This window comes from Microtetraspora sp. NBRC 16547 (genome assembly GCF_030268965.1).
Classification (GTDB): domain Bacteria; phylum Actinomycetota; class Actinomycetes; order Streptosporangiales; family Streptosporangiaceae; genus Microtetraspora.
The window spans coordinates 56,685-113,942 of sequence record NZ_BSSE01000023.1; the positions used below are offsets into that span (position 1 = coordinate 56,685).

At 71.0% G+C, this 57,258-nt stretch carries 50 protein-coding genes, 1 tRNA gene, 2 pseudogenes and 2 riboswitches (2 of these 55 running past the window's edge); of the genes and pseudogenes, 26 read left to right on the plus strand and 27 right to left on the minus strand.

Annotation, left to right across the window (positions count from 1 at the left end; translation table 11 throughout):
- The 3 genes in view from QSK17_RS26615 to QSK17_RS26625 are tightly spaced (each overlapping or abutting the next) and all read right to left on the minus strand, a layout consistent with a single transcriptional unit that may run on beyond the window.
- Nucleotides 1-521, minus strand: the 5' portion of a protein-coding gene (locus tag QSK17_RS26615) for a response regulator (RefSeq protein ID WP_285708068.1). 145 nt of this gene lie to the left of the window's left edge; only the first 521 of its 666 coding nucleotides appear in the window; it begins with the start codon at nt 519-521; the stop codon falls past the left edge of the window.
- The gene (locus QSK17_RS26620) at nt 518-688 is read right to left on the minus strand and encodes a hypothetical protein (protein ID WP_285708069.1); all 171 of its coding nucleotides are present in this window, start codon (nt 686-688) and stop codon (nt 518-520) included. Before QSK17_RS26620 ends, QSK17_RS26615 begins: the two co-directional genes overlap by 4 nt.
- The gene (locus tag QSK17_RS26625) at nt 685-1,866 is read right to left on the minus strand and encodes a sensor histidine kinase (protein ID WP_285708070.1); all 1,182 of its coding nucleotides are present in this window, start codon (nt 1,864-1,866) and stop codon (nt 685-687) included. Before QSK17_RS26625 ends, QSK17_RS26620 begins: the two co-directional genes overlap by 4 nt.
- Before the next feature lie 159 nt (nt 1,867-2,025).
- Between QSK17_RS26625 and QSK17_RS26630 the strand changes: the two genes are divergently transcribed.
- Entirely contained in the window at nt 2,026-2,844 is an 819-nt protein-coding gene (locus tag QSK17_RS26630) for a RodZ family helix-turn-helix domain-containing protein (protein ID WP_285708071.1), read from the plus strand.
- A gap of 101 nt (nt 2,845-2,945) precedes the next feature.
- On the opposite strand, the gene QSK17_RS26635 is transcribed toward QSK17_RS26630, so the two are convergent.
- The 8 genes from QSK17_RS26635 to bcp form a co-directional block, all read right to left on the minus strand.
- Nucleotides 2,946-3,018, minus strand: a tRNA-Leu gene (locus QSK17_RS26635).
- Nucleotides 3,019-3,325: 307 nt separating this feature from the next.
- Nucleotides 3,326-4,420: a branched-chain amino acid ABC transporter permease gene (locus tag QSK17_RS26640; RefSeq protein ID WP_285708072.1), complete on the minus strand. Its 1,095-nt coding sequence runs from the start codon at nt 4,418-4,420 to the stop codon at nt 3,326-3,328.
- Nucleotides 4,417-5,283, minus strand: a complete 867-nt coding sequence (locus QSK17_RS26645) for a branched-chain amino acid ABC transporter permease (RefSeq protein WP_285708073.1) — start codon at nt 5,281-5,283, stop codon at nt 4,417-4,419. The genes QSK17_RS26640 and QSK17_RS26645 overlap by 4 nt, the downstream gene beginning before the upstream one ends.
- 76 nt (nt 5,284-5,359) lie before the next feature.
- Entirely contained in the window at nt 5,360-6,055 is a 696-nt protein-coding gene (locus tag QSK17_RS26650; RefSeq protein WP_285708074.1) for an ABC transporter ATP-binding protein, read from the minus strand.
- Complete coding sequence (locus QSK17_RS26655; RefSeq protein WP_285708075.1) at nt 6,052-6,828, minus strand: ABC transporter ATP-binding protein; 777 nt, start codon at nt 6,826-6,828, stop codon at nt 6,052-6,054. Before QSK17_RS26655 ends, QSK17_RS26650 begins: the two co-directional genes overlap by 4 nt.
- Before the next feature lie 8 nt (nt 6,829-6,836).
- Nucleotides 6,837-8,033 carry a substrate-binding domain-containing protein gene (locus tag QSK17_RS26660; protein ID WP_285708077.1) on the minus strand — a complete coding sequence of 399 codons (1,197 nt, stop codon included), beginning with the start codon at nt 8,031-8,033 and terminating at the stop codon, nt 6,837-6,839.
- Nucleotides 8,034-8,386: 353 nt separating this feature from the next.
- The gene (locus QSK17_RS26665; RefSeq protein ID WP_285708078.1) at nt 8,387-9,769 is read right to left on the minus strand and encodes an extracellular catalytic domain type 1 short-chain-length polyhydroxyalkanoate depolymerase; all 1,383 of its coding nucleotides are present in this window, start codon (nt 9,767-9,769) and stop codon (nt 8,387-8,389) included.
- 231 nt (nt 9,770-10,000) lie between these two features.
- Nucleotides 10,001-10,468 (minus strand): thioredoxin-dependent thiol peroxidase, encoded by a 468-nt coding sequence (bcp, locus tag QSK17_RS26670; protein WP_285708079.1) that lies wholly within the window; start codon nt 10,466-10,468, stop codon nt 10,001-10,003.
- A gap of 167 nt (nt 10,469-10,635) precedes the next feature.
- Between bcp and QSK17_RS26675 the strand changes: the two genes are divergently transcribed.
- Nucleotides 10,636-10,953 carry a DUF3618 domain-containing protein gene (locus tag QSK17_RS26675; protein ID WP_285708080.1) on the plus strand — a complete coding sequence of 106 codons (318 nt, stop codon included), beginning with the start codon at nt 10,636-10,638 and terminating at the stop codon, nt 10,951-10,953.
- Nucleotides 10,954-11,021: 68 nt separating this feature from the next.
- On the opposite strand, the gene QSK17_RS26680 is transcribed toward QSK17_RS26675, so the two are convergent.
- Nucleotides 11,022-12,191: an amino acid deaminase/aldolase gene (locus tag QSK17_RS26680; RefSeq protein ID WP_285708081.1), complete on the minus strand. Its 1,170-nt coding sequence runs from the start codon at nt 12,189-12,191 to the stop codon at nt 11,022-11,024.
- Between the two features lie 185 nt (nt 12,192-12,376).
- Here QSK17_RS26680 and QSK17_RS26685 point away from each other — a divergent pair, with 185 nt between their 5' ends.
- Together QSK17_RS26685 and QSK17_RS26690 are read left to right on the plus strand one after the other, a co-directional pair.
- Nucleotides 12,377-12,979, plus strand: coding sequence for a DUF6286 domain-containing protein (locus QSK17_RS26685; RefSeq protein ID WP_285708082.1), 603 nt, complete (start codon nt 12,377-12,379; stop codon nt 12,977-12,979).
- A gap of 2 nt (nt 12,980-12,981) precedes the next feature.
- Nucleotides 12,982-13,458, plus strand: a complete 477-nt coding sequence (locus QSK17_RS26690; protein WP_285708083.1) for a hypothetical protein — start codon at nt 12,982-12,984, stop codon at nt 13,456-13,458.
- Here QSK17_RS26690 and QSK17_RS26695 read toward each other — a convergent pair.
- A complete protein-coding gene (locus tag QSK17_RS26695) occupies nt 13,387-14,781 on the minus strand; it encodes a hypothetical protein (RefSeq protein WP_285708084.1) in 1,395 nt (464 codons plus the stop codon). The genes QSK17_RS26690 and QSK17_RS26695 overlap by 72 nt on opposite strands.
- Nucleotides 14,782-14,971: 190 nt before the next feature.
- Between QSK17_RS26695 and QSK17_RS26700 the strand changes: the two genes are divergently transcribed.
- The gene (locus tag QSK17_RS26700; protein WP_285708085.1) at nt 14,972-16,234 is read left to right on the plus strand and encodes a threonine aldolase family protein; all 1,263 of its coding nucleotides are present in this window, start codon (nt 14,972-14,974) and stop codon (nt 16,232-16,234) included.
- Between the two features lie 118 nt (nt 16,235-16,352).
- Here the strand turns inward: QSK17_RS26700 and QSK17_RS26705 are convergent, their stop codons facing one another.
- The 4 genes from QSK17_RS26705 to QSK17_RS26720 form a co-directional block, all read right to left on the minus strand.
- Nucleotides 16,353-17,726, minus strand: a complete 1,374-nt coding sequence (locus QSK17_RS26705; protein ID WP_285708086.1) for an L-serine ammonia-lyase — start codon at nt 17,724-17,726, stop codon at nt 16,353-16,355.
- A gap of 25 nt (nt 17,727-17,751) precedes the next feature.
- The gene (gcvH, locus tag QSK17_RS26710; RefSeq protein ID WP_285708088.1) at nt 17,752-18,141 is read right to left on the minus strand and encodes a glycine cleavage system protein GcvH; all 390 of its coding nucleotides are present in this window, start codon (nt 18,139-18,141) and stop codon (nt 17,752-17,754) included.
- Nucleotides 18,138-19,223, minus strand: a complete 1,086-nt coding sequence (gene gcvT / locus QSK17_RS26715; RefSeq protein ID WP_285708089.1) for a glycine cleavage system aminomethyltransferase GcvT — start codon at nt 19,221-19,223, stop codon at nt 18,138-18,140. The genes gcvH and gcvT overlap by 4 nt, the downstream gene beginning before the upstream one ends.
- Nucleotides 19,224-19,252: 29 nt before the next feature.
- Nucleotides 19,253-19,352, minus strand: a riboswitch (glycine riboswitch).
- Nucleotides 19,353-19,450: riboswitch (glycine riboswitch) on the minus strand.
- A 57-nt stretch (nt 19,451-19,507) separates the two neighbouring features.
- A complete protein-coding gene (locus tag QSK17_RS26720; protein ID WP_285708090.1) occupies nt 19,508-20,506 on the minus strand; it encodes a helix-turn-helix domain-containing protein in 999 nt (332 codons plus the stop codon).
- Between the two features lie 150 nt (nt 20,507-20,656).
- On the opposite strand from QSK17_RS26720, the gene QSK17_RS26725 reads away from it, so the two are divergent.
- Complete coding sequence (locus QSK17_RS26725; protein ID WP_285708091.1) at nt 20,657-23,611, plus strand: S8 family serine peptidase; 2,955 nt, start codon at nt 20,657-20,659, stop codon at nt 23,609-23,611.
- A 214-nt stretch (nt 23,612-23,825) separates the two neighbouring features.
- On the opposite strand, the gene QSK17_RS26730 is transcribed toward QSK17_RS26725, so the two are convergent.
- Nucleotides 23,826-24,398 carry a PadR family transcriptional regulator gene (locus tag QSK17_RS26730; RefSeq protein WP_285708092.1) on the minus strand — a complete coding sequence of 191 codons (573 nt, stop codon included), beginning with the start codon at nt 24,396-24,398 and terminating at the stop codon, nt 23,826-23,828.
- A 73-nt stretch (nt 24,399-24,471) separates the two neighbouring features.
- On the opposite strand from QSK17_RS26730, the gene QSK17_RS26735 reads away from it, so the two are divergent.
- The gene (locus tag QSK17_RS26735) at nt 24,472-25,182 is read left to right on the plus strand and encodes an ABC transporter ATP-binding protein (protein WP_285708093.1); all 711 of its coding nucleotides are present in this window, start codon (nt 24,472-24,474) and stop codon (nt 25,180-25,182) included.
- Complete coding sequence (locus tag QSK17_RS26740; RefSeq protein WP_285708094.1) at nt 25,179-27,989, plus strand: FtsX-like permease family protein; 2,811 nt, start codon at nt 25,179-25,181, stop codon at nt 27,987-27,989. The genes QSK17_RS26735 and QSK17_RS26740 overlap by 4 nt, the downstream gene beginning before the upstream one ends.
- Before the next feature lie 13 nt (nt 27,990-28,002).
- Here QSK17_RS26740 and QSK17_RS26745 read toward each other — a convergent pair whose 3' ends face one another.
- From QSK17_RS26745 to QSK17_RS26775, 7 genes are all read right to left on the minus strand, one after another.
- Nucleotides 28,003-28,281, minus strand: coding sequence for an SDR family oxidoreductase (locus QSK17_RS26745; protein WP_285708134.1), 279 nt, complete (start codon nt 28,279-28,281; stop codon nt 28,003-28,005).
- Complete coding sequence (locus QSK17_RS26750) at nt 28,224-28,589, minus strand: SDR family NAD(P)-dependent oxidoreductase (RefSeq protein WP_285708095.1); 366 nt, start codon at nt 28,587-28,589, stop codon at nt 28,224-28,226. Before QSK17_RS26750 ends, QSK17_RS26745 begins: the two co-directional genes overlap by 58 nt.
- Nucleotides 28,590-28,770: 181 nt before the next feature.
- On the minus strand, nt 28,771-29,688 hold the full coding sequence (locus QSK17_RS26755) for a TIGR03619 family F420-dependent LLM class oxidoreductase (RefSeq protein ID WP_285708096.1): 918 nt from the start codon (nt 29,686-29,688) through the stop codon (nt 28,771-28,773).
- A gap of 429 nt (nt 29,689-30,117) precedes the next feature.
- Nucleotides 30,118-30,816 carry a gamma-glutamyl-gamma-aminobutyrate hydrolase family protein gene (locus QSK17_RS26760; RefSeq protein WP_285708098.1) on the minus strand — a complete coding sequence of 233 codons (699 nt, stop codon included), beginning with the start codon at nt 30,814-30,816 and terminating at the stop codon, nt 30,118-30,120.
- Nucleotides 30,817-30,916: 100 nt separating this feature from the next.
- A complete protein-coding gene (locus QSK17_RS26765) occupies nt 30,917-31,681 on the minus strand; it encodes a 3-oxoacyl-ACP reductase (RefSeq protein WP_285708100.1) in 765 nt (254 codons plus the stop codon).
- Between the two features lie 4 nt (nt 31,682-31,685).
- Nucleotides 31,686-33,023 (minus strand): aldehyde dehydrogenase family protein, encoded by a 1,338-nt coding sequence (locus QSK17_RS26770; protein WP_285708137.1) that lies wholly within the window; start codon nt 33,021-33,023, stop codon nt 31,686-31,688.
- A 44-nt stretch (nt 33,024-33,067) separates the two neighbouring features.
- On the minus strand, nt 33,068-34,471 hold the full coding sequence (locus QSK17_RS26775) for a glutamine synthetase family protein (RefSeq protein ID WP_285708101.1): 1,404 nt from the start codon (nt 34,469-34,471) through the stop codon (nt 33,068-33,070).
- A gap of 227 nt (nt 34,472-34,698) precedes the next feature.
- Between QSK17_RS26775 and QSK17_RS26780 the strand changes: the two genes are divergently transcribed.
- From QSK17_RS26780 to QSK17_RS26825, 10 genes and pseudogenes are all read left to right on the plus strand, one after another.
- The gene (locus QSK17_RS26780; protein WP_285708138.1) at nt 34,699-35,406 is read left to right on the plus strand and encodes a FadR/GntR family transcriptional regulator; all 708 of its coding nucleotides are present in this window, start codon (nt 34,699-34,701) and stop codon (nt 35,404-35,406) included.
- 203 nt (nt 35,407-35,609) lie between these two features.
- Entirely contained in the window at nt 35,610-35,744 is a 135-nt protein-coding gene (locus QSK17_RS26785) for a hypothetical protein (RefSeq protein WP_285708102.1), read from the plus strand.
- A gap of 154 nt (nt 35,745-35,898) precedes the next feature.
- Complete coding sequence (locus tag QSK17_RS26790) at nt 35,899-36,747, plus strand: hypothetical protein (protein WP_285708103.1); 849 nt, start codon at nt 35,899-35,901, stop codon at nt 36,745-36,747.
- 194 nt (nt 36,748-36,941) lie between these two features.
- Nucleotides 36,942-37,493 (plus strand): RNA polymerase sigma factor, encoded by a 552-nt coding sequence (locus QSK17_RS26795; RefSeq protein WP_285708105.1) that lies wholly within the window; start codon nt 36,942-36,944, stop codon nt 37,491-37,493.
- Entirely contained in the window at nt 37,486-38,676 is a 1,191-nt protein-coding gene (locus tag QSK17_RS26800) for a hypothetical protein (protein WP_285708106.1), read from the plus strand. The genes QSK17_RS26795 and QSK17_RS26800 overlap by 8 nt, the downstream gene beginning before the upstream one ends.
- A gap of 148 nt (nt 38,677-38,824) precedes the next feature.
- Nucleotides 38,825-40,072: an MFS transporter gene (locus tag QSK17_RS26805; RefSeq protein ID WP_285708107.1), complete on the plus strand. Its 1,248-nt coding sequence runs from the start codon at nt 38,825-38,827 to the stop codon at nt 40,070-40,072.
- A 17-nt stretch (nt 40,073-40,089) separates the two neighbouring features.
- Nucleotides 40,090-40,323 (plus strand): annotated as a pseudogene (locus tag QSK17_RS26810) (ATP-binding cassette domain-containing protein); the annotation flags it as partial.
- 577 nt (nt 40,324-40,900) lie between these two features.
- A complete protein-coding gene (locus QSK17_RS26815) occupies nt 40,901-42,163 on the plus strand; it encodes a Cmx/CmrA family chloramphenicol efflux MFS transporter (RefSeq protein WP_285708108.1) in 1,263 nt (420 codons plus the stop codon).
- Between the two features lie 303 nt (nt 42,164-42,466).
- On the plus strand, nt 42,467-44,167 hold the full coding sequence (gene hutU, locus QSK17_RS26820) for a urocanate hydratase (RefSeq protein WP_285708110.1): 1,701 nt from the start codon (nt 42,467-42,469) through the stop codon (nt 44,165-44,167).
- Nucleotides 44,164-45,024, plus strand: a complete 861-nt coding sequence (locus QSK17_RS26825; protein WP_285708111.1) for a MurR/RpiR family transcriptional regulator — start codon at nt 44,164-44,166, stop codon at nt 45,022-45,024. Before hutU ends, QSK17_RS26825 begins: the two co-directional genes overlap by 4 nt.
- A gap of 60 nt (nt 45,025-45,084) precedes the next feature.
- Here the strand turns inward: QSK17_RS26825 and QSK17_RS26830 are convergent, their stop codons facing one another.
- Nucleotides 45,085-45,753, minus strand: coding sequence for a hypothetical protein (locus QSK17_RS26830; protein ID WP_285708112.1), 669 nt, complete (start codon nt 45,751-45,753; stop codon nt 45,085-45,087).
- 334 nt (nt 45,754-46,087) lie between these two features.
- Nucleotides 46,088-47,274 (minus strand): annotated as a pseudogene (locus QSK17_RS26835) (RNA-guided endonuclease InsQ/TnpB family protein).
- Nucleotides 47,275-47,410: 136 nt separating this feature from the next.
- On the opposite strand from QSK17_RS26835, the gene QSK17_RS26840 reads away from it, so the two are divergent.
- From QSK17_RS26840 to QSK17_RS26875, 8 genes are all read left to right on the plus strand, one after another.
- Entirely contained in the window at nt 47,411-48,103 is a 693-nt protein-coding gene (locus QSK17_RS26840; protein ID WP_285708114.1) for an SDR family oxidoreductase, read from the plus strand.
- A 233-nt stretch (nt 48,104-48,336) separates the two neighbouring features.
- Nucleotides 48,337-49,584, plus strand: a complete 1,248-nt coding sequence (locus tag QSK17_RS26845) for an allantoate amidohydrolase (RefSeq protein WP_285708115.1) — start codon at nt 48,337-48,339, stop codon at nt 49,582-49,584.
- A complete protein-coding gene (locus QSK17_RS26850) occupies nt 49,572-50,966 on the plus strand; it encodes a formimidoylglutamate deiminase (protein WP_285708116.1) in 1,395 nt (464 codons plus the stop codon). The genes QSK17_RS26845 and QSK17_RS26850 overlap by 13 nt, the downstream gene beginning before the upstream one ends.
- A 269-nt stretch (nt 50,967-51,235) precedes the next feature.
- Entirely contained in the window at nt 51,236-52,171 is a 936-nt protein-coding gene (locus QSK17_RS26855; protein ID WP_285708117.1) for a sigma-70 family RNA polymerase sigma factor, read from the plus strand.
- A 298-nt stretch (nt 52,172-52,469) separates the two neighbouring features.
- Nucleotides 52,470-53,780, plus strand: coding sequence for an ammonium transporter (locus QSK17_RS26860; protein WP_285708119.1), 1,311 nt, complete (start codon nt 52,470-52,472; stop codon nt 53,778-53,780).
- Complete coding sequence (locus QSK17_RS26865; RefSeq protein WP_285708120.1) at nt 53,777-54,115, plus strand: P-II family nitrogen regulator; 339 nt, start codon at nt 53,777-53,779, stop codon at nt 54,113-54,115. Before QSK17_RS26860 ends, QSK17_RS26865 begins: the two co-directional genes overlap by 4 nt.
- Before the next feature lie 5 nt (nt 54,116-54,120).
- On the plus strand, nt 54,121-56,451 hold the full coding sequence (locus tag QSK17_RS26870; protein WP_285708121.1) for a [protein-PII] uridylyltransferase: 2,331 nt from the start codon (nt 54,121-54,123) through the stop codon (nt 56,449-56,451).
- 187 nt (nt 56,452-56,638) lie between these two features.
- Nucleotides 56,639-57,258, plus strand: partial view of a sensor histidine kinase gene (locus tag QSK17_RS26875; RefSeq protein ID WP_285708122.1) — the 5' portion only. It continues 2,572 nt past the right edge of the window; the window shows 620 of its 3,192 coding nt (coding positions 1-620); it begins with the start codon at nt 56,639-56,641; its stop codon lies off the right edge, out of view.

Here is a 57,258-nt window from a genome sequence, read left to right on the forward strand (position 1 = left end):
ATCTCCGTGTTCGACAGACCCTGCGCCACGTGGAGAAGCACCTCACGTTCTCGCGCGGTCAGCTCGTCCAGGTCACGCGAAGTGTCCCCCTCGTGGGGCAGGTGGACGGCGAAGCGCTCCAGCAGCCGGCGGGTCGTGCTCGGCGCGACCACCGCGTCCCCGGCGTGGACCGATCGGATGGCGCTCAGCAGGTCGGTGGGGAGGACGTCCTTCAACATGAAGCCGGAGGCCCCGGCCTTGATCGCGGCGAAGGCGTACTCGTCCAGGTCGAACGTCGTGAGGATGAGCACCCGCGCCTCCGGCGACGTCGCGCAGATGATCCGGGTCGCCTCCACGCCGTCCATGCGCGGCATGCGCACGTCCATGAGGACCACGTCGGCCTCGATCTCGCGCAGCGCCTCCACCGCCGCCGCGCCGTCCGCCGCCTCGGCGACGACCTCGATGTCCGGCTGTGCCCCGAGCACCATCCGGAAACCCGCCCGTACCAGCTCCTGGTCGTCGACCAGCATCACGCGTATCACAGTTCCTCGTTCCTTCTCCACGGGACGGCCCGCCCGCGGCCGTTCTGGCGGCACCGCGAACGACCGGGGTGGGCCGTCCCGGCGGTCGCGCCGATCAGCGCGGTCATGTCACTCACGTCGTTCGGCGGCTCGTTCACGTCGTTCGGCGGCTCGCTCACGTCGCTCACGCCGTCTGGCCGATCGGGAGCCGAGCGGTCACGCGGAAGCCGCCACCCGGCCGGGGCGCGGCGCTGACCGTGCCGCCGTACATGGAGACCCGCTCCCGCATGCCGATCAGGCCGTGCCCGTCGTCGGACCGTGCCGCGGAGGCGCCCCGGCCGTCGTCGGACACCGTCAGCGTGACGTCGTGGGAGCCGTACTCCATCAGGACGCTGGCGCGGACACCGGGCCCGCCGTGCTTGAGCGTGTTCGTCAGCGCCTCCTGGATGATCCGGTAGATCACCAGCTGCTCTCCCTCCCGGATGTCCTGCGGGCTCCCCGACACGATGAACTCCACCGGAAGGCCCGAGGCGCGGACCTGCTCGACGAGATCGGTGAGCTGGTCCAGGCCCGGCTGCGGAGCGTACTCTCCGGCCGAGTTCCGGTCGTCGCGCAGCACCCCCACCAGCCGCCGCATCTCCGCCAGCGCCTGCCGCCCGGTCGACGACACCGCCTGTACGGCACGGCGGGCCTGCTCGGGGTCGGTGTCGATGGCGTACCCGGCGCCGTCCGCCTGGACGACCATCACGCTGACGTTGTGCGCGACCACGTCGTGCAGCTCGCGGGCGATGCGCGTGCGCTCGGCGGCGGCCGCGATGCGGGCCTGCTGGTCCGTCTCGCGTTCGGCGCGCTCCGCCCGCTCCAGGAGGCTCTCCACGTACCTCTGCCGCATGTTGACGTAGATGCCGGTGACCCAGATCGCCACGACGAAGACGGACGACGTGGGCCAGGCCGTCAGCGCCTGGTCACCCTGGCGGACGAAGGCGAGGAACAGACCTAACTCGGTGACCACGAAGGCCGCGATCGCCCACTTCAGGGGACGGCGCGCGGCCACGGTGTACATCGCCGCGAGGACCGCCATGTCGCTCGGCAGGATGTCGATGTGCGCCAGCCACTGGACGAAGCACACCAGGGCCACGATCGCGAACACCGCGAGGGGGTACTTGCGCCGCCAGATCAGCGGTGTCAGGAGCAGCGCGGAGAGCAGGAGCGCCCCAACGGGGCCGATTCCGTACAGCTCGGGCCCCCGCGGGACGCCGGACATGGCTACGGAGGAGAGCAGGCTGAGCAGCACGAGCGGCGTGAGAGCGAGCGTGTCAACAAGGAGGGAGTGGCGTCGCTTCCAGGCGCGCAGTCTGCCGAACACGACACCAACGATAAGTAATCCCCAGGTGGGGAGGTTCCCCCCTCCGGTGGATCCCTGTCTACGACCCGGGTCGCACAACCGCTTACACCACTCTTACGGATCGTGCGGCATGCTCTTCTTCGGAGCCCTTGGGGGGGCGAGTAAAGGGAGATCTGTGTGATGGCGGATCGCGACGCCGGGTCGCGCGGTGCAGAGGACGAGCCGCGCGGCCCAGAGGACACGGCACCCGAGGGTCGTCAGGAGCCCGAACCCAAGCCCGTCGAGACCGACGCGCAGGCAGAGGGCGCCAAGGCGGAGTCAGGTGACGAGCCCGTGACGGCCGAGCCAGTGGCCGGAGGAGAGGCCGGAGCCGGCACGCCCGCCGCGAGCGGAGCAGACGCGGAGCGGCCGACGACGGTCAACCCGGTGCCCACGCCCCCGACCAGGCCGTTCGCATCGCCCGACGGATCGCCCGGGCCGCGTCCGGGAAACTTCGGACCCACCCCGCCGGCCTATGGTTTCGGGGCGCCGACCTTCGGCCCCGCGTCGGGAAGCGTCGGCCCCACCGTATCCGCGGCCTTCGGGTCCGCGCCGGGATCCGGCAATTACGCGTACGGCCCCGGCGGTCCCGGCTGGACCGCTCCGGGCTGGAGGACCGCGCCCGGTGTCGGCGTTCCAGGCCACGGGAGCCGGCTGCCTTCGCACGCCGCCAGGTTCGGCGCGTTCGCGCGCGGACGGGGCGGCCAGCTGATCGTCGCCGGGTTGATCGGCGCGATCATCGGAGGTGGCGCCGTCGCCGTGGGCACCGCGATCTGGGACCGCGGCCAGGTGTACGACGCGACCCTGGAGAGGGGCTACGGAGACGGCCGGAACCCGCTGGACCGCTCCTTCGGCCAGAGGCAGGGCCCGAGCGAGCTGCAGGACCAGCTGTCGCGGTACTGCAAGCGGACCGAAACCGGCTTCCGTTGCGAGCTTCCCCGCTCGGGCGGCTCCTGGTAACTCGATCACGCCGTGGGAGGCTGTCCGATCCCTCTCAGCGCCGAAAATCACAAAAGCCGCCTCTCATCGAAAAGAGGCGGTTTTCGCCGGTGATTCAGATGTGGGGCCGGTGGGATTCGAACCCACGCTGTACGGCACCTAAAGCCGCTGTCTCTGCCGTTGGACTACGGCCCCTTCGTTTTCCTTTGCCTGCGAAATTATCTGTCTGTGAATGACAGTTCGGGCAGAGGAAACGCAAATTCTCTTTTCTGTTATCGAGCTGGACCCGATTAATGGCCGGCATCAACGGCCGACCGGGCCAGGCGCCGCCTATCTTACAGCGCGAACGCTGGTAAGGGACTCCCGCTTCGTGAAGCGTCCTTCGCGGGATCACCGAGATCGGACGATGGCCGCGATGCCGAAACCGAGCCACGGGAACGCGCAGGCGGGGAGGCCGTCGTTCTTGGCGGTGTGGGAAAACCGGAAAAGAACGACGGCCTCGTCACTTGGATGAGCCGCGCAGGCGGGTGGTCAGGCTGGCCAGCCCGCCGGGCAGGAAGTACACCATCACGATGAAGAGCACGCCGAGCACGAACAGCGGCTCGGACAGCGGGGCGCGCAGCACCTCGGGCAGACCCGCCACGGCGTCGGACGTGCCGAGCGCGGCGAGCCGGTGGTCGAGATAGGTGTACAGCACGCCGCCGAGCATCGCGCCCCACCGGCTTCCCGTACCGCCGAGCACCACCATGACCAGGAAGGCGAGGGTGAAGTTCGACGTGGTGATCTGCGGGCTCGACCCGCCGACCAGGAACAGGTGGACCACCCCGCCGAGCGTCGCCAGGAAGGACGCGATGACGAAGGCCAGCAGCCGGAAGCGGTACGACGGGAGGCCGAGCACCGACACCCGGCGTTCGTTCTCGCGGATCGCCTGCCAGACGCGGCCGGGTTCCGACTCGACCACCCACGCGATCACGGCCAGCACGACGACCAGGTAGCCGAGGGCGAGCCAGTACAGGTTCGCCGTGTTGGCCACACCGGAGAGGAAGCCGGGGATCGCGCCCGGCGCGAGCGGCAGCCCCTCCTCGCCGCCGGTGAGCCGGCCCGGGTCGCTCATCACCACGATGGAGCCGACCTGGGCGGTGGCGAGGGTCACCATGGCGAAGGCGATGCCGTTCACCCGCAGCGCCACGGCGCCGAGCAGCGCGGGCACGATCAGGCCCACGAGTACGGCGAGCAGCAGGGCGGCCGGGAGCGCGAGATCAAGCTTCGTCACGGCGATGTTGACGGTGTAGCTGCCCAGCGCCACGTAGAGCGCGTGCCCGAAGGACAGCAGCCCCGTACGGCCGAAGAGCAGGTCGTAGGTGGCCGCGAGCCCGGCGAAGACCAGGCAGATCGCGAGCAACTGCAGCGATCCGGGGCTGTTGACCGGGCCGGGCAGCAGCGCGGGCAGGTCCACCGTCGAGAACGGCAGGACGGCCAGTACGGCGACGGCGGCGAGCGGCACGCCCCGGCGCAGCCACCGGCTGCGGGGCGACGCCGGACGCGGCCGGATGTCGTCCACGGTCACGGTTTCGGGGACGTCTGCTGTCGTGGTCACGCGGCCCTCCCTGCCAGACCGCCCGGCCGGGCCAGCAGGACCACGGCGAGCAGGAGCACGACCGAGGCCTCCCCGACGCCGGCGGCGGCGTAGAAGCTGGTGAACTGCTGGACGAGGCCGACCAGCACGGCGGCGACCGCCGAGCCGGTCACCGAGCCCATGCCGCCGATGACGACGACGATGAAGGCGAAGATGAGCAGGGAGGTGCCCTGCCCGGGGGACACGTTGCCGAAGTAGACCCCGGCCAACGCTCCGGCGAGCGCCGCCGCCGCGCCGCCGATGGCGAACACCAGCGTGAAGGCGGTGCGTACGTTGATGCCGAGCGCGGTGACCATGGTCCGGTCCTCGACGCCGGCCCGGACGATCAGGCCGAAGCGGGTCCGGCGCAGGAACACCTGGATGGCGGCCAGCACCACCACGGCCGCGCCGATCAGCAGGAACCGGTCGTTGGGGACGATCGCGCCCAGGATGCGGGTGGTCCCGGTGGCCCACTCCGGGCGGGGGAACGTCAACGGGTCGGCTCCGAACGCGGCCTGCAGCAACGCCACCCCGGCGAGGCTGAGCCCGACGGTGACCAGCACCTGCTCGATCGTCCGCCGGTAGAGCGGCCGGATCAGCAGCATCTCGACCAGTACGGCGGTGGCCGTGCCGGCGAGGACGCCGAACACGACGGCGGGGACGAAGCCGAGTCCCAGGTGGGTGGACGACCACCAGGTGCCGTACGCCCCGACGGCGAGAAACAGGCCGTGGGCGAAATTCAGCACGTCGGCCAGGCCGAAGATCAGCGATAGTCCGGACGCGATGAGGAAGTAGAGCGCGCCCAGACCGAGGCCGGTGAGCGCGAGGAGCACGATGTTGCTCATGCCGCCTCCTCGCCCGGCGGCTCGGAGCCGCATTCGCAAGATGCGCTGTGCCTGTCGATTCGCGCGTTTCGCTCGTTCATGCCACCCCTAGGAGTTCGCGGGTGAGGTCGGGGTCGGAGAGCAGGGAGTCGGCCTTCCCGGTGTGAACCACGGCCCCCTGCTCGATGACCACGACGTGGTCGGCGATCCGGCGCACCAGCGCGAGGTTCTGCTCCACGAGCAGGATGGGCACCTCGCGGGCGGCGCGTTCCAGCACGTCGGCCACCTCGGTGACGATCTTCGGGGCGAGGCCCTTGGTGGGTTCGTCCACCAGCAGCATCCGGTTGTCGTTGAGCAGCGTGCGGCCGATCGCGACCATCTGCTGCTGGCCGCCGGACAGCGTGCCCGCGCGCTGCGCGCCCCGCTGCCTCAGCTCGGGGAACATCTCGTAGACCAGGTCGTACCGGTGGGGGCCGCGCCCACGCTCGGCGAGCCGCAGGTTCTCGGTGACGGCCAGGCCGGCGAAGACGTTGCGGTCCTCGGGCGCGTAGCCGAGGCCGCGCCGGACGATCGCGTGGGTGGGCAGCCCGCTGATCTCCTCGCCGTCCAGCCGTACGGTCCCGGTCTTCGGCACGATGCCGAGCACGGCCTTCAGCGTGGTGGTCTTGCCCGCGCCGTTGCGCCCGAGGACGGCGGTGACCCCCTTGGGGGCGACGGCGAAGCCGATTCCCTGGAGGATGTGCGAGCTGCCGATCCGCACGTGCAGGTCGGCGATCTCCAGCAGCGGCGTCACAGCGCCTCCCCGAGGTAGGCCTCCTGCACGACGGGGTTGGCCATGACCTCGTCCGGCGCGTCCAGGGCGAGCAGGCTGCCGTGGTGCATGACGGCGACCCGGTCGGCGAGGCCGAGCAGGACGTCCATGTGGTGCTCCACCATCAGCACCGTGCGGCCCTCCTCCCGGTGCACGGCCCGGATGACCTCGGTCAGCGCGGGCACGTCCGCGACGCCGACCCCGGCCATGGGCTCGTCCAGCAGGATGAGGCGGGGGTCGGTGGCCAGCAGGATGGCGATCTCCAGCTTGCGCTTGTCGCCGTGGGACAACGAGCCGGCGATCTCGGCGGCCCGGTGGGCGAGCCCCACGCGTTCCAGGGCCTCCGCGGTGGCGCGCCACGCCGCGTCGTCGGACTCGGCCCGGCGCCAGATCCGCAGGCAGGCGCCGCGGTGCGCCGCGGCGGCCAGCCGTACGTTCTCCGCGACGGTGAGCGCGGGGAAGACGCTGGAGGACTGGAAGGTACGGCCGAGCCCGCGCCGGGCCCGCCGGTGCGGCGGCGCGTGCGTGATGTCGAGCTCGTCCAGCTCGATCGTCCCCGCGGTCGGCCGGGTCAGCCCGGAGATCAGGTTGAACAGCGAGGTCTTGCCCGCGCCGTTGGGGCCGATGACGGCGACGAACTCGCCCTCGGCCACGTCGAAGCCGACGTCGGAGACGATCTGGGCCCCGCCGACCGCCCAGCTCAGCCCGCGTACGCGCAGGACCGGCCGGGCGGGGGCGGTTACAGAGCCGTGCACAGGGCTCGTCACTTCTGCGCGGCCGCGGGGGCGACGACGTCGGCGTCGAGCTTCTTGACCAGCTCGGCCGTGGGCGTCGCACCGCCGGTCAGCTTGGCCTGGAACATCGGCTGGAGCAGGGCGTGGTCCTCGGCCCGGACGGTCATCGCGCCCTTGACGCCGTCGAAGCTCCACCCGGCGAGGCTCTTGACCATCGCGTCCGGGTCGTCGCCCTTCTCGGCGGCGTGCACGATCATCTGCGCGGCGGTGAAACCGTCGCCGGTGAACAGGTCCACGGTGCCGCCCGCCTTGGTGACGCGCTCCGTCATGGCCTTCTCCACGTCCGTGCCCGCCGCGCCGGCGAAGTAGTGGGACAGGAAGTTGACCTTGTCCGCGACCGGTCCGTACGCGGGCCAGGTGGCGGTGATGTCCAGGCCGGTCACGACCGTGGTCGCCTCGAAGACGCCCTGCTGGCCGAGCGCGGTCCACATGGCCTGCGCGGTCGTGCCGGCCCAGGCGACGAACAGCAGGTCGGCCTTGGCCTCCTTGGCCTGGGTGGCGAACGGGGTGAAGTCCGTGGCGCTGGCCGGGACGAGCAGCGGCTCGACCTTCGCGCCCTTGGCGCCGAGCACGGCCTGCACACCGGCCACGTTGGCCTGGCCGAACGCGCTGTCCTGGGCGAAGACGAGGACCTTCTTGCCCTGCACGTCGCCGATGAAGGCGGCGGCGGTGTTGATGTCCTGGGACGTCTGGCGGCCGGACCTGAAGGTGTACGTGCCCGCGCCGGTGACCGCGTCGGTGGCCGCCGGGCCGGAGACGAAGAGCACCTTGTTCTGCTCGGCGATGGGCGCGACCTGCGTGGCGACGCCGGACGAGGTGGAGCCGGCGAGGATCTTGTAGCCCTTGCCGATCAGGTCCTTCGCCGCCGACACCGCCTTGGCGGGGTCTCCGGCGTCGTCCACCTCGGTGACCTCGACCGCCCGGTCGCCGATCTTCTTGCTTCCGTTCGTGGCGTAGTCGAGCCCGGCCTGGAAGCCGTCGATGTACTGCTTGCCGTACGAGGCCAGCGGGCCGGACTTGGAGTAGACGAGACCGACCTTGATCGGTTCCGCGCCGCCGCTCCCCGAACCGGCGGCGCCGGGGCTGCCGCACGCCGCGGCCAGGAGCAGGGCCGTCGCGGCGGTCAGAACCGCGGGCAACCGGACCGGGTGACTGTTTCGACCCATGGTCAACTCTTTTCTACTGGCATCGAGGAGATCGAGGAGATCGGGAAAGTGCAGGCGAAGCACCTGACCGGATTGGCGGAAAGGCTAGGCAAAGCCCGATGGGTGATCCATGTGCCCTGTCCCCACAACGGGCGGGAATGTGGTGTTAGGTCCCGCCATCCCGTGGCCGCGTGCCGAGCCCCGGATCCGCTCCGTGGCGGCCCGTACCAGCGGACCGGCCCGCTGGTACGGGAACCGGCGTGACAGCGTGCCCGGCCTATACCTGATGGGGTGGGGATGTGTCGGTTCGCCACGTGGCGGCGCGGCGATGGTTCAGGCGTACGGGGTGGGCGGGTCCGCGGGCGCCGAGAGGATCAGCACCGGCCGTCGGCGAGCACCCAGTGGTTCGGCCCCGTCTGACGGAGGGTGTGGGTGACGAAGACGTTCCACAGGCCCATGGCGTCGCCGGAGCCGTTGGCGTAGGTGTATCCGCCGGACTGGTGGGCCCGGCCCGCGGTCGTGTGCGCGTAGTTGCTCGCGGTCACGCAGACCAGGCTCGGCGTGGGCGTGGGCGTGGGCGTGGGCGTGGGTGTGGGCGTGGAGGTCGGGCTGGGCGTGGAGCTGGGGGAAGGGCTGGGGGTGACCGTGCCGTCCAGCCCGAAGAACCGGGTGTCGTGGTACGCGGAGCAGATGGTGTCGAGGAAGTAGGCGCCTGCCGTGCCGCACTGGTCGGCCGCGCCGCCGGGATCCACCGGGGTGCCGTGTCCCATGCCGGCGACCGCGTAGAGCCGGACCGCGTCGTCGCCGTACCGCTCCAGGGTCGTACCGGCGGGAAGGCTCTCGGTGGACGAGGGTGTCTGCCCGAGGCCGAGCACGGCGGTGAACTGGTCGCGCAGCTCGGTGCCGTTGGCCTTGTTGACGACGTAGTCGGCCTGCCCGTGCCAGATGGCCACTCTGGGGCGCGGCCCGGCGTAGCCGGGGTACGCGTCGCGGACGAGGTCGCCCCACTGCGCCGGAGTCTTGTTGACGGGCCCGCTCATGCAGGTGCTCGACGAGGCGGGCGGGGAGCAGCGGTACGGCAGGCCGGCCACGATCGAACCGGACCGGAACAGGTCGGGGTAGGTCGCGAGCATGACCGCCGTCATCGCCCCGCCCGCGGACAGGCCGGTGATGGAGATCCGCCCGGCGTCGAGACGGTACGCGCCGGTGGCGTGGGCGACCATCTGCGCGATCGACAGCGCCGCGCCCTGTCCCCGCTTGATGTGGGCCTCCTGGTACCACTGGAAGCAGTTGGACGGGAAGGCGGTGGAGTCGACCCGCTCCGGGAGGATCAGCGCGAAGCGGTGGAGGTCGGCGAACTTCCGCCAGCCGGAGTTGGTGAAGTAGTCGTTCGCGGTCTGCGTGCAGCCGTGCAGGGCCACCACGGCGGGAGCGCCGTCCGGCAGGCCGTCGGGGCGGTAGACCCACATGGTGAGTCCGCCGGGGTTGGACCCGAACCCGGTGACCTTCTCCAGGCCGGCCGCTCGGGCCGGGCGCGCCCCTGCGAGCAGGGCGGCGAGCAGCGCGAGGGTCGTGGCGACCACGACGGCCACGGCGGCGACCGGAGGCAGGGCGAAGGCGGAGGCGGATCCGGGGACGGCCCGCGGGCGACGGGCCAGGCGTCCCGAGAGGCGGCTTCGGACGTGGAGCGAGAGGCGGCTCCGCGGGCGTTTCGGGGGGAAGGACAGCGGGGCTCCGCCGTCGGGGAGTGGGGTCACGAGCGGCTCCTCGTACACAGGCCCGACATGTGCCCGCGACGGTACCTTCGGCCCTGTCCTCGTGATATGTGGCGCGTCCCACGTTCGGAGGCCGCCCGGATATGGGATCACGACGTATGCGCCGCCCACACAACACGCCCACACAACACGCCCACGACGGCATGCCCACGACGGCATGCCCGCGACGGCATGCCCGCGACGGCATGCCCGCGACGGCATGCCCGCGACGGATCAGGAGACGCCGAGCTCCTTCAGGAGGCGGGCGACGTGGCCGGTGGCCTTCACGTTGTAGAGAGCCTTCTCGATCTTGCCGTCCGCGTCGATGACGAAGGTGGACCGGATGACGCCCATGATCGTCTTGCCGTAGTTGGTCTTCTCGCCGTACGCGCCGTACGCCTTGTGGACGTCGAGGCCCGTGTCGGAGAGCAACGGGAAGGTGAGGGCGTCGTGCTCGCGGAACTTCTGGAGCTTGGCGGGCGTGTCCTTGGACACGCCGAGGACGGCGAAGCCGTGGCCGGCCAGGGAGTTCAGGTTGTCGCGGAAGTCACAGGCCTGCTTGGTGCAGCCGGGCGTCATCGCCGCGGGGTAGAAGTAGAGGATGACCCGCGTGCCGCGGAACGACTCGAGCGACACGTCGTTCCCGTCGGCGTCGGTAAGGGTGAAGTCCGGCGCGGCGTCGCCGGGCTCGAGCCTGCTCATGAAGTCCTCCTGGTATCGGACGGAAAGGCCCATGGTTCTCGCGGCACGAGGGTGGCCCGCGTGGATGAGGGTAGGCGCTAATCAACCTACCGGGTCGGCCGCCGCACGACGCGGCCACGCGAGCTGGCAGACTTGATCGGACACGAGTACCACAGAAGGGGGTCGCCATGGCGGAGACCGATCCCGACGCGCTGGAGCGGGAGATCGAGCGTACGCGGGTGGAACTGGCTCGTACGGTCGACGCCATAGCGGATCGTGTGAGCCCGAAGCGCGTCGCCGAGCGGAGCATGGCGAAGGTCAAGGCCAACGCCGAACGCCTGGTGGGCGGCGGGCTGCCGCGCCGCGAGGCTGAGTACGGGCCCGAGGCCAAGACCTGGGAGGAGGGGTTCCCGCCCAGGGACATCAGCCCCGTTCTCATGATCGTGGGTGCCGCGCTCGTCGTCGGCGCCGCCGTTCTCCTGCTGCGCCGCCGCAAGCAGAAGTAGCCCGTGCGTCAAAGCCCAGTGCGTCAGAGGCTCGTGCGTCAGAGGCTCGTGCGTCAGAGGCCCGTGTGTCAGAGGAAGGTCTTCCCCTCGCCCCGGTAGGTGGGGACCTCCTCGACCACCCGGTCGCCCTCGATCAGGTGAAGGCTCGCGAAGCGCTCGCACAGCTCGCCCGCCTTGGCGTGGCGGAACCACACCCGGTCGCCGATGCGCAGGTCGGAGGCGGCGTCGCCGAGCAGCGGGGTCTGCACCTCACCCGCGCCCTCGTTGGAGTCGTACCGCAGGCCGGGGGGCAGGTACGGCTGCGGCAACCGGCTCGGCCCGGGCGCCCCCGAGGCGTGATAGCCGCCGCCGAGCACGGTCGCGATGCCCGGCGCGGGCTTGCGCACCACCGGCAGGGCGAACAGCGCCGCCGGATGCCCCTCGAAGTTGCGATAGAAGTCGAAGAGCCTGGGGTGGAAGAAGCCGGATCCCGCGGCCACCTCGGTGATCGCCTTCTCGCGGACGGTCTTCTCGATGCTGCCGGTGCCGCCGCCGTTCACGAACTCCAGGTCGGCGACCTGGCGTACGGCCTGCACGATCCGGCCCCTCCGGATGATCAGCTCGCGGCATGACCGCGCCTGCATCCAGCGGACCGCCCTGCCGTACAGGCCGGGGACCTTGTCGCCGACGCCGGCGATCTGCGCCTCGTACGACATGAGCCCGGCGAGGCGGAGGCCGGGGCGTTTGGCGATCTCGACGGCGATCTCGGCGGCCTGCTCGGGCTCGCGCAAGGGGGAGCGCAGCGCCCCGGCCCGCAGCTTGCCGGCGAACGCGACGAACGCCGCGTCGATATCCAGACATACTCGGATCTGGTGGGGCTGCTCCTGGAGCAGGTCCAGGTGCTCAGGAGAGTCGACCATCACCGTGATCTCCCGGGCCGCGACCGGGTCGGCGCCAAGCGCGCGGATGGCCTGGCGGTCGGTGGTGGGGTAGGCCACCAACACGTCCCGCATTCCGGTGGAGACCAGCCAGAGCGCCTCGGGGAGCGTGAACGCCATGATCCCGGAGAATCCGTCCATCGCGAGGATGCGTTCGAGGATCGCGCGGCTGCGGATCGACTTGCTGGCCACCCGGATCGGCTTGCCGCCGGCCCGGCGGGCCATGCTCTCGGCGTTCAGCCGCAGCGCCTCGAGGTCGAGCACCGCGAACGGCGCTTCCAGGTGTGCGGTGGCCCGGTCCAGGCGCTGTCGGTCGTCCATATCGGCAGCTTAATACCGTTCGGGCGAAATATATGAGTGGTGTTCATATTAATCGCGGGGCAAATTTTGCGGCGCCGCACCTTCAAGATCGAGTCGAACGAGTGGTGTGCGACCCCCGCCGATCTTTTGCGGTGTACCCATAGGCACATGAGCATGCCTGTACACGGGAAGTGGTGATCGGCCCGATGAGCATCGTCGAGGACATCCTCGCGGCCTCTCCGGCCGCGGGGGTGCGGACCCAACGGCGTACGCTGCGGCGCAACGCGATCCGCGCCCTGCGGCCGGGGCGGACTCCCGCGGGCGTCATGGTCTCCGCCTCGCTCGCCATGTCGGCGTGGACCGTCCTCGCCGTGATCGTCGGCGGGCTGTTCGGCGCTCCCGCCGATCCCCGGTTGGGCCGCCTGCTGTCGCTGACCCTGGGCGATCCGGTCGTCCGCAGTACGGCGAGCGCGATGATCGTCGTCGGAGCGGTCCTGGTCGCCCTCGCGCTGATCCCCGGGCGTCCCCGGCTCGTCGCCGTGGAGACCACGGATCCGCTGCTCGTGATCGGTCTCACCCGGAGCGGCCTGCGCCGGACCCTGTCGGGCGCGGCGCGCGGCGTCGAAGGGGTGGAGGCCGCCTACGTGCGCATCCACCCCCGGCGGATCGAGGTGACGGTCGTCACCCGGGCGCAGGGCACGGGCGAGCTGCTCCGGGCGGTCGGCACCTCCGTCGGAGACCGGCTCTCGGGCCTCGGTGTCCAGAGTCGCCAGGACGTCGTCGTACGGCTGCGCAGGGCGAGGGTGTGACGATGCGCTCGCACCTGGGAAACCGCGTCGGCATCCTCGTGGTGGGGCTGGCCCTGCTGGCCGGCGGCGTCGTGACGCTGCTCGCGGCGAGGGACCGTCCCGAGGACCCGATCCTCGATCTCAGCTTCTTCGACGAGAACGCCTGGGCGCGCCCGTTCGGCGCCCTGCTGCCCCTGGTGATCGGCATCGTCGCGACGCGGTGGCTGCTGCTCGCCCTCGGTTGGGGGCGGTGGGGGACCCGTACCGGCTCGGGGATCGCCATGCTCGGCGTCGCGCTCAAGGGCGTCGAGGGCATCGGCAAGCTCTACGTCAGGCTGGTCGGAGACCGCAGGATGCGGATCGGGATCGACCTCCTGCCCGAGGCGGACCCGGCCGAGGTGATCGGGCGGCTGAACGGCGAGGCCGTCTCACGAGTGCGCGGCGTCGTCGGCCGCGGCAACCTTCCGACGCTGGTCAGGCTGCACATCCGCCGGCGCTGACCGCCGCGCTCCCAGGGCCAGCCCGGCGGCGAGGCAGGCGAGCGGCACCACCGGCACGACGTAGCGGTGGTCGAAGGCCGCGATCATCGGCGGCAGGAAGAGCAGCGCCGCCGCGGCGGCCAGCGGCAGGACGACCGCCCACCGCCGGGTGGCCAGGCCGCCCACCCCGATCAGCAGGATGATCGCGAGGAACGGTCCGCGCAGGTAGCCCTGCTCCTGGTAGGCGCGCAGCCACCCCGCCCAGGGTTCGACGACGCGCGTCTCACCGGACGATCCCTGGTACTCCGTGGTGAGCCGGCTCGCGGTGCGGCCCGCCGACGCGATCTTGTCGGTGAACGGCTTCACCGACTCGGGGAAGACGTACGCGCTCTGCGGGCCGGGGGAGGGGTAGACCCTGCGCTCCCACTCGAACGCCCAGAGAGCGTCCTTCAGCCCGGTCAGGAGGAAGTCGAGCGGCTGGCTGCGGATCGCCAGCGAGGCGAACTCGCCCGCCAGCTCCTCCCTGCCCGCGCCCACCCGCTGGAGCGGGGAGCGGGCGTCCCAGATGTAGGTGGGACCGGCCAGCCGCGGCTCCGTCGGACAGAGCTGCGCCAGGCGCGGCGGGGGGTTCATCTTGTCGCAGTCGGCGAACGTCATGGTCCGCGACCACAACCAGGTGCTGCTGCCGCCCATGCCGTACGTGCCGTGCTCGCTGTGGAACCAGACCGCGTAGCCGCCGAGGACGACGGCCGCCGAGACGACGCCGGAGAGCAGCGCCCGGCGGCCCGCGCGGGACAGCAGGATCCAGGCGGCGGCGATGACGATCAACGGGAGCCCGATGGTCCGGGTGATCGTCGCCAGCGCGAGCAGGAACAGCGCCGCCGACGCGGCCGGCACCGACGGCTTCGGCCGCCACACCAGAATCACCACCCCGGCCACGGCCAGGAAGGTGAACAGCAGGTCGGCCATCATCAGGTGTTCGAGCTGGATCTGGTGGACGTCCAGCAGCACCGGCGCCGCGGCGAGGGCCGCGCCCCACCCCGGCAGTGCCGTACGGCGTCGCAGCACGGCGTAGATCAGGACGGCGATGCCGAGCCCGAGCAGATGCTGGACGATCACCACGGCCTGGATGTCGTGCAGCGGGCTGAGCAGCCACAGGAACAGCGAGTAGCCCGACGGGCGGGACGCCAGCGGGCGGAGATCCAGGCCCGAGCTCAGGTAGGCGAACGAGTCGGCCCAGAACCACAGCGCGGGCCGGTAGCCGAGCACGGCCAGCGCCCGAAGCGCCGCGCCGACGAGGAGGACGACGAAGAAGGCCAGGTGCGACCGCAGGAACGAGGTCACATTCCTCCCTGCGGCTCCGCCCGACAAATCAGGAACAGCCAGAATAAAGCATGATCGGCTGGGTGCGTCCGGGGCTGGTAGCGTCGGAGACCACTTCCCTGGTCGGCGCACGGCTGGCCCGGTGGACCAGCCAGACGGCATCGGAGACGGACTCACCGCCGCGCGCGTACGCGTCGGAGGAAGGCGATGCATGACTGACGACGAGGAGATTCACGGGACCGACGCGAGCGGCGGCACGAGCACGACGAGCGCGAGCGGCGTCGCCGACGGCGGCGGTGTGACCGTCTCCAGCGCGGGCGGCGGCGACGAAGGGGAGAGGAAAGAGGAGAGGAACGAGCGCAGGAAGCGGGCCGTAAGGGGGGCGAAGCGAGTGCTCGCCCGGCCCTCCGCGGTGGTCTCGCTGGGCGAGCGCCTCTCCCAGCTGGCCGAGCGGGCCGCCACGCTGTACGACCTTTCCTCGCCCGTCGACACCTACGGCGACGGCGTCGTGGCCGACCTGGAGCGACGGGTGGCGGAGTCGCTGGGAAAAGAGGACGCGGCTTTCTTCCCCACCGGCACCATGGCCCAGCAAGTCACGCTGCGGTGCTGGGCGGAGCGTACGGGAAACGGCCGGGTGGTGCTCCACCCGCTCTCGCATCCGGAGCTCTTCGAGTCGGACGCCTTCCGGAGGGTGAGCGGCCTGCGTCCGGTGCGGGCCACAGGTGCGCCACGCCACCCGACCGCCGAGGAGATTCGCAGGCTACCGGAGTCGTTCGGAGCGCTGATGCTCGAACTGCCGCTCCGTGACGCCGGATTCCTGCTGCCCTCGTGGGAGGAACTGGTCGAGGTCACCGAGGCGGCGCGGGAGCGGGACGCGGTCGTGCACTTCGACGGCGCCAGGTTGTGGGAGAGCACGACGCACTTCGGACGTCCGCTGAACGAGATCGCCGCCCTGGCCGACACCGTGTACGTCTCCTTCTACAAGTCGCTCGACGGGCTCTCCGGCGCCGCGGTGGCCGGACCACGCTCCCTCATCGAGGAGACGAGGCTCTGGCGGCACCGGTATGGGGGAAACGTCTTCCAGCAGTTCCCCGCGGCGCTTGCCGCGCTTGCCGGGCTCGACGACGAACTGCCGCGGCTGCCGGAGTACGTGGCGCACGCGCGGTTGGTGGCGGGGGCCATGGCGGAAGGGTTCCGGGACGCGGGGCTGGCGTGGTTCACGGTGCACCCCGAGGTGCCGCACACCCATCAGTTCCAGGTCTGGCTGCCGTTCTCCGCCGAGGCGTTGGGCGACGCGGTGATGCGGCAGGCGGAGGAGAGCGGGATCGCGCTCTTCCCGCGGCCGTGGTGGGAACCGGGACTTCCGCCGGGGGTCGCTGTCACGGAGGTGACGGTGAGCGCGGCGGGTCTCGACTGGACCGCGACCGACGTCCGCGCCGCGGTCCGCGACTTCGTGAACTCCATCGATAGGTAGGCCCAGCGGGAGTTCCATGCCGGAAACGGCCGGAAACTACCTGGAACCTGCCGACGGCGGGGCGGACCGGCGGCCACCCCTCGACGAGCGGTGCACCCCTCGGCCCACAGTGCCCCGGTCAGCACTCGATGACGTTGACGGCGAGGCCGCCGCGGCTGGTCTCCTTGTACTTGTCGAGCATGTCCCTGCCGGTGTCGCGCATGGTCTTGATGGCCTTGTCGAGCGGCACGAAGTGGCGGCCGTCGCCGCGCAGCGCGATCCGGGCCGCGGTGATCGCCTTGATGGAGGCCACCGCGTTCCGCTCGATGCACGGGATCTGGACCAGGCCGCCGATCGGGTCGCAGGTCAGGCCGAGATTGTGCTCGATGCCGATCTCGGCGGCGTTCTCGACCTGCTCGGGGGTGCCGCCCAGGACCTCGGTGAGCCCGGCCGCGGCCATCGAGCACGCCGACCCGACCTCGCCCTGGCAGCCCACCTCGGCGCCGGAGATCGAGGCGTTCTCCTTGAAGAGCACGCCGATCGCCCCGGCGGTGAGCAGGAAGCGCACGACCCCGTCGTCGTCGGCTCCCGTGACGAACCGGGTGTAGTACGACAGCACGGCCGGGATGATGCCGGCCGCGCCGTTCGTCGGTGCGGTGACGATCCGGCCGCCGGCCGCGTTCTCCTCGTTCACGGCGAGCGCGAACAGGGTCACCCAGTCCATCGCCCGCAACGGGTCGAGGTCGGACTCGGTCTGCAGCCTGCGGAGGAGCTGGTTCGCCCGCCGCCTGACCTTGAGACCGCCGGGGAGGACGCCCTCCTGGGTGCTGCCGCGCCGTACCGACTCGGCCATGACCGACCACAGGTGCAGCAGACCTTCGCGGATCTCCTCGGTGGTACGGCCGAAGGCCCGCTCGTTCTCCAGCATGAGGGAGGAGATCGACAGGCCCGTCTCCGCGCACTGGGCGAGCAGCTCCGCCCCCGTGGTGAAGGGGTGGGGGAGCACCGTGTCGTCCGGTTTGATGCGGTCCGCGCCGGTGGCGTTCTCGTCCACGACGAACCCGCCGCCGACCGAGTAGTAGATCTTCTCGCGCAGGATCTCACCGGTGTCGGTGAAGGCGGTGAACCGCATCCCGTTCGGGTGGTGCGGAAGCGTGATCTTCCGCTCGAAGACGAGGTCTTCGCCGACGACGAAGGAGATCTCGCGAACGCCGTACAGGGTGACCGTGCCGGTCTCCCGCATGGCGGCGAGCCGCTCGTCGACGGTGTCCACGTCGACCAGCTCGGGCTTCTCCCCGGAGAGGCCGAGCAGGACGGCCTTGTCGCTGCCGTGACCCTTGCCGGTCAGGCCGAGCGAGCCGTACAGGATGACCTCGACGCGCGAGGTCTTCTCAAGGAGACCGTCCTGGTGGAGGCCGCGGGCGAACTTGTGCGCCGCGGCCATCGGACCGCCCGTGTGCGAACTGGACGGCCCGATGCCCACCTTGAACAGATCGAAGACACTGATCGCCACTGATCTATGTCCTTATCTGGAAATGTCAGGATTCACCCGAGGTGAGGGTGGCGTACTCGGCGGCCGACAGCAGGTCCTCCGGCTCACCCTCGATGCGGATGCGGAACAGCCAGCCCTCGCCATAGGGATCGGAGTTGACCAGGGAGGGGTCGTCAACGACCGCGGGGTTGGTCTCCACGATCTCGCCGCCGACCGGCGCGTAGATGTCGCTCACCGACTTGGTGGACTCCACCTCGCCGACCGCGTCACCAGCCTCGACGGTGGCACCCACCTCGGGCACCTGCACGAAGACGACGTCGCCAAGCGCCTCAGCGGCGAACGCGGTCACGCCCACCGTCACGGTGCGGCCGTCGTCGAGACCGGCCAACCACTCGTGCTCCTTGGTGTAGCTCAGCTCGTCGGGAATGCTGCTCACTTGTTCCTCCTATAGAAAGGCAGATCAACGACGTCAACGGGTTCGTGGCTGCCACGGATGTCCACGGCCAGGTCTCCCTTTTCGAGAGCGTCCGCGGAGACGTAGGCCATGGCGATGGGCTTGCCCAGCGTCTGCGAGGGCGCGCCGCTGGTCACCTCGCCGACGACCTCGCCCTCCCGCGTGACGGGGTAGCCGTGGCGGGGGACCCGGCGGCCGCGCGCCACCAGGCCGACGAGGCGGCGTCCGGGCGCCGTGCGCTCGGCCAGCGCGGCCCGTCCGACGAAGTCGCCCGGCTTGTCGAACTTCACGACCCGGCCGAGCCCGGCGTCGAACGGCGTCGTCTCCGTGGTCAGCTCGTTGCCGTACAGCGGCATGCCCGCCTCCAGGCGAAGCGTGTCCCGCGCGGACAGCCCGCAGGGCCGCAGGCCGAGATCGGCGCCCGCCTCGGAGAGGGCGTTCCACAGCCGAACCGCGTCCTCGGGACGGACGAACAGCTCGAAGCCGTCCTCGCCGGTGTAGCCCGTACGCGCGATCATGACCTCGATGCCGGCGACCTCGCCGGGGAGCCCCGCGTAGTACTTCAGGTTGTCCAGGTCGGCGTCGGTCAGCTTCCCGAGGATCGCCGTGCTGTTCGGCCCCTGGATCGCGATCAGCGCGTAGGAGTCCGACCTGTCCTCGACCCGGGCGTCGTACGATTTGGTGCGCTCGGCCAGCTCCGCGGCGACCTTGGTGTAGTTGGAGGCGTTCGCGACGACCATGAACTCCTCGGGGCGGAGCCGGTAGACGATCAGGTCGTCCAGCACGCCGCCGTCCTCGGTCACGATCATCGTGTATCGGGCCCGGCCCGGCTCCAGCACGCTCAGGTGGCCGATGAGGGCGTAGTCCAGCGCCTCGCCCGCCTGCGGGCCGGTGACGTGGATCTCGCCCATGTGGGACAGGTCGAACAGCCCGGCAGCGGTGCGAACCGCGCTGTGCTCGGCTGACTCGCTGCCGTAACGCAGGGGCATCTGCCATCCCGCGAAGTCGGTGAGTGTCGCGCCGAGGCTCTCGTGAACCTCACGCAATGGGGTAGATCGGGACATGATCGCACCTCAGGAAGACGATGACAGCATCCTCCCCCTCTGTCATCGGTGCCTGAGAGTTTCGTCCGTTTCCTTGCCCGGACTTTCACCTTCGGCGAGGCCGGTCACGGCCTGCTTTCCAGAGGTCACCTGGCCCGCACGGTCCTTTGCCTTGAGAGGTTCGCGGGGAGGGCTTGCTCCTTCAGGGGACCTGACCGGCTGTCAGGACGCTCTCCCGCACGGGATCGATGGTGTCCCGCCAGCCTAGTGGTCCGATGCCCTGTCGCGAAACCGGTGGGTCTCCTTCAGATCCAGCCGCGCGCCGACGCCTCGGCTCCGGCCTGGAACCTGGTGGTGACGCCCAGCCGTTCGACGACCGCGGCGATCCGGCGGGTGGCGGTGCGCGCGCTGACCCCGAGTTGCCTGGCGATCGTCTCGTCCTTGAGCCCGGAGTTGAGCATCCGAAGCAGCAGCAGGTCCTCCTCGTCCGGCCTGTCGCCGACGGGTGGCCGGGCCCCGGTGAGCGGCTGGCCGCGCTCCCAGTAGGCGTCGAACAGCTCGATGAGCGCGTCGAGCAGGCCGGAGGGGCGGATCAGGGCGACGTTGTCGTAGACGCCGTCCACCAGGGGCATCAGTGCCAGCCGCCGGTCGGCGATCCGCAGTTTGAACGGCAGGTCGGGCAGGAACCGGGACCGCTCACCCTCCTCGGCCAGCCGGAGAAGGGTCTCGAACCGACCGGGGCGTTCCAGGGAATCCGGGCAGTACACGACCCGGATGTCCACCCCGCGTGCGATCAGGTCCCGGGTGAGGGCGACCTCCGACTCGTTGGTGTCCGCCGAATCGTCGGGCCGACCGATGTAGGGCGGCCGGTCGAGCGCCAGCAACTCCGACGTGACCGCCCTGCCCACCTCCGTCATCTGCCGCTTCACCGCGTCCTCGCCCGAGAGGATCTCCACCAGGCCGGCCGGGTCGGCCCGCAGCCGGCCCGACTGGTAGAGCTGCGTCAAGTCGGCGACCGTGGTCCGGACCTCGGCCAGCCCCGCCTCGGCCTCCAGGCGGCGCCGGTCGATCAGCCATCCGAGCGCCGCCTCCGGTGCCACCGGCTCGTACCTGCCCGGCCTGGTCCGTCGCAGCAGTCCGAGTTCGGCCAGCCGGGCCAGCGCGTGCCGTACCCGTGCGGCGCTGACCCGCAGCGAGCCCGACAGGTCGGTGACTGTGCGGTCGGGGTGGCGGAGCAGGAGTCGGTAGACCTGCTCGTCGAAATCGCCGATGCCCACCGCACCGAGCGCTGGCTGGTCGTCCACCCACCACCTGACCAGATAGTGACGCTTTTCGCCATATGACCGAAAACGCCAGCACTATATCTCGACAACTGATCCTCACGGGCCGTTCACTTCTACCTGCCTCCCAGCGACCTTGCTGCAGGGCGGCACCCCCCGTCTCGAAGAGGAGCAATGGCCCGCAACCCCCGACAGATCCGTGCCTACGGCGCGATTGGGCTCGCCGCCGTGCTGGCGATCACCGTCGCCCCGGCGCCAGCCTCGGCCGATCCCGCGGCCACCGATCAGACCGACACCTACATCGTCACGCTGGCCGACCAGCCGCTCGCGACCTATGACGGCGGCGTCGCCGGCATCCCCGCCACCAAGCCCGGCAAGGGCAAGAAGGTGGACACCACCAGCGCGAACGCCAAGCGCTACCGCGACCACCTGAAGAACAAGCAGGACCAGGTCTCCCGCAGCGTCGCCGCCACGCCGACCCAGCAGTTCTCCGTGGCGTCCAACGCGTTCGTCGCCGAGCTCAGCATGACTCAGGCGGCACGGCTGAAGGCCGCGCCCGGTGTGCTCGCCGTCGTCCCCGACACCCTGCGCAAGGCCCTGGACGACCGCAGGTCGACCGACTTCCTCGGCCTGTCCGGTGAGTCCGGCCTGTGGTCCAGGCTCGGCGGCACCGCGAACGCGGGCAAGGGCATCGTGGTCGGCGTGATCGACACCGGCATCTGGCCGGAGAACCCGCTGTTCGCGGCCCCGGCCCTCGGCACCGAGGCGCCCACGGACGCCGACCCGTACCGGCCCTATCTGCAGGGCTCGGCCACGGTCATGAAGAAGGCCGACGGCGGCACCTTCACCGGCGTCTGCCAGACCGGCGAGCAGTTCACCGCGAACCTGTGCAACCAGAAGGTGATCAGCGCCCGCTACTACGGCGACGCCTGGCTGCGGAAGGTTCCGCCGGCCAATCGGGCCGACTACGTCTCTCCGCGTGACGGGGGAGGACACGGCTCGCACACCGCCTCCACCGCCGCGGGCAACGCGGACGTGCCGGCGAGCGTGAACGGCGTCGACTTCGGCCGGATCTCCGGTGTCGCGCCCGGCGCGGCGATCGCCGTCTACAAGGCGCTCTGGGAGAGCGCCGACGGCCAGCAGTCCGGCGGCGCGGGATCCGACATCCTGGCCGCCATCGACCAAGCCGTCGCCGACGGCGTCGATGTGATCAACTACTCGGTGGGCAGCGATTCGGAGTCCCCGGTGTGGGACTCGGTCGGGCTCGCCTTCCGCGCGGCCGCGGCGAGCGGCATCTTCGTCTCCACCGCCGGAGGCAACAGCGGGCCGGGCGCCTCGACGCTGGACAACACCATGCCATGGACGACCACCGTGGCCGCGAGCACGACCGCGCCGTACCTGGGCGAGGTCGAGCTGGGCGACGGCACCAAGTACCGCGGTTCGAGCACCACGGTCAGCGACCCGCTCGGGCCCAAGCCGCTGGCCACGGGCCTGCTGGTGAAGAACGACTCCGCCACGGACTCGGACGCGCGGCTCTGCGCCAAGGACAGCCTCGACCCGGCCAAGGCCGCCGGGAAGATCGTCGTCTGCGAGCGTGGCGTCGTCCCCCGCCTGGAGAAGTCCGGTGAGGTGAAGCGGGCCGGCGGTGTCGGGATGATCATGGTCAACATGGCCGACGAGGACACCGTCGCCGACTCGCACCCCGTGCCGACCGTGCACATCGGCGGCTCCGGCGTGCCGGCCGTGCTGGCGTACGCGGCGACCGACGGGGCGACCGCGACCCTGCGACCCTCGAGCGCCGACGGGGCTGTCTACCCGCAGGTGGCGGGGTTCTCCTCGCGTGGCCCGTCGCTGACCAACCGCGGTGACCTGCTCAAGCCCGACATCGCCGCCCCCGGTGTCTCGGTCCTGGCGGCCGTGGCCCCGCCGGCGAACAACGGCAACACCTTCGGCTTCTACGACGGCACCTCGATGGCCGCGCCGCACATTGCGGGTCTGGCCGCGCTCTACCTGGGCAAGCACCCTGACCTGTCGCCGATGGCGATCAAGTCCGCGATGATGACGACCGCGGTGCCGACCAAGAACGCCGACGGCACGGACAGCACCGACGCCTTCGCCCAGGGTGCGGGCAACGTCGACCCGACCCGGATGCTCGAGCCCGGCCTGGTCTACGACTCCGCGGAACAGGACTGGCTCGGCTATCTGGAGGGTCTGGGCGTCAGGACGCGCAGCGGGGTGGCGCCGATCGCCACCAGCGACCTGAACTACCCGTCGATCGCCGTCGGTTCGCTGGCCGGCACCCGTACCATCACCCGTACGCTGACGGCCGTCACGCCCGGCAAGTACAAGGCCGACATCGACCTGCCCGGCGTCAAGGCCAAGGCGAGCCCGTCCATGCTCCGATTCGATCAGGCGGGGGAGACCAAGTCGTTCACCGTCACCATGGAGCTGAGGGACGAGACCGCGACCGACATCGCGGGCTCGCTGACCTGGACCGGCGAGGGCCGTACCGTTCGCAGCGCCATCGCGGTGACCGCGCAGGGCGTGCTCGCTCCCGCCGACGTGCGGGGCACGGGCGCGGACGGGTCGGTGTCCTTCGAGGTGACCCCCGTCATGAAGAAGACCGGCATCACGTCCTACGGGCTGGTCTCCGGCCCGGAGATCGTCGGCTCGACCGGCCCCGAGGAAGTCAACGGCAAGCAGTACGCGATCGACGTCCCTGAGGGGACCAAGGCCGTGGAGTTCCGGGCCCGCCCCGACAACGGCCTGGAGTGGGGCTTCGGCGGACTGGTCATCTACGAGGGCCGGGAGCTCGCGGGCTGGGTGGATCGTGACGGCGACGACTTCCGGCTGGTCCTCCAGCGGCCGAAGGCCGGCACGTACACCTTCGTGCTCGTCAGCTGGCTGACCGCGCCGGGCACCACGTCGACTCCGTTCCACGCGCAGGCCAACGTGGTGACCGACACCCCGGGCGTGGGCGGTCTGACCGTGTCGCCCAACAAGCTCAAGGGCGCTCTCGGGGTTCCCGCGACGCTGACCGTCGGCTGGTCGGGACTGCCCGACGAGCGCCCGTACACCGGCTACATCGAGTACCCCAATGGGGCCGGAACCGTGATCAGCATCAACTGACGTGACCCGAAGGGGGTGTCCGAGGATTCCCGGGTGTGCGGCCGGAACGCCGCCGCTCCGCCAGGTTGATCCGGGCATCCCCTTCAGGCGCGAGCCCTGACCAGCGGTCCAGAGGTACCACCGGCGCTTAGGCAACGGAGTTCATCTCGGTGAGCGGGGGCTGCGCCCCGTTCGCTTGAACTGCTCGAATCAGGTGTGAGCACACCTCGGCCGATCAGGCGCTCGCCTGGTCGGCCTTCGCCGTTGTGTGGACCTGGGCGTCGCGGGCCGTGAGGCCGGCCAGGCGTTCCTCGGCGGAGTCGATCACCTGCAGGTCGGCCTTGATGTGCGCGGCGGCAGCGTCGATGAGCAGTGCGACGAGCGGGTCGCCGGCGTGCGCGCGGCGCTGCCTGGTGAGCGCGCCGAGGTCGGCCAGGTGAGCCTGCCGCTGGGCGGAGACGAACGAGGCCAGCTCCTCGGGGCCGAGCCGGCTCGCCCCGAGGAGCTTGAGGAACAGTTCGTCGCGGAAGCCGGAGGTGCGGATCCACGGGGTGGTGGCCCAGGTCCGCAGCTCCTCCGCGCCTCCGGGCGTGAGCTGGTAGATCGTCTTGTCGGGGCGGTCGCTCTGTGCGATGTGGTCGCGGACGACGTGCCCGTCCCGGACCAGGCGGTCGAGGATCTGGTACAGGTGCCCGATGTTGAGCCCGCCCCACTGAGGTCCGACGGCCGCCTCGAACCTGGTCTTCAGTTCGTAGCCGTGACTGGGGCCGTCGGCGAGGAGGGTCAGGACGGCGTGGCTGAGCGGCATCCGGAGCCACCTTCCTCAATTGTGACAATGTAGGACCTCCCATGCTGCCCTACATTGTGACAATGTATCGCCCATGGGAGTCGAAGTCAGCCTGCGAAGCGTCACCCGGAAGTACGCGTCGGCCGTGGCGCTCGACGAGGTGAGCCTGGATGTCGAGTCGGGAAGCGCGGTCGCGCTCATGGGGCCGTCCGGCGCGGGGAAGTCGACGTTGCTCCATCTGGTGGGCGCGATGGACCCGCCCGACGCCGGTGAGATCGTGGTCGACGGCGAACGCGTCCACGGCCTGTCGCGGCGGGGACTCGACCGGTACCGCCGCCGTATCGGGTTCGTCTTCCAGCGCTTCCACCTGCTGCCCGCGCTCAGCGCGCTGGACAACGTGCTGGCCCCCGTGCTTCCCCGACGGGTGGATTTCGACCGCAAAGCGAGGGCCATGGAACTGCTGGAGGCCGTGGGGCTGGCCGACCGCGCCTCGGCATTGCCGAGCCGGCTGTCCGGGGGCCAGCAGCAGCGGGTCGCCATCGCCCGCGCGCTCATCGCCCGGCCGCCGCTGCTGCTCGCCGACGAGCCCACGGGCAACCTCGACAGCGCCACCGGACACGAGATCGTCGATCTGCTGCTCACGCTGCGGGAGGAGCACGGCATGACCATGCTGATGGCCACGCACAACCCGGAGCTGGCGGCCGTCTGCGACCGCGTCGTACGGATGAGGGACGGGAAGGTCGTCTCCGACGAGCGGCTCACGCCGTCCCAGGACGTGCTCGATCGGATCGGGCGGCTCGGGTGATCCGCCTGGCGTGGGCCCGGCTCCGCCGGGAGCTGGGCCGTTCCCTCGTGCTGCTGGCCGGCATCCTTGTCGCGGCCACCGGGTTCACCGTGCTGACCGGAACGGCCGAGACCCAGCGCCTGGAGATCGTCGGGACTGTCGGGGAGAACTTCCGCGCGCAGTACGACATTCTCGTCCGGCCCAAGGGGACGACCACGGAGCTGGAGCGGACCCGCTCGCTGGTGCGGCAGAACTACCTGTCGGGCATCTTCGGGGGCATCACCCTCGACCAGTACGAGAAGATCAAGCGGATCAACGGCGTGGAGGTCGCCGCGCCGATCGGCATGGTCGGCTACGTCACCCGGGGCGGCTCGGCCAGCGTCGACGTCACCGACGTGCTCCACAAGGGCGATCGCACCATGCTGCGGGTGGACCAGACCCGGGTCTCCGACCGCGGTCTCACCCGCATCCCCTACGGCGGCCCTCGCTACCAGTACGTCACCCGCCGGCCGGTCCGGGTGCCCCTCGTCAAGAACACCGGCGGTGACGTCAGGCTGCTCGCCAAGGAGAACCTGGCATCGGGACGGGAGGTCGCCCTCGGCCCGTCGCTGCTCGACCAGAAGGAGCGCGGCTGGGCGAACCAGAAGACGTTCCCCTTCGAAGGGGGCGCGCAGATCGGGTACTGGTCCACGAGCACGGCGTACGGCCTGGGAATGACGACCGAGGACATGTGGAGCCACCGGGGGACCCCGGGACGGGCCGTCGTCAGCGTCGACCAGGAGTTCCCCTTCCTGCTCGCCGCCCTCGACCCGGACGCGGAGGCCCGGCTGGCGGGACTGGACGAGGCCGTGGTCGCCGGCCGCTACCTCAGAGCGGAGGAGGAGTACCAAATACCGCCGACCGGAGGCGGCAAGGAGATCGTGCTCCTCGCCGCGGCGCGGCCGTACGCCGACCAGCGGGACGAGGTCGTGATCCGCAGGCTGCCCGCCGAGGCCGCGGGCGAGGTCGTCAAGGGGACGCCGGCGAAGGCCCTGAAGAAGTACCTCGCCGCGCAGGACGGCGAGGTCGTCAAACGGGTGACGCTGGAGGCCGCGGACGCCTACGACAGCATGCTCGACGAGTGGCAGAACATCCCGAAGGGGCAGATGTCGGCGCCCCTCACCCGCTTCTGGACGGCGGGGTCGACCGAGTACCGGGAGCTGGGAGACCGACACGTCGCCGCCGTGCCGGTGGGCAACGATCCGGCCATCTGGAGGGACCCGGCCTGGGGCAAGGCATTCGGGGAGACGGCGCACTTCTTCCTCGGCTGGGAGGGGCACGCGAACGCCCCCATCGGTGCGGCGGACGCGCAGTTCCGGCCGCTGCGTCCCACGTTCCTGCCGGACATCGACACGCTGTCGACCCGGGTGATCGGCCGGTTCGACCCGGAGAAGCTGCCCGGGTTCAGCGAGCTGGCGGGGCTGCCGATGGAGACGTACCAGCCGCCCGCCGCCCGGCCCGGCGACAGCCGTACGGAGAAGCTGCTCGGCGGGCGAAACCTGCTGCCGAACGACAACGTCGGCGGATATCTCCAGATGCCGCCCCTGCTGCTGACCAACCTTGAAGGGCTGGGACGGATCAACTCGGTCACCGGGGGCACGGCCCCGCTCAGCGTGGTCCGGGTGCGCGTCGCGGGGGTGACCGGTCCGGACGCGGTCAGCCGCGAGCGGATCAGCCAGGTGGCCAGGGACATCGTGGCGGCGACCGGCCTGGACGTGGACATCACCATCGGCTCGTCGCCGTCGCCGATGACGGTGGAGCTGCCCGCCGGGTCGTACGGACGGCCCGCGCTCACTCTTGAGGAGGGGTGGGTGAACAAGGGGGTGGCCTACCGGATCCTGACCGCGGCCGACCGCAAGTCGGTGATCCTCTTCACGCTCATCTTGGCCGTGTGCGGCATGTTCGTGGTGAACGCCGCGTCGGCTGCCGTACGGGCACGCCGGGTCGAGTTGGGCGTGCTCGGCTGCCTCGGCTGGTCGCGCCCTCGGATGTTCGGCGCGGTGCTCACGGAGGTCGGCGTGATCGGCCTGCTTGCGGGCGGCCTGTCCGCCGCGCTGGCCGCTCCGCTGTCGTCGTGGGCCGGTCTGCCCGATCCGGGTGTGCGAGCCTGGCTGGCCGTGCCCGCCGCGCTGCTTCTCGCGCTGCTCGCGGGACTGGCGCCGGCCTGGCAGGCGTCGCGGGTGCCGCCGGTGGAGGCCGTCCGGCCGGCCGTACGGCTGCCGGGGCGGGCGAGGTCGCCGCGAGGGGTGACCGGACTCGCGCTCGCGGGGCTGACGCGGGCGCCCGGCCGGGCCGTTCTCGGCGCGTCGACGCTGACGGTGGCGGTTTTCGCGCTGACGCTGCTGCTCGGCGTGACGTACGGCTTCCGCGGCCGGGTCGTCGGCTCCCTGCTGGGGGACGCGGTCGTCCTGCAGGCGCGCACGGCCGACTATGTCGCGATCGCGGTCATGTTCGCGCTGGCCGCGCTGGCGCTGGCCGACGTGCTCTACCTCGGCATCCGGGAGCGGGACGCCGAGCTGGCGGCGCTGCGGGCCACCGGGTGGTCGGGCGGCGCGATGGCCCGGCTGATCGTGACGGAAGGGGTCGCCATCGGTCTGGTGGGCGCGCTCACCGGAGCCGTCCTGGGGCTCGCCGCGTCGCTCGCCCTGGCCGGTGAGCTGCCCGTCGCCGTGATCGCGGGGGCGGGGGCGGCGGGGGCTCTCGCGATCGCGCTGGCCGCGCTCGCCGCCGTGGCCCCCGCGCTGCTCGCCCAGAGGCTGCCGCTTGCCCGGCTGCTGGCCCAGGAGTGAAATGGCTAAGGGGTCAGATGCCGTAGCCGCCGTCGACGTCCAGCTTCTGTCCGGTGATGAACCGGGCCCGGTCGGAGGCGAGGAAGCAGACCGCCTCGGCGACGTCGTCGGCGGAGCCGAAGGTCCGCAGCGGGATGTTGCCCATCGCCACGTCGAGGGCGCGCTGGTCCAGGTCGCCGGACGCCAGCAGGCGGGCGGACATGCCGTCGGTGAGCATGCCGGGGCCGACGCAGTTCACCCGGACGCCGAAGCGCCCCTCCTCCGCGGCCAGTCCGCGCGCGAGCGCCTCCAGGCGACCGCGTCGGCGTCCGTGAGTTCCACGCGTGCGGCGGTCACGACGGCCGGATCCGCGCGTTCCGACTGGTCCGTGCGTCCGGGGTTCACTGATGGCGCCTGGTCCGGCGGCCGTCCGGCGGGTACGGCGGTCGCCGGGCCGGAGGAGAGTTCCGCCACCAGCGCGTCCGCGGCGGCCGCGTTCGACCGGTACGTGAACGCGACCGCGGAGCCGCGCCGCGCGAGGTGGCGGCACACGGCCGCCCCGATGCCGCCGGAACCGCCGGTGACCACGGCCACGCCCGGCCTGCCGTCGAAGTCCCTCACTCCGCGAGCCTTCCTGCCCGAGCCTCACACACAAGCGTTTGGTCAGGCTAGGGACTTCCGGAACCGGTTCGCAACCCGGGGACCGGTTACGGCGACCCGAGGGCTGAACCCCTGTTCCTCGACCCCGGCTCGATCGGCTGTTCCGGCAGGAGAGGGCTTACGTCGCCAAGCCCGACCCGGCTCAGCCGGCGTGCAGCCTGGTGATGAGCTCATGCGCGACGTCCAGGAACTGATCGCGCGAGGACGTCGTCGTCTGCAGGTCGACGAACGCCTCGTGGGCACCGGCTTGGGCGAGGGTCAGCAGGTAGTCACCGATCTGCTGCACGGTTCCGGCGTGCGGCACCTGGTCGTCGGGCGCGGGAGAATCGGTGATCTTCGGATTGGCGCGCACCACCATTCGCAGGTCCGACGGGTCCCGGTCGACGCGTGCCGCGGTCTGCAGCGCCACATCCCACAGGGAGGTCAGATAGGGCAGGGGCATCGCCGTGCTCAGCCAGCCGTCGGCTCGCCTGCCGATCCTCTCCAGAGCCGAGGGCGTGTAACCGGCGAGCAGGATCGGGGGGCGCGGCCGCTGGAGGGGCTTGAGGTCGATGTGTGACGGCGGCACGGTCCAGAGCGTGCCCCTGTGCTCGACTACCTCACTGCTCCAGACGGCCTCCATCAGGTCGAGCGTCTCTTCGAGCCGGTCTCCCCTCCCCTGCCAGGGCACCCCGGTCGCGGTGTATTCGTCACGCAGCCAGCCGAGACCGATGCCGACGTCCAGCCGTCCGTGGCTGAGCAGGTCGAGCGAGGTCAGCATGCGGGCGAGCAGGACCGGCGGTTGCCACAGCGCGTTGAGCGTGCTGGTTCCCAGCCGGACCTCCCGAGTGCTGACGGCGGCCAGCGTCAATGCGGTCAGCGGGTCGAAGAACGTCGCGAAGGCCGGGGGGATCTCGCCGTCTCCTGCCGGGTAGGGATCGCTGGGTGCGAGCGGCAGCATAATTCGATCACCCGCCCACAGGCTGCTGTAGCCCATGGCCTCCAGATCCGCGCTGGCCTGCCGGATGAAATCCGGGTCGGCGAAGGCACCGTACTGCGGGACTGCATATCCGATCTGCATGAGAAATTCCTTGATCCTTCGCCGTGGAAATCCGGGAAGAACTGAGGTGCATATTGCGTACGCATCTCGATACCTGGACGCTCCCGGTCTAACGTCCAGGGAGAGGCTAGGTAGCACCCCTTGGATATGACTTGTGACGGGTTAGGTCGTGACCTTGATGCCACAGTCCACCGCCTATGACAGGTTTCGCTCCTGGGCGACGGCGGGTGTCTTCGAGCACTTGCTGCAGGCCGTGATCGCCGAAGCCACGGCCCGTTGTCAGTACCCCTAGGGAGTGTCTGACAAATGCTGCCCGTAGCGAGCGCGGATCCAGACGGATGCATCGCAAGGCGGAGGAGGAGGCCGTAGCGGAGCCTACGGCCGACGACGACAACGCAGCGAGGCGCCGTCTGGGCCGCGCGCAGCAGGGCTTGATTTGTCAGACACGACCTAGCGGCCTCGGCGGGCGGCGGCGCGTACCAGGGCGTCGAAGAGGGGCGCGTGCTCGTCGGCCTCCGGGTGCCACTGCACCGCGTGGCCGAAGGGGTGGCCTTCCACCTCGACCGCCTCGATTGTGCCGTCGTCCGCCTCGGCGGTGACCGCGAGGCCGTCGCCCAGCCGGTCGACGGCCTGGTGGTGATAGTGCGCGGGAGTCGCCTCCTCGGCCTCGTAGATCTTGGCCAGGGCGGGCGAGAGCCGTACCGGGAGCCGGCCGAAGGCGCCGGGCGCGGGGGAGTGCCCGAGGTGGCCGACGACATCGGGCAGGTGCTGGTGGAGGGTGCCGCCCATCGCCACGTTCAGCACCTGCATCCCCCGGCACACGCCGAGGAACGGCAGGCAGGTGTCGAGGGCGGCGCGCACCATCCTGAACTCCGCCTCATCACGAAATTTCCGGATGTAGTCGGTCGTGTGGTGCGGGTCGGCGTCGTACCTGGCCGGGTCGACGTCACCGCCTCCGGCGAGGACCAGCCCGTCGAGCCGCCCGGCCAGTGCGGCCGGGTCCCCGGCCGGGGGCAGGATGACCGGCTGCCCGCCCGCCCGGCTCACCTGCTCGACGTACATGTACGGCAGCAGCGCCGCCGGCATCTCCCAGACGGTGAACTTCGCGGGTTCGACGTAACACGTGATCCCGATGATCGGACGGGCCATGCCGCCGCCTTTCCTCGTGCTCCCGATGGCGTGTCATGCGGACGCGCCCGGTTGCGGCGACCGGGCGCGTCCGCATGACACGAGCGATGTGATACCCGGCCTACAGCGGTGTGACGTACGCGCTGGAGATGCCGCCGTCGACCAGGAACTCCGACGCCGTGATGAAGGACGCGTCGTCCGAGGCGAGGAACGCGACGGCCGCCGCCATCTCCTCCGCCCGCGCGAAGCGGCCGATCGGGATGTGCACCAGGCGGCGCTGCGCCCGCTCGGGGTCCTTGGCGAACAGCTCCTGCAGCAGCGGGGTGTCGACCGGTCCCGGGCAGAGGGCGTTCACCCGGATGCCCTCGCGGGCGAACTGCACGCCCAGCTCCCGGGTCATCGCCAGCACGCCGCCCTTGGACGCGGTGTAGGAGATCTGCGACGTGGCCGAGCCCATCACCGCCACGAACGACGCCGTGTTGATGATCGACCCCTTGCCCTGCTCCCGCATGTAGGGGATGGCGTGCTTGCAGCAGTAGTACACCGAGGTGAGGTTGATCTCCTGCACCCGACGCCAGGCGTCGATGCCGGTCGTGAGGATCGAGTCGTCCTCCGGGGGCGAGATGCCCGCGTTGTTGAAGGCGATGTCCACGCTGCCGTAGGTGTCATGTGCCGTCCGGAACATCCGGATGACATCGTCTTCGACGGACACGTCCGCCTTGACGAACAGCCCGCCGACCTCGTCGGCCACCTTGGTTCCCGCCACCTCGTCGAGGTCGACCGCGACGACCTTGGCGCCCTCCTGGGCGAACCGGCGCGCCGTGGCGAGCCCGATGCCGCTGCCCGCTCCCGTGATGACGGCCACGCGGTCCTGCAAACGCTGCATAGGTCTACTCCGTTGAGATGAAGACGTTCTTGGTCTCGGTGAAGGAGGCGAGCGCGTCCGGGCCGAGCTCCCGGCCCAGGCCGGACTGCTTGAACCCGCCGAACGGGGTCCAGTAGCGCACGCTCGAATGCGAGTTGACCGACAGGTTCCCCGCCTCGACCGCGCGCGCCACCCGGAGCGCCCGCCCGACGTTCGTGGTCCAGATCGACCCGCTCAGTCCGTACGGCGTGGCGTTGGCGAGGCGCACCGCGTGCTCCTCGCCGTCGAACGGGACCACCGTCACGACCGGCCCGAAGATCTCCTCCTCGTAGGCCCGGCGGAACTCCGGCTCCCCCGTCTGGGCCAGGGGGTCGAACCCGGGCGGGGCGGCGAGGACCGTCGGCGCGAACCAGTAGCCGGGCCCGTCCGGGCAGGCGCCCCGCGCGTACGGCGTCAGCTCCGGCCCGGTGAACGACGAGACGCGGGCGAGGTGCTCGGCGCTGACCAGCGGCCCCATCTGGGTGGCGGGGTCGAGCGGGTCACCCACCCGGACCTCGCGCACGGCTCCCGCCAGCCGGTCCAGGAAGTCGTCGTAGATCTCGCGCTGCACGAGCAGCCGGGAGCGGGCGCAGCAGTCCTGCCCGGAGTTGTCGAAGACGGCCATCGGCGCGGAGGCGACAGCCCGGTCCAGGTCGGCGTCGGCGAACACGATGTTCGCGCTCTTGCCGCCGAGCTCCAGCGTGACCCGCTTGACCAGCGCGCCGGCCTGGGCGGCGATGAGCCTGCCGACCTCGGTCGACCCGGTAAAAACGATCTTGGCGACGTCCGGATGCTCGACCAGCCGGGCCCCCGCGACCTCCCCCGCCCCAGGCAGGACCTGGAGCACCCCCTCGGGGAGACCCGCCTCCACGGCCAGCTCGGCCAGCCGCAGGGCCGTCAGCGGGGTCCACTCGGCGGGTTTCACGATGACCGCGTTGCCGGCGGCGAGCGCCGGCGCGACACCCCACATCATGATCACCATGGGGAAGTTCCACGGCACGATCACGCCCACGACACCCAGCGGCTCCTGGAAGGTGACGTCCACGCCGCCGGGGACGGGGATCTGCCTCCCGTGGTCGCGTTCGGGCGCCCCGGCGTAGAAGTCCAGCACGTCGCGGACGTTGCCCGCCTCCCAGCGGGCGTTGCCGATCGTGTGCCCGGCATTGGCGATCTCCAGCCGGGCCAGCTCGTCGGCGTGGTCGTCCACCACCTGGGCGAACCGCCGCAGCAGCCGAGCCCGGTCGCCGGGGGCGGTCGCCCGCCAGGACGCGAACGCGGCCCTGGCACGCTCCACCGCGCGATCGACCTCGGCCGCGTCGGCCATCTCCACGTCGGCGATGACGGCCTCGGTCGCCGGATTGATGATCTTCACAGTCGTTCGAACCCCCGGAAGAGCTCCCAGTCCGTGACCGCCGCGTCGAAGGCGGCGAGCTCGACCCGGGCGTTGTTGGCGTAGTGGTCCACGACGTCCTTCCCGAAGGCCTCCTCGGCGAGGGCCGAGTCCTCCCAGACGGAAAGCGCGTCACGCAGCGTGCTCGGCACCGTCTCGGCCCCCGACGCGTACGCGTTGCCGCCGTACGGCTCCTCGAGGGGCAGTTCGTGCTCGACGCCGCGCAGCCCGGCGGCGATCATGGCGGCCACCGCGAGGTAGGGGTTGACGTCGCCGCCGGGCACCCGGTTCTCGATGCGCAGGGACGGGCCGTGCCCGACCAGGCGCAGCGAGCAGGTGCGGTTGTCGATGCCCCATTTCACAGCGGTCGGGGCGAAGCTGCCCGGGACGAACCGTTTGTAGGAGTTGATGTTCGGCGCGTAGAAGAGGGTCAGGTCCCGCAGCGCGGCGAGCTGGCCCGCGATGAAGTGCTCGCCGACCTTCGACAGGCCGTACGGCTCCCGCCCCGCCATCACCGGCACGCCGTCCGCGTCGCGCAGCGAGATGTGGACGTGGCAGGAGTTCCCCTCACGCTGGTTCGGCTTGGCCATGAACGTGATCGACCGGCCCTCCTGGGCGGCGATCTCCTTGGCGCCGTTCTTGTAGAAGACGTGGTTGTCGCACGTCGTCAGCGCGTCGGCGAACCGGAAGGCGATCTCGTGCTGCCCGAGGTTGCACTCGCCCTTCGCCGACTCGACGTACAGCCCGGCGCCCTCCATGGCGAGCCGGATCTTCCGCAGGAGCGGCTCGACCCTGGCGGTGCCGAGCAGCGAGTAGTCCACGTTGTAGACGTTGGCCGGGGAGAGGTCGCGGTAGCCGCGCTGCCAGGCCTGCTCGTAGGTGTCGTTGTAGACGCAGAACTCCAGCTCGGTGCCGACGAAGGCGGTCCAGCCGTACGCCGCGAGCCGGTCGATCTGCCTTTTCAGGATCTGCCGGGGCGAGGGCACGACGTCGGAGCCGTCCTCCCACACGAGGTCGGCCAGGAGCAGGGCCGTCCCCTCCTGCCACGGCACCCTGCGCAGGGTCGCGAGGTCCGGCTTCATCACGAAGTCGCCGTATCCCCGGTCCCAGGAGGACATGGCGTACCCGTCCACGGTGTTCATGTCGACGTCCACGGCGAGCAGGTAGTTGCACCCCTCGGCGGCGTGTTCGAGCACCTCGTCCAGGAAGTATCTGGCGGCCAGTCGCTTGCCCTGCAGCCGGCCCTGCATGTCCGTGATCCCCAGCAGGACGGTGTCAACCCGGCCCGCCTCGATATCCGCGCGAAGCTGCTCGACGGTCAGCACACAGCCTCCTCGGGGCGCCAAAAGTCTGGAAACAGACCAATGGATGGATGCAAGCATTCGGCCCACCCCCACGTCAACCATGACCGTGAGCTAATCTCGGGCCAAAACGCCCTGCGGGCATCAGACGGGGACGGATTAAGGGGCGTGTCCTGTGGATCTCGCCGCCGGGACGCGTACATCGGGGTGGCCGCGCCGGGCGGGGAGGCCGGAGCGGGCCGTCCCAGGAAGTGAGCACAGGAAGCGAGCAGGTGACAAGGGAAGGAGCCGTCGTGGACGCGCCCTCGATGCTCCCGCTGCTCCGCCCGGTCAGGTCGGGCAACGCCTTCGAGGAGACCGTCGAGCGGCTGCTCCAGGCGATCAAGCTGGGTGTCGTCGCGCACGGGGAGAAGCTGCCCCCGGAACGCGAGCTCGCCGCCCAGCTCGGGATCAGCAGGGTGACCCTCCGGGAGGCGATCCGGGCGCTTCAGGAGGCCGCCTTCCTCGACGTACGGCGCGGCCGGTACGGCGGCGCGTTCGTCGTCTACGAGCCGCCGCGCCCTGGGCAGGGTGACCTGCGCCGGGCGGTCAAGGCGATGGGCCAGGGCGACCTGGAGGACGCGCTGACCTTCCGGATGGCCGTCGAGTGCGGCGCCGCCGAGGTCCTGGCGAGCGCGGAGCTGACGTCTGCGCAGCGCGAGACGCTGACCCGCAGGCTGGAGGAGGTGAACGAGGCCGCCCCCGCCGACTACCGGCGGCTGGACACGGCCTTCCACCTGTCGATCGCCGAGCTGACGGGTTCGTCGCTGCTCGTCGCCGCGTGCGCGGACGCGCGGCTGCGGGTGACCGACCTGCTCAACGCCATCCCGGTGCTGGGGCCCAACATCGAGCACGCCTCCGTCCAGCACGCGGCCATCGTGGCCGCGATCCTCTCCCGCGACCCCGAGGCGGCGCGCCGGGCGGTCGCCGAGCACCTGGAGGGGACGGCGGCATTGCTGCGGGGCTTCCTCTCCTGACCCGCGCGCCCGCTGAATCGCGCCCTCTGAACCACGCGCCGGAGGCGTCTTCGGCGAAGGCGAGCTGCACCGGCTGGCCACCGCGATCGCCACGGCGCTGACGGCCGTCCACGAGGCGGGCGTGTTCGCCTGGGGCGGGATCATGGTGTTCGCCGCCACCGGCGAGGATCCGTTCAAGGCCGAGAGCCTGGGCGGGGTGATTGGTGCTGTCGGTCGACCCCGACCTGTCCGCGCTCCCCGCGCCGCTCCGGCCGCTGGTCGGCGCGGCCCTGGCCAAGGAGTCTCGCGCCCGTCCCGCCGCCCGCGACCTGCTCATGGCTCTGATCAGATCTCCCTGAGCCGCCCGGCCGTGCTGTGGGCCTGGCCGAGGCTGCGTGGGATGGGCCGCCACCGGGCGGCTCCTCGCTGACATCGGCGCCACCGGGGACGGAGCTGTCGCCCGGACGGGTGAGGATGACAAGAAGGCAGGAGTATCGCCTGAGGGACGTGTACATGGCTGACTGGTTCAACGAGAGCGTGGTCGAGACTCACCGGCTGCCGCTGTTCTGCTTCTTCGTGGCGCTGATCGTGGCGTTCGTGTTCACGCGGATCAACGTCCGGCTCATCAGGTCGCGGGTGCGGTGGTTCGGCAACATCAGCGTCGGCGAGATGCACATCCATCACGTCGTATTCGGTGTGGTGCTCATGTTGCTCGGCGGCGTCGCCGGCCTGCTCGTCTCGGGGATCTCCACCGGTTGGTACGCCTTCACGGCGGCGGTGTTCGGGGTCGGATCCGCGCTCGTGCTCGACGAGTTCGCGCTGATCCTGCACCTCAGGGACGTCTACTGGTCGCAGGAGGGCCGCACCTCGGTGGACGCGGTCTTCGTGGCGGTCGCCGCGACGGGCCTGCTGCTGCTCGGCCTGCGCCCGCTCGGCTGGGGGGCGTCCGACGGCACTCCGGAGGGCCGGTGGCTCACGGCGGGCTTCCTGGGGGTGAACCTCATCTTCGCCGTGATCACTCTGTTGAAGGGCAAGATCTGGAGCGGTCTACTCGGCCTCTTCCTTCCGCCGATCGTCTACGTCGGCGCGGTGCGGCTGGCCCGGCCCGGCTCCCCGTGGGCCCGCTGGTTCTACGCCCAGGGGGCCAGGCGGCCCAAGCCCAGGCGGATGGCGCGGGCCGTACACCGTGAGGAGCGGTGGCGGAGGCCGGCCATCCGGATGAAGATCGCGGTCCAGGAGTTCGTCTCCGGCCGCCACGACCTTCCGGCGCCGCGCCGGCTCTCCCGCCGTCGCGACCTGCCGGTCTCGCGCCGGGCGGCGACCGGTCGCGGGCGGGTAGGTCGCAATCGTGTGGATCGTTGACCACCGACAAGGGGAGCGCTGGACAGTGGATCTGCCGCCGTTTCACCTCCGTCTGATCGAGGACGTCCCGCACCCCCGAACCGCCTCAGGCAGACGACAGGCGAGGAGGCTCGGCGGCGGTCCGTGAAAGCACCGCGGCACTTCGGGCAAGAAGGGGCGATCATCGTTCACTTGACCCAGCGGAGATGCCCTGCATGGCCGTTCCACGAGACCTGGCCCACCCTCCCGATCTCCGGGACGGCTTCGAGCTGATCTTCAACGCGCACTTCGCCGAGATCCACCGCTATATCGCCAGGCGTCTGTCGGACGACGCCGCTGACGATCTGGCCGCTGAGGTGTTCCTGGCGGCCTACCGGGGCGGTTATGACGTCTCACGTGGCGGGGTGCGGCCGTGGTTGTACGGCATCGCCACCAACCTCATCGCGCGGCACCGCCGTACCGAGATCCGCAGATGGAAGGCGCTCAGCCGGTCTGCCGAGCGTGATGAGCACAGCCACGAGGACGCCGCGCTGGCCCGCGTCGCGGCGGGCGCGCTGACCGCCAGGCTGGCGGGGGCGCTGGCCGGGCTCAATCGCGGGGACCGCGACGTCGTCCTGCTGAGCGTGATGGGCGACCTCAGCCACGCCGAGGTCGCCGCCGCCCTGCGGATCCCGGCAGGGACGGTCGCATCCCGGCTCAGCCGGGCTCGCAAGCAGCTCCGCAAGGCACTCGGCGACGTCAATCCCTTGAAGGAGACCCATGGATGAGCTGAACCTCCTGGCGAGGTCACTGCCCGACGCTCCGCCTCCCTCGGCAGAGGTGGTCGAGAAGGCCCGTGCCCGGTTGTCCGCGGTCCGGCATGAGCCGGTGCGGCGGAGCAGGGCAGGGGGCCGCGCCCTGGCCTGGGGATGGCCCCTGGGAGCGGCCGCGGCCACGACTGTCGTCCTCATGGTCGTCGTCGTGCTGGTGTCTTCGACCACGGCCACCGCGCCGAGGCCGGCCGCGGCGCCGACGCAGACGCCCGTGCCCGCCACGGGCAACGACGCCCTGCTCCGGCTGGCGGACCAGGTCGCACAACTGCCGGATGACAGTGGCGCCTACTGGCGCAGGCCGCTGCTCAACAACGACCTGCTACGGGTCCGGTCGGGTGGCCGGACGTTCAACGTGCTGCAATCGTCGCGGATCGACCTCTGGCAGCCGCGCGACCCCCGCGACCCCGTCCAGGCGGTGAGCCGGGAGCAGTTCGTCCGCCCCGCCACTCCCGCCGACGAGCGTGCCTGGCGAGCGGCCGGCTCTCCGGCCGTGGTCCAGCGGGTGTGCACGTCGGGCACCCGTGCGAAGGACTGCAAGCAGGTACGGCTACACACGACGCCCACAGGGTGCGTTTACACGCGTGCGGTCGCACCTGGAGGCGTGCTCGGCGATCTGCGGCTGGGCGAGCGCACGCTCGCCGACCTCGCGGCCCTGCCCGGCGACGTCGTTCGGCTACGGGAGAAACTGCGGACCTACTGGACTCGGGACGGCCAGGCCGGGGAGAGCTTCGAGGACTTCCTTCCCGCAGCCTCTGCGGCTCTTCTGCAGCTGCCGGTCAGGCCTTCGGTCCGGGCGGCCGCCCTACGCATTCTCGCCGGACTGCCGACGACCAAAGTGAGCGGTTCGACCACCGACCCGCTGGGGCGCCCGGGCATCGCGGTCACCTTCTGGAAAAGTGAGGGTTTCACCGCGGAGTTCGGCGCCGACGACGAGGTGGCCGAGCGGTACGTCACCATCCTCGACCCGCGGGCCGGCACCCTCCTGGCCAGCGACGCCGCGATCGCGGCCGAAGGCGCCGAAGGGCTCGCCAAGGGGACGTTCATGCACTACCAGGCATGGGCCCCCGAGGCCGGCTGGACCGGCGAACGGCCCGAGCGGCCACGCGGCTGCCGGCTCAGCGACCGCCCGCTCCCGTGACGGGTCTCGGCACCGTTATTCAGCGCACCGACTGACCCCCGCCATGTTCGCCGGGACACGAGCGCGCGCACACGCCGGACCTGTGAGGTCCGCCCTTGAGGCCACCCCGAAAACCCGCGATTCGGCGGGCATGGAATGGTGGATGGCCGTGGCTGAGCAAACGGTGGGTGTCCAAGGGTTCATACGTCGGCATTTTCTGGACACGAGGCCGCTGGCGATCCCGCACTTCCGCCGCCTGCTGTTCGGCCAGGCCCTCTCGTTCATCGGGTTCCAGCTCACCGCGGTCGCGGTCAGCGCCCAGATCTACGCGCTCACCAAGTCGTCGTTGTGGGTTGGGATGCTCGGGCCGGTGGCGCTGGTGCCGCTGGTCGTGTTCGGCCTGTGGGGCGGCGCGATCGCCGACGCCGTGGACCGGCGCAAGCTGCTGCTGACCTGCTCGCTCATCAGCTGGACGGCGACCCTGGCGCTGCTCCTCAACGCGGTGTTCCTGTCGAACATCTGGCTGCTGATGGCGGCCGTCGCCGTACAGTCCATCGGCGTGGCGGTGGCCTCGCCCACCCGCGTCGCGATCATCCCGAGGCTGGTGCCCGCCGAGCTGGTGCCGTCGGCCAACACGCTGAACTACACCCTCGGCAGCCTCGGGGCGGTCCTGGGGCCGCTGCTCGGCGGTGTCGTGCTCGCCCGAGGCGGGTACGGCATGGCCTACCTCATCGACGCGATCCTGTTCGGCGCCACCCTCTACGCGGCGGCACGGCTGCCGCGGCTCGAACCGCTGGGCGAGTCCACCGCGCCGGGCGTGCGCGCGGTGCTGGAGGGCCTGCGGTACATCATGGGCAACCCGGTCGTGCTGATGTCGTTCGTCGTGGACATCATCGCCATGGCCTTCGCGCTGCCGCGCGCCCTCTATCCCGAGCTCACCGCCACCCGGTTCGGGGGCTCGGAGATGGCGTTCGGCTGGTTGTCGGCGAGCGTTGCTCTCGGCGCGGTCGTCGGAGGCGTGTTCTCCGGGTGGGTGGGCCGGGTGCGCAGGCAGGGCGTGGCGTTGACCTTCGTGATCGCGCTGTGGGGGCTCACGGTGGCCGCGGCAGGGCTGTCCCAACAGCTGTGGCTGGTCGTTGCGCTGCTCGCGGCGGGCGGCTTCGCCGACCTGGTCTCGGCGGTGTGGCGGCAGACCATCCTCCAGACGTACGCGCCCGACGAGATGCGCGGCCGCCTCCAGGGCGTCTTCTTCGTCGTGGTGGCGGGCGGGCCGAGGCTGGGCGACATGAGGGCGGGCGCGACGGCCGCGACCTTCGGCCTGGTGCCCGCGTGGGTGGGAGGTGGCCTGCTCTGCGCCCTCGTCGTCCTCATCGTCGGCTTGTCCGTGCCCGCCTTCCGCGCCTATCGCTCGGGCTAGTGCCCCTCCCGTCAATCGTGGTCCACGACGGTGTCACCTTCGAGGTCCCCGCGGGCGGGATGACCGCGCTCGTCGGCCCGTCAGGGGCTGGCAAGTCCACCGTGTTCGGCCTGGTCGAGCGGTTCTACGAGCCGGACTCCGGGGCCATCTCCGTCGGCGGGCGCGACATCCGCGACTGGCCGCTGGAGGAGCTGCGCTCCGCGCTCGGCTACGTCGAGCAGGACGCGCCGATCCTCGCCGGGACGCTGCGGTACGCGACCGCATGTGCCGGGGGCGGAAAACCTGGTGGACGGGACGCCGCCGGTTTCACTAGGGTTCCGGCCATGTCCAGCCCCGAGGCGTCAAGACGCTAGCCACCGGCTCATTCGGTGGCTCCCTCCGCGATCACGCCGTGTCGCCGTTGACGCCATTGATGTCATTGGCGTCATGTCGTGATGGGGCGTCGTCGTCCCTGACGTCGCGCGTCCTTGATGCGGGCATTCCTGACGTAGTCCAATCCTGACATTGGGCGCTCCTGACGTGGGGCCTTCCTGACGTGGGGCCTTCCTGACGTGGGGCCTTCCTGACGTGGGGCGTTCCTGAGGCGGGGCGTCCGTCTCGCCTGGCCGCCACCGAATCGCCGTTGCACGGGCTGTTTCCTCCCCGGATCGGTTCGCCGTCCACCAGGTCTCGTGGTGGCGCCCGACGCCATATCCCCGGGGAGCCGTCACGCGTGCGGGCAGCCCGCGCCCCTGCTGGACCGGCGCTCTCCGTGCCGCCCGCTCCGGGCGCGGCGTCAGCCCGCCGCTTCCTCGTCATCCGTCCGCGACGCGGTAGTGGGGTCTTTTCATGCCATTCGCCATCTTCATGCTCGGACTGGCGGTCTTCGCCCAGGGGACGTCCGAGTTCATGCTGTCCGGCCTGGTGCCGGACATCGCCGCCGATCTGAACGTGTCCATCCCGTCCGCCGGAGCGCTGACCTCGGCGTTCGCCGTCGGCATGATCGTCGGTGCGCCTCTGGCCGCGATCCTCAGCCTGCGCTGGCCGAGGCGCAGGGCGTTGCTGGTCTTCCTGATCGTCTTCATGCTCGTCCACGTGGTGGGCGCGGTCACCACCACGTTCGGCATCCTGCTCGCCGCCCGGGTCGTCGGGGCGCTGGCGAACGCGGGATTCCTCGCCGTGGCGATCGCGACCGCCACCGGTATGGTCGACGCCGACGCCAAGGGCCGGGCCACGTCCGTCCTGCTCGGCGGCGTCACCGTCGCGTGCGTCGTGGGCGTGCCCGCGGGGGCCCTGCTCGGCCAGGCGTGGGGCTGGCGCGCGGCGTTCTGGGCCGTGGCCCTCGTCTGCGTACCGGCAGTCGTCGCGATCCTGCGCTCGGTCCCGTTCACGGAGCCGTTCACGGAGCCGTTCACGGAGCCGTCCACAGAGCTGGACAGGGCGCGGGGGACGGCACAGGCCGGGGCGCGGGGGGAGCGGGCCGCGACCGGGCCGAGTGCCCGGCGGGAACTGCGGGCGTTGCGCGACCCCCGGCTGATCGTGACCCTGCTCCTCGGCGCCCTGGTGAACGGTGCGACCTTCTGCGCGTTCACCTACCTGGCTCCCCTGGTCACCGGTGTCAGCGGAGTCGGTGAGGGGTGGGTGCCAGCCATGTTGGCGCTGTTCGGGCTGGGGTCGTTCGCCGGCGTGACCGTCGGCGGCCGCCTGTCGGATGCGCGGCCCACGGGGGTCCTGGTGTACGGCGGGCCGGCCCTGCTCGCCGGCTGGCTCCTGTTCGCGGTCGCGGCCGGCAACCCGGTGGCGGTGGTCGTGCTCGTCTTCGTCCAGGGGACGCTCTCGTTCGCCGTGGGCTCGACCCTGATCGCGCGGGTGCTCTACGCGGCGGCCGAGGCGCCGTCGCTGGGCGGGGCCTTCGCCACCGCCGCCTTCAACGTGGGCGCGGCCGCCGGCCCCTTCCTGGGCGGCGTCGCCATCGGCGCGGGGCTCGGTTACCGCTCTCCGCTGGGGGTCAGCGCGCTGCTGGTGGCCCTCGCGTTGGTCGTGGCCGGCACGGCCGGCGCCCGAGCCCGAACCCGAGTCCGCCTCGTCCCTCGGCCCGGCGAGGGTTCCTGACAGCAGGAGATGACAGCGGGAAATGGCGCCACGGGTTGACTACGCGTCCGATGACCTGGGCTTATGTGGAAGACGTACGGACCCTTTACCGCGGTGACCCGCTGTCCCGCCGGTGGACCGGGAAGGTCCGCAGTGCGGAACCTCTCCTTCGCCATGGCCGGCTCCGGGTTGAGCGCGTGCGGTGCGTCCCGGAACTCGGCCTTGGGCGGGGCATCCCTGTCTTGGCATGGGGTGCCCCGCCGCCTCGTCCGGCCGTATCCTTCGGGTGACAAATGTGAATGCCTTCATTCAGGAGGTCGCCCGATGCCCGTCGTTCGCGCGCCGCGCGGCACTACGCTCACCGCCAAGGGCTGGCCGCAGGAGGCCGCTCTCCGGATGCTGCAGAACAACCTGGATCCCGAGGTGGCAGAGCATCCCGAGCAGCTCGTCGTCTACGGAGGATCGGGCCGAGCCGCACGCGACTGGCCGTCGTTCCACGCGATCGTCCGCACGCTGACGACGCTGGAGGCCGACGAGACGCTGCTCGTGCAGTCAGGCCGGCCGGTGGGCGTGATGCGGACCCATGAATGGGCGCCGCGAGTGCTGATCGCCAACTCCAACCTGGTGCCCGACTGGGCGAACTGGGAGGAGTTCCGGCGGCTGGAGGCGGCCGGGCTGACGATGTACGGCCAGATGACGGCGGGCTCCTGGATCTACATCGGGACCCAGGGCATCCTCCAGGGGACGTACGAGACGTTCGCCGCCGTCGCCGCCAAGAGGTTCGGCGGCTCCCTCGCCGGGACGATCACGCTGACCGCCGGCCTCGGCGGGATGGGCGGTGCGCAGCCCCTCGCGGTCACCATGAACGGCGGCGTCGCCATCTGCGTCGACTGCGACCCGCGCAGCATCACCCGCCGGATCGAGCACCGCTACCTCGACGTCCACGCCTCCTCGCTCGACGAGGCGCTGCGGCTCGCCTACGAGGCGCGCGACCGGCGGGAGCCGCTCTCGATCGGCGTCGAGGCCAACGCGGCGGACGCCGTACCCGAGCTGCTGCGGCGCGGCGCGGAGATCGACATCGTCACCGACCAGACGAGCGCGCACGACCCGCTGACCTACCTGCCGCTCGGCGTCGCGTTCGAGGACATGGCCGCCGAGCGGGACAAGGACCCGGCCGGGTTCACCCGCCGGGCCAGGGAGTCCATGGCGGCCCACGTCGAGGCCATGGTGGGATTCCAGGACGCCGGCGCCGAGGTGTTCGACTACGGCAACTCGATCAGGGGCGAGGCGCAACTCGCCGGATACACCAGGGCGTTCGACTTCCCGGGGTTCGTGCCCGCGTACATCCGGCCGCTGTTCTGCGAGGGCAAGGGCCCGTTCCGCTGGGCCGCGCTCTCCGGAGACCCGCGCGACATCGCCGAGACCGACCGCGCCATCCTGGAGCTGTTCCCCGAGAACGAGCAGCTCGCCCGGTGGATCCGGATGGCCAGGGAGAAGGTCCACTTCCAGGGCCTGCCCGCGCGTATCTGCTGGCTCGGGTACGGCGAGCGCGACCGGGCGGGCGAGCGGTTCAACGACATGGTGGCGTCCGGGCAGATCAGCGCGCCCATCGTCATCGGCCGCGACCACCTCGACTGCGGCAGCGTGGCCTCGCCGTACCGCGAGACGGAGGCGATGGCGGACGGCTCCGACGCCATCGCGGACTGGCCGTTGCTCAACGCCATGGTGAACGTGGCGTCCGGCGCGTCCTGGGTGTCGATCCACCACGGCGGCGGCGTCGGCATCGGCCGGTCCATCCACGCCGGGCAGGTGACCGTCGCCGACGGCACGGCCCTCGCGGGCGAGAAGCTGCGCCGCGTGCTGACCAACGATCCGGGCATGGGCGTGATCCGCCACGTGGACGCCGGTTATGAGACGGCCGTCACGGTGGCGCGCGAGCACGGAGTCCCCGTTCCCATGCGCGAGGCGCCCGTTTCCGATCAAGGGGATGAGCAGAAGGAGAACCCCGCGTTGGGATCGATGTGAGTGGTGGACTCGATCGGCTTCTGGAGGGCCGGCGGCTGTCGCCCGTTCAACGCCGGATCGCCCACTACCTCAGAGGGCACCTCGACGAGGCGATCTTCCTCTCCAGCGTGGAGCTGGCCGAACGCGCCGGAGTCAGCCAGCCGTCCGTGACCCGCTTCGCGATGGCTCTGGGCTTCTCGGGATATCTCGACCTGCGGAACGCGCTGCGTCCCCTGGTCGTCGGCGGGAACGGGGCGGACGGCTACGATGCCGGTCGCCCCGAGCCCGACCGGCTGCTGTGCGAGGCGGTGGACGGCGAGATCCGCAACCTGACCCTCGTCCGGGACCGGCTGGCCGCCACCGGCCCGGCCGCCGGTCTCGCCGGCTCCCTCCGCGAGGTCGGTACGGCCCTGGCCGCGTCCGAGCCGCTGCCGGTCCTCGGCCTGCGCGTGTCGAGCGGCCTCGCCACCACGTTCGCGTACTACGCCAGGCGCATCCATCCCGACGTGCGGCTGCTCGTCCACGGCGGGTCGGAGCTGACCGACGGCCTGTACGCGGCCCGTAGGGCCGGCGCCGGGTGGCTGCTCGCCGTCATCCTGCCCAGATATCCGGCGGAGGCGGTACGGGCGCTGGAGCAGGCGAAGGAACTGGGACTGCGCACCGCCGTGATCACGGACCGGCCGGACGCGCCGTTCCCCGCCGACGTCGTGATGGACGCGCCGGTCGGGGAGCGGCTCGTGTTCGACTCGCACACGGCGCCGATGGCCCTGGCGATGGTGCTCGTCGAGGCGATGGCGGACGCGGCGCCGCTGCGCACGCAGGCGAGGCTCGACGAGTACGAACGGATGACCGACCAGACCGGCGTTTTCCAGCCCTGACCTCGCGCCACGCCCGCACGGTGGTCATGGGACGCCGCTTCTCGCCGGGTCGGGGCAGGCTTACCTGACCCGCTCGGCGATCTTGGTGAATCTCTCCGGGGAGCGAGTGCTGAGGAGGACGATCCCGATCGATACGGCGGCAGTGACGATGAGAATCCCGCCGGACACCAGGAGGTATCGCGTCCACCCGGCCGAGCCGAGAAAGATCCCCGCCAGGCCGGTGACCGCGATGGGAAGCATCACCATGATGAAGGTCTTCCTCCGGCGCTCACCGGCGGGCGTCCTGGCGGGGAGCCGGGGCAGCACTCCCAAAGCGATGATGAAAAGCATCACCGCGCCGGAAAGTCCGGCGATACGCATCTCCTTGGTGGGATCGTCCACCGGGATTTCCGGCGTATCCCACCATCGTCCCGCCACCATTATCTGGACGACCTTGTCTTCCCATTCACGCACCAGGATCTCGTCGCCGACGGTAACCATCGACGACGTCCTGACCGGAAAGGTCACCTTGTACGGCCGGTCACGGTCGAGCTCCTCGACTTCCAGCCGGGGATTCGACTGAGAGCCGCGGATGTTGGGCGGGTGGATCTTCTTCGTCACCCTCGCCCGGAGCTCATGGCAGTAGCTCGCGTTATCCCATTCCGCCGGCTCGGCGCGGCAAGGGAGCACGCTCTGAAAACGCCGGTACTCGGCCGCGCTGTCGCCGATCTGCAGGATTCCCACCGCCATGGTGAAAAACGCCAGGCACGCGAAGGCGATGGATTTTCCCACACCGGCCGACGATCGTCGTTTTCCGTGCAATGTATGCCGCTCCGCTCTGGACCTTCGACGTGCTTGACGGATACGGCAGCGACCCTACAAGAGGAACATGCGCAGCCGGGTCTGCGTAAGACAGGGCCGTCGACAGCACACTCTGGAGTGGCGATGTGTGGGTGGCCGACTCCGCTCCGGTGGAGTGCGGCCGCTCCGGAGTGGGCGGTCCGGGGTTATGGGAAAAGCGTCACTATGGTGGGCCATTGACATCCTCCCCCTCGTAAACGAGGGGGATTCCCACCGTCGCCGGTCAGGCTTCCTGCTTCACCGCCAGTCGCCCCGTTCGAGAGGACACTCTCGTTGAGGTCTTACACCAGCTCCACAGGCGTTTTACTTGTCCGCCAGCCCGGCGGCCAAGATGTTCTTCGCCGCGTTCACGTCCCGGTCATGGACCGCGCCGCAGGCGCACACCCAGGTACGGACGTTCAGCGGCATCGCCTCCTGCACGGTTCCACACGCCGAGCACAGCTTGGACGAGGGAAACCACCGGTCCACGACCACCAGCTCCCGCCCGTACCACTGGGCTTTGTACTCCAGCATCGACCGCAGCTCGCGCCACGACGCGTCAGAGATGGCGCGGGCCAGGCTGTGGTTCTTGACCATGGTGCGGACGGCCAGGTCCTCGATCACGACCGTTTGGTTCTCACGGACGAGCCGAGTCGAAAGCTTGTGCAAGTGGTCCCGGCGGCAGTCGGCGATCCGGGCGTACACGCGGGCGACCGTGATCCGGGCCTTGGCCCGGTTCGCGCTGCCCTTGGCCTTACGGGCCAGCGCCCGCTGCGCCTTGGCCAGCCTGCGCCGCTCAGCCCGCTCATGCCGGGGGTTGGCGACCTTCTCCCCGGTCGAGAGGGTGACCAGGGCGGTGATCCCCGCGTCCACGCCCACCGCGCTGCCGGTCGGGTCGAGCGGGCGGATCTTCTCCTGGACCAGGATGGACACGAACCACCGCCCGGCCGCGTCCTTCGACACGGTCACGGTGGACGGCTCCGCCTCCTCCGGCAAGGGGCGCGACCACACAATGTCCAGCGGCGCATCCATCTTCGCCAGCCACAGCCGACCGTCCCGCCACCGGAAACCCGAGCGGGTGTACTCCGCCGACGCGCGGGACTTCTTGCGGGACTTGAACACCGGATACTTCGCGCGCTTGGCGAAGAAGTTCGTGAACCCGGCCTGAAGGTGGCGCAGGGCCTGCTGCAACGGCACCGACGACACCTCGTTGAGGAAGCCGAGTTCCTCCGTCTGTTTCCACGCCGTCAACGCAGCCGAGGATTGCTCGTAGGAGACGCGGCGGCCGTCCAGCGTGTAGGCGCGGGTCCGCTCCTGAAGGGCCTTGTTGTAGACCAGGCGCACACACCCGAATGTCCGGGCAAGCTCGGCGGCCTGTCCGGGTGTCGGGTAGAAGCGGTACTTGTAGGCCCGCTTCACGGTCTGCGCCATGCCGCACACCCTGCCACAAGATCAGCCAAGAATCGCACGCATGTTCGATTTGCGGCGGATCGTCCATTTTCGCCCTGCCCTGCAGGAGTCCAATTCCTCCTCCGCCTGAAGGCGGAGGTTTCCTCGGAGGTTTCTGGTGACGGAACGACCTGTTGCTTTGGTGACCGGAGCATCCCGCGGGGTGGGCGCGGCCGTCGCGCGGGCCCTCGCTCCGACGCATGATCTGCTGCTGGGCGGCCGCGACCGAGCCGCGCTGGACACCGTGTGCGCCGAGCTTCCCGGCGCGCGGCCCTGGCCGGTCGAGCTGACTGACGTCGCCGCCTCCGATGTCGCGGGCATCGACCGGCTCGACCTGCTCGTCCACAGCGCCGGTGTCGCGCGGATCGGCGAGGTGGGGGAGACCCCGGTCGATGAGTGGCGGCGGACGTTCGAGGTCAACCTTTTCGCGGTGGCCGAGCTGACCCGGCTGCTGCTGCCCGCGCTGCGCGCGGCCCGCGGGCAGGTCGTCCTGATCAACTCGACCTCCGGGCAGCGGGTCAACCCGGGCTGGGGCGCGTACGCGGCGAGCAAGTTCGCGCTGCGGGCCTTCGCGGACGCGCTGCGTCTTGAGGAGCATTCGAACGGCGTGCGCGTCGCCACCATCTTCCCCGGCCGCATCGCCACCGACATGCAGAAGGACGTACGGGAGCAGGAGGGCGGCGACTACGATCCGGCCCGGTACATCGCCCCGGAGTCGGTCGCCAAGGCCGTGCTCGCGGTGGCGACCGCCACCCCGGACGCCCACATCACCGAGATCACGATCCGGCCGTCGGCGACCCTTCCCGTCTGACCTCCGGCGGCACCTCCTGCGTCGCGGTTCGTCCGTCGGCGTCCCTGCCTATCCGCGTTCGACGTCCCCCGCCTACCTGATCTGGACGGCACGGTTCGTCCGTCGGTGTCCTGCCCATCCGACCCGGACGTCGCTTTCGTCCGGCCCGCTCGACCCACGGACGCCGGCATCGTGGAGCCGTCAGGACCCGAGCCCGGTTCCTAATGAATGACGCCATTCATTAGGATGGCGCCGTGCTTGAGGCTCTCGCGGACATCGGGCGGAGCGCCCGCACTGGCGGATACCACAGGGACGCCTGGTCCCCGGCGGACCTGGAGCTGCGGGAATGGTTCCGCCAGGAGGCGGCGCGGCGCGGCCTCGACCTGGACGAGGACCGCAACGGCAATCTCTGGGCCTGGTGGTGGCCCGCCACGCCGGGGACGCCTGCCACCGGCACGCCGGTCATGCCCGGGGTGGTGACCGGAAGCCACCTCGACTCGGTCCGGGACGGCGGCGCCTTCGACGGCCCGCTCGGCGTCGTCTCCGCGTTCCTGGCCGTGGATCTGCTGCGCGGCCGGGGATTCGAGCCGGGGCGTCCGCTCGGGATTGTCTGCTTCACCGACGAGGAGGGCGCGCGGTTCGGCGTGCCGTGCGTCGGCTCCCGGTTGCTCACCGGCGCGCTCGACCCGGACAGCGCCCGCCGGCTGACCGACGACGAGGGCGACACGCTGGCCGAGGTGCTGGAACGCGCCGGGCGGCGGCCCCGGGATCTCGGCGCCGACCCCGCGACCCTGGCCAGGGTGGGCGTCTTTGTCGAGCTCCACATCGAGCAGGGCCGCGCCCTCGGGCGGCCGGTCGGCGTCGCCGAGGCGATCTGGCCGCACGGGCGGTGGCGGTTCGACTTCACGGGCGAGGCGAACCACGCGGGAACGACCGCGCTGGCCGACCGGGACGACCCGATGCTCGCCTACGCCCGCTCCGTGCTCGCCGCGCGGGCCGCGGCGGAGGAGCACGGCGTGCTCGCGACCTTCGGCAAGGTGCGCGTGGAGCCGGGCAGTGCCAACGCCATCCCGTCCCGGGTGTCCGCCTGGCTGGACGCCAGAGGCGCGGACGAGGAGCGCGTTCACCGCCTGGTCGCCGAGCTGGCGGAGGGCGGGCCGGGGTCCGGCAACGTGACGTGCGAGTCATGGACGCCCGAGGTCGTCTTCGACGCCGCCCTGCGCGACCGGATCGCGGCCGTCGCGGACGGCGCCGTCAGTCATTCCGCCCCGGGCCCAGGGCGGTGTGGGACGCGGACGGCACAGACGGGCACGCCGGCCGTACCCACGGGAGCGGGCCACGACGCCGGTGTCCTCGCCCGCGCCGGGGTGCCCAGCGCGATGCTGTTTGTACGAAATCCCACTGGTGTGTCACATTCGCCGCGCGAGTTCGCCGCGCCCGCCGACTGTCACGCGGGCGTCGTCGCTCTCGCCGCCGTCCTGGAGGACCTGTGCCGGACGTGAACCCCTTCGCCGACGTCGACGGCGGTGTCATCTACTGGTGCGAGATGGCGTGGCTGCCGCCCGGCGAGGTGGTGGAGTGCGTGAGCCTCCGCGTGGAGGGGACGCGGATCACCCATATCCAGCCCGAGGTTCCGCCGCCGCCGGGAGCCGTACGGCTCGCCGGGCTGACCCTGCCCGGCCTCGCGAACGCGCACTCCCACGCCTTCCACCGGGCGCTGCGCGGGCACACGCAGGCCGAACGCGGCACCTTCTGGACCTGGCGCGAGCAGATGTACGGCGTGGCCGCCCAGCTCGATCCCGATCGCTACCTCGCGCTGGCCCGGGCCGCGTTCGCCGAGATGTCCCTGGCCGGGATCACCTGTGTCGGCGAGTTCCACTACCTGCACCACGGGCCGGGCGGCGTACCGTACGACGACCCGAACGCGATGGGGCACGCGCTGATCGAGGCGGCCCGTGACGCCGGCCTGCGCATCGCCCTGCTGGACACCTGTTATCTCACCGGCGCGATCGGGCATCCGCTGGCCGGCACCCAGCTCCGCTTCGGCGACGGCGACGCCGTCCGATGGGCCGACCGGGTCGAGCTGCTCGGCCGTTCCCTGCGCACGGCGGAAGATGTGGTGATCGGCGCCGCGATCCATTCGATCCGCGCGGTGCCGCCCGAGCAGATGTGCCTGGTCGCGGAGTTCGCGAACCGGCACGCGATTCCGCTGCACGCGCACGTCTCCGAGCAGCGCGCCGAGAACCAGGACTGCGTCGAGGCGTACTCGGCGACGCCGGTCCAGCTGCTGCACCAGCACGGGGCGCTGGGGCCGCGCTCGACCGCCGTCCACGCGACCCATCTGTCCGACGTGGACATCGCGCTGCTCGGCGGCTCCACCACGCACGTCTGCATGTGCCCGACCACCGAGCGGGACCTCGCGGACGGCATCGGCCGGGCGCGCAGACTGCTGGACGGCGGTTCGCCGATCACCCTGGGCTCGGACAGCCACGCGGTGATCGACCTGTTCGAGGAGGCGCGCGCCGTCGAACTGGACGAGCGGCTCGCCACGCGCGAGCGCGGCCACTTCCGCGCCGCCGAGCTGCTCGACGCGGCCACGGCCGCGGGGCACGCGTCCCTCGGCTTCCCGGACGCGGGCATGCTCGTCCCCGGCGCCTGGGCCGATTTGGTCTCGGTGCGCCTCGACTCGGTCCGTACGGCGGGCGCGACGAAGGGCACGGCCGCCGAGACCGTCGTCTTCGCGGCGTCGGCGGGCGACGTGCATTCGGTCGTCTCCGGGGGCCGCCGCGTGGTGGAGGACGGGCGGCACATGCTGGGGGACGTCGGCGCCCTCCTGCGCGACGCCGTCGCGGATGTCAGGAGGTGGCGCACGCCGGTCCGGTGAGGGGCCGTCCACCGGCCCGCGCGCGGACTGTGGCCGACCACACTGAGCCGCGTCGTTTAAGAGCGCTCTCCGAGGGTAATCGCCGTCTTTCAGACCTCCGCCTCCTCCTTGAGTAGGAGGTCGAAAACCATTCTCCAGTCGTATTTGTTCGGGGAATCTTTCTTCCCGGGAAATCGTTGATCGGTTCAGGACTAAGACCGCGGGAAAGCCCTGGCCTGGGCCGACCCGACTCGGACATACTGCGGCGCGGCGGAACGAGGTGCCATCGAATGGCGACGGGGAATCGGACGCACGACCAGCACGTCTCTGATCGGGACCTGCTGGGGACCTACCTGGCCGAAATCGGGCGGGTCCCCTTGCTCACCGCGGAACAGGAGGTGGATCTCGCCAAGCGGATCGAAGCCGGCCTCTTCGCCGAGCACCTGCTGGACAGCGGGCGCACCGAACCCAGGGTTTCGGACGCGGCGGATGAGGAGCTGGAACGCATCGCGATTTCCGGCCGGCGCGCGAAGGACGATTTCATCCAGGCGAACCTGCGCCTCGTGGTCGCGGTGGCGCGGAAATACTCCGGCCGGGGGATGCCGTTGATCGATCTCGTTCAGGAGGGAAATCTGGGCCTGGTCCGCGCGGTGGAGAAATTCGATTACCGGCGTGGATACAAGTTCTCCACCTATGCGACCTGGTGGATCCGCCAGGCGGTGGGTCGCTCGATCCACGAGCAGGCGCGTCCCGTACGGCTGCCCACCCACGCGGGGGAGCAGATGACCCGCCTGATGCGGGTCCGCCGCGACATGCTGGCCGAGCTCGACGTCGAGCCGACCGACGCGGACCTCGCCGAGGTGCTCGACCTGCCGATCGAGCGGGTGCGGGAGCTGCGCCGCTGGGCCTCCGACCCGGTGTCCCTGCAGCTCGGCGTGGGTGACGAGGAAGAGACGGAGCTCGGCGACATGATCGCCGACGAGACCTGGGCCGATCCGGAGCAGCAGGCGATGGCCACGCTGGAGAAGGAGCGGCTGGAGCTGTGGATGAAGGGTCTGGAGGGGCAGATCCGCGAGATGCTCCGGTGGCGGTACGGCCTCGTGGACGGCCGCGAGCACACGCTGACCGAGGTGGGGGAGCGGTACGGCATCGGCCGTGACCGGGCCAGGCGGCTGGAGCGCGACGCGCTGCTGCGCCTGCGCAAGATGGCCGGAGCCGCGGCCTGACCCCAGACCGTCCCGACTCCCGACCGGCTGATCCAGGCCGTCCCAAGAAGGGCGTAACTCGAGCGCGCACCGTTTAACGGTGCGCGCTTTGTTTATTGGTGAGCAATCCGAAACGAAGCGGAAACACCGTCACGCCGAGTTTCACAGACGTGAAACACACGAAGCCCCAACCGGAAACGGTGGAAGAACACGCTGTGGCCAACGTCAGTGCGCCAGTCGGTCGACGATGCCCTGGACGGACGCAACTGAGCGCGTGAATAGCCGGCCACATGGGCGATGTTAAGGAGGGCCGCGTTCGATGAACAAGATCGATACCGGCACCACGGCCTGGATGATCACAGCGACCGCGCTGGTGCTGTTGATGACTCCCGGTCTCGCGTTCTTCTACGGGGGCATGACCAGGGCGAAGAGCGTCCTGAACATGATGATGATGTCGTTCGTCAGCATCATCACGGTCAGCATCGCATGGGTTTTCTACGGGTACTCGCTGGCATTCACCAGTAGCGGCGACGGCTTCATCGACAAGTTCATCGGCGGCTTCGACGCCCTGGGCCTGCAGAGCATCATCGGCACGGCCACGAAGGCGGGCGGGATGCCGAGCATGGTGTTCTCCGCCTTCCAGATGACCTTCGCCGTCATCACCGTCGCGCTGATCAGCGGCGCGATCGCGGACCGGGCCAGGTTCGGCGCGTGGGTCGTGTTCTCCGTCGCCTGGTCGACACTCGTCTACTTCCCCGTGGCGCACTGGGTGTGGGGCGGCGGCTGGCTGGCGGGCCTCGGCATCGAGGACTTCGCGGGCGGCACGGTCGTCCACGTGAACGCCGGCGCCGCGGGTCTCGCGCTGGCGCTGGTGCTGGGCAAGCGGGCCGGCTGGCGCAAGGAGCCGATGCGGCCGCACAACCTCACGCTGGTCCTTCTCGGCGTCGGCCTCCTGTGGTTCGGCTGGTTCGGCTTCAACGCGGGCTCCGAGCTCGCCGTGGACGGAACCGCCGGTCTGGCATTCATGAACACCCAGGTCGCCGCGGCCGCGGCCGCGGGCGCCTGGATCCTGGTCGAGAAACTGCGCGACGGCCACTCCACCACGCTCGGCGTGGCGTCCGGCGCGGTCGCCGGCCTGGTCGCGATCACCCCGGCCTGCGGTTTCATCGACCCGTGGGCCTCCGTGCTCCTCGGCGCCGCCGCCGGTGCGGTCTGCGCGTACGCGGTGGGCCTGAAGTACCGGCTCGGCTTCGACGACTCGCTCGACGTGGTCGGCGTGCACCTGGTCGGCGGCGCGCTCGGCGCGGTCGCCCTCGGCGTCATCGCCCGCTACCCGTTCGCCGCCGGCCAGGGGAAGGGCCTGCTGTACGGCGGGCCGATCTCCCAACTCGGCGTCCAGGCGCTCGGCCCGGTGGTCGTGGGCCTCTACTCCTTCGCCATGGCGTGGATCATCGGCAAGATCATCGACAGGACGATGGGCTTCCGGATCAGCCGGGAGGAGGAGCTCGCCGGCGTCGACATCACGACCCACGCCGAGACCGGTTACGACCTCGGCACCGTCCACGCCTCCGGCGTGGCCTCCCTCAACGGGCCGGCGGTCCCGGCCGGGGCCAACAAGGTGGACGCATGAGACTCATCACGGCAGTGATCAAGCCGTTCAAGCTCGACGACGTCAAGGCGGCGCTGGAGCAGTTCGGCATCAAGGGCATGACCGTCAGCGAGGCCAGCGGCTACGGCCGCCAGCGCGGGCACACCGAGGTGTACCGCGGCGCCGAGTACCAGGTCGACCTGGTCCCCAAGGTCCGGCTGGAGGTGCTCGCCGAGGAGGAGGACGCCGAGGACATCATCGACGTCATCGTCAAGGCCGCCCAGACCGGCAAGATCGGCGACGGCAAGGTGTGGTCCGTCCCGGTGGACACGGTGATCCGGGTCCGCACCGGCGAGCGCGGGCCGGAGGCCCTGTAACCGCCATGACGAGAGGAGACGCTCTCTCGTTCGCCGCGGCCCGCAAGGAGCGCGTGGCGGACATCGACAGGTGGCTCACCGATCTGTTCCGTGCGGCGTGCGCGCAGCCGTACGCACAGGAAAGGCGGAACTGGCGGAACTGGCGGAACTGGCCGGGAACCAGGCGCGGGCTCCCGGAGGAGCGCGGCTCCGCCGACCGGAACGGGTTCGGCGGTGTCGCGCTCGTCGCGGTCGGCAGCCTGGGGCGGGGGGAGCTCGCCCCGGGTAGCGACCTCGACCTGGTCCTGCTGCACGACGGCAGGGAGGACGTGAGCCGGATCGCCGACCGCGTCTGGTACCCGATCTGGGACTCCGGCGTCAGGCTCGACCACTCGGTCCGCACGATCGACGAGGCGGCCAAGGTGGCCCGCGAGGACCTCAAGGCGGCTCTCGGGCTGATCCAGGCCAGGCACGTCGCGGGCGACGCCGAGCTGACCCGGGCGGTGCGCGAGACCGTGCTCGCGGACTGGCGCGCGGAGTCGCGGCGCAGGCTCGCCGAGCTCAGGGACGCGGCCGACCGGCGGGCCGGCGCGAGCGGGGAGCTGGCCTTCCTGCTCGAACCCGACCTGCGCGACTCGCGGGGCGGGCTCAGGGACGTGCAGGCGATGCAGGCCGTGGCCGCCGCCTGGGTCGCCCCGGCCCCCGGCCCCCGCGTTCGCGAGGCGTACGAACTGCTGCTCGACGTCCGGCACGGCCTGCACCTGGTCACCGCGCGCGGCGCGGACCGGCTCGTGCTGCAGGAGCAGGACGCGGTCGCGGGAAGCCTCGGCCTGCTGGACGCGGAGGCGCTGATGCGCCGCCTGGCCGAGGCGGGACGCACCGTCTCCCACGCGTTCGACTCGACCTGGCGCACCGTGGACCGGATGCTGACCGGTCCCGTCCCGCGCGGGCGGCGGCCGCTCGCCGACGGTGTCGTGGAGCACGGCGGCGAGGTGGTGCTCGCCCGCGACGTCTCCGCGCGCGACGACCCCGTCCTCGTGCTGCGCGTCGCCGCGGCGGCGGCTGAGGCCGGGCTGCCGATGGCGCCCGCGACGGTGTCCGCGCTGGCGGCCCAGTCGCCGCCGCTTCCCGTGCCGTGGCCGGAGGAGGCCAGGGACGCCCTCGTCTCCCTGCTGGGCGCGGGGCGCGCCGCCGTACCGGTGTGGGAGGAGCTGGACCAGGCGGGCGTCCTCGTCCGTCTCATCCCCGACTGGGAGCGGGTACGGCACCGCCCGCAGCGCAACCCGGTGCACAGGTACACCGTCGACCGGCACCTGATCGAGACGGCCGCGGGGGCCGCCGCGTACACCCGCGAGGTCTCGCGTCCCGACCTGCTGCTCATCTCCGCGCTGCTGCACGACGTGGGCAAGGGCTGGCCGGGCGACCACTCGGTGACCGGCGAGGTCGTCGCCAGGGACATCGGCGCTCGAATGGGGCTGCCGCCCGCGGACGTGGCCGTCCTGGCCAGGGTCGTCCGCCACCACCTCCTGCTGCCCGAGACGGCGACCCGCCGCGACCTGGACGACCCGCTGACCATCTCCAGGGTCGCGGAGGCCGTGGGCTCCCGCGAGGTCCTGGAACTCCTGGCCGCGCTCGCCGTGGCCGACGGCGACGCCACCGGCTCGGCCGCCTGGAACACCTGGAAGGCGTCCCTGGTCTCCGATCTGGTGCGCCGGGTCAGGTCGGTGCTGTCGGGCGCGCCACCCGCGTCCGCGCCGGTCCTGTCGCCCGAGCAGGCCGCGCTGGCCCGGCACGGCGGGGGCGCCGTCCGGGTCCACGGCGGCGCGGTGACCGTCGTCGCGCCCGACCGGCCGGGGCTGCTGTGGCACGCGGCCGGGGTGCTGGCCGCGCATCGGCTCGTCGTCAGGTCGGCGGCGTCGGCGTCGGCCGGCTCGACCGCCGTGATCGAGTTCGCGGTCGTCCCGGAGTACGGCTCGCCGCCGGATCCGGCGACGCTGGAGGCCGACCTGCGCCTGGTGCTCGCGGGCCGCCTCGACATCGAGCAGCGGCTCGCCCGCCGGACCGGATCCCTCCGGCCGCCGCGCGTCCCGGTGGCGCCGCCGAGGGTCACGCTGGTGGACGACGCGTCCAGTACGGCGACCGTGGTCGAGGTGCGGGCACACGACCAACCAGGGCTTTTGTGGCGGATTGGGCGGGCTTTCGGCGAATGTGGTCTTGACGTGAGAGCTGCTCGGGTAGAGACTCTCGGCGCGGAGGCCGTGGACGTCTTCTACGTCGTCGATCGGGCCGGCAGGCCTCTCGCGGACGAGGAACAGCGGGGCGGCGTGCGGCGACACGTTCTCGCCGCGCTGCGATGACCTAGCTGGATGACGTAGGGCCGGTGACACAGGGGAGTAAACCCCTTACCAATTGGTAACAATTTTGGCGCCCTCAGAGGGCAAATCGCCGGTAATCGTGACCTTGTGGTCGAATTGTCCGCGTTTGCGTAGCGATGTCACTTCATGCGGTCGGGATGTGTGATGGCATCCCGAGAAGGCGGGGCCGGTGAGTACGGAGCAGCAGAGCGGCGGTGGCGCGGAGGGATCGCCCAGGTCGCCCAGGTCGCCCAGGGCGCAGGGCGGTACGTGGGCTGACCGCCTCGCGCCACGGAACTGGCGCGTCCCCTCCCGGCTGACCGCCCTGATCGTCGCCCCGACCGTGGTGGCGGTGCTCCTCGCGGGCGCCAAGGTCGTCGACTCGGTCGGCAGCCTGAACGGGTACCAGCGGACCAGCTCCGTCGCCGAGTACTCCGTACGACTCCGCGACCTCGCCCAGCAACTCGCCATGGAGCGTGACCTGACCGCGCGCGGCGGCGGCCTCAAGCGGGTGTACGCCGTGGACGGCACCACCAAGATCTCGCTGGCCGACCAGCGCCTGGTGGTGGACGGCCTGGCCCGCAAGGTCGCGGCCGACCTCGCGAAGATCGACGAAAGCTACGGCGTGCGCGCCGTACAGCACGCGGAGCAGGCGGGGAACCGGCTTTCCGGACTGGAGAACGTCCGCGAGAAGGGGTCCGAAGAGGACTACACCGGCATCATCGCCGGCCTCCTGCGGCTGCACGACGAGCTCGGCCAGAGCAGTGACGACGCCGTGGTCGTCGCGGACATGCGGGCCCTGGGCGCCCT

Bases quoted from the DNA above. Each gene is read 5' to 3' on its own strand.
- QSK17_RS26630 (WP_285708071.1), top strand. From the start codon at position 2,026: ATGGCGGATCGCGACGCCGGGTCGCGCGGTGCAGAGGACGAGCCGCGC.
- QSK17_RS26645 (WP_285708073.1), bottom strand. From the start codon at position 5,283: ATGAGCAACATCGTGCTCCTCGCGCTCACCGGCCTCGGTCTGGGCGCG.
- QSK17_RS26660 (WP_285708077.1), bottom strand. From the start codon at position 8,033: ATGGGTCGAAACAGTCACCCGGTCCGGTTGCCCGCGGTTCTGACCGCC.
- bcp (WP_285708079.1), bottom strand. From the start codon at position 10,468: ATGAGCAGGCTCGAGCCCGGCGACGCCGCGCCGGACTTCACCCTTACC.
- QSK17_RS26675 (WP_285708080.1), top strand. From the start codon at position 10,636: ATGGCGGAGACCGATCCCGACGCGCTGGAGCGGGAGATCGAGCGTACG.
- QSK17_RS26680 (WP_285708081.1), bottom strand. From the start codon at position 12,191: ATGGACGACCGACAGCGCCTGGACCGGGCCACCGCACACCTGGAAGCG.
- QSK17_RS26685 (WP_285708082.1), top strand. From the start codon at position 12,377: ATGAGCATCGTCGAGGACATCCTCGCGGCCTCTCCGGCCGCGGGGGTG.
- QSK17_RS26690 (WP_285708083.1), top strand. From the start codon at position 12,982: ATGCGCTCGCACCTGGGAAACCGCGTCGGCATCCTCGTGGTGGGGCTG.
- QSK17_RS26700 (WP_285708085.1), top strand. From the start codon at position 14,972: ATGACTGACGACGAGGAGATTCACGGGACCGACGCGAGCGGCGGCACG.
- gcvT (WP_285708089.1), bottom strand. From the start codon at position 19,223: ATGTCCCGATCTACCCCATTGCGTGAGGTTCACGAGAGCCTCGGCGCG.
- QSK17_RS26725 (WP_285708091.1), top strand. From the start codon at position 20,657: ATGGCCCGCAACCCCCGACAGATCCGTGCCTACGGCGCGATTGGGCTC.
- QSK17_RS26730 (WP_285708092.1), bottom strand. From the start codon at position 24,398: ATGCCGCTCAGCCACGCCGTCCTGACCCTCCTCGCCGACGGCCCCAGT.
- QSK17_RS26735 (WP_285708093.1), top strand. From the start codon at position 24,472: ATGGGAGTCGAAGTCAGCCTGCGAAGCGTCACCCGGAAGTACGCGTCG.
- QSK17_RS26755 (WP_285708096.1), bottom strand. From the start codon at position 29,688: ATGCAGATCGGATATGCAGTCCCGCAGTACGGTGCCTTCGCCGACCCG.
- QSK17_RS26760 (WP_285708098.1), bottom strand. From the start codon at position 30,816: ATGGCCCGTCCGATCATCGGGATCACGTGTTACGTCGAACCCGCGAAG.
- QSK17_RS26765 (WP_285708100.1), bottom strand. From the start codon at position 31,681: ATGCAGCGTTTGCAGGACCGCGTGGCCGTCATCACGGGAGCGGGCAGC.
- QSK17_RS26770 (WP_285708137.1), bottom strand. From the start codon at position 33,023: ATGGCCGACGCGGCCGAGGTCGATCGCGCGGTGGAGCGTGCCAGGGCC.
- QSK17_RS26775 (WP_285708101.1), bottom strand. From the start codon at position 34,471: ATGCTTGCATCCATCCATTGGTCTGTTTCCAGACTTTTGGCGCCCCGA.
- QSK17_RS26780 (WP_285708138.1), top strand. From the start codon at position 34,699: ATGCTCCCGCTGCTCCGCCCGGTCAGGTCGGGCAACGCCTTCGAGGAG.
- QSK17_RS26790 (WP_285708103.1), top strand. From the start codon at position 35,899: ATGGCTGACTGGTTCAACGAGAGCGTGGTCGAGACTCACCGGCTGCCG.
- QSK17_RS26795 (WP_285708105.1), top strand. From the start codon at position 36,942: ATGGCCGTTCCACGAGACCTGGCCCACCCTCCCGATCTCCGGGACGGC.
- QSK17_RS26800 (WP_285708106.1), top strand. From the start codon at position 37,486: ATGGATGAGCTGAACCTCCTGGCGAGGTCACTGCCCGACGCTCCGCCT.
- QSK17_RS26815 (WP_285708108.1), top strand. From the start codon at position 40,901: ATGCCATTCGCCATCTTCATGCTCGGACTGGCGGTCTTCGCCCAGGGG.
- hutU (WP_285708110.1), top strand. From the start codon at position 42,467: ATGCCCGTCGTTCGCGCGCCGCGCGGCACTACGCTCACCGCCAAGGGC.
- QSK17_RS26830 (WP_285708112.1), bottom strand. From the start codon at position 45,753: ATGGCGGTGGGAATCCTGCAGATCGGCGACAGCGCGGCCGAGTACCGG.
- QSK17_RS26855 (WP_285708117.1), top strand. From the start codon at position 51,236: ATGGCGACGGGGAATCGGACGCACGACCAGCACGTCTCTGATCGGGAC.
- QSK17_RS26860 (WP_285708119.1), top strand. From the start codon at position 52,470: ATGAACAAGATCGATACCGGCACCACGGCCTGGATGATCACAGCGACC.
- QSK17_RS26865 (WP_285708120.1), top strand. From the start codon at position 53,777: ATGAGACTCATCACGGCAGTGATCAAGCCGTTCAAGCTCGACGACGTC.
- QSK17_RS26870 (WP_285708121.1), top strand. From the start codon at position 54,121: ATGACGAGAGGAGACGCTCTCTCGTTCGCCGCGGCCCGCAAGGAGCGC.